Origin of the sequence: Phycobacter sedimenti, from assembly GCF_038148855.1 — a bacterium.
GTDB classification, from domain to species: domain Bacteria; phylum Pseudomonadota; class Alphaproteobacteria; order Rhodobacterales; family Rhodobacteraceae; genus Phycobacter; species Phycobacter sedimenti.
Window position 1 is genome coordinate 456,362 of the sequence record NZ_JBBVGR010000001.1, and the last position, 55,761, is coordinate 512,122.

The window sequence follows — 55,761 nt, forward strand, 5'->3', positions numbered from 1 at the left end:
CAGCCCGTCAAAGCCGATCTGTCGGCGGATCACCTCCATCGCCGCAGGCGACAGGGTTGCAGGGCGCGCGTCCAGCGCTTCGAATACGATATGAGCCGTCATCGCCATGGGCAGATCGTTCAGGGCGCGGAACGGGGCAAAATCGGTTTCTTGCAGCTCGGCCAAAGGGGTGGTCACATGGGGCAGGTCGTGATGGCTGTCCGCTACTGCGCGACCATGGCCGGGAATGTGCTTCAGCACCGGCACCACGCCGCCGTCAAGATGCCCCTCGGCCACCGCACGGGAGATTTCAGCGACCTCTGCCGCAGTCTCGCCATAGCAGCGGTTCTTCAGAAAAGGATGGGTATCCGCCCCGGCGATATCTGCAAGCGGCGCACAGTTGCTGTCGATGCCGAGGGCGCGCAGCTCGTGCGAGATGAGGCGATAGCGCAGGTACATGGCGCGTGCTGCGTCCTTGCCCGCCTGCGTGGCATGGTCGAAGGGCGCCCCCCACTCGCGCGCCAAGGGGGCGCGCAGGCGCTGCACACGCCCGCCTTCCTGGTCGATGGTGATCAGACAGTCGCGCCCCACCGCCTCGCGCATATCATCGCAAAGGGCGCGGATCTGCTCGGGCGTATCGATATTGCGGGCAAACAGAATGAAGCCGAAGGGATCCGCGTCCCGAAACAGCGCCTTTTCATCCGCTGTCAGACGCAGCCCCGTCGCATCCAGGATGGTCGCGCCAAAGCCGCTCATCGGGTGGTGACTGGGATACAATCCGCATTGCCCGCCACAAGGGCCGAGCAGAAGCGCCGCGCATCGGACAGGCCGTCAAAGCCCATGGCCCGCAAACGGTAGAAGGTGCGGCCACCGCTTTCGGCGCGCTGGATCACCCGTTTCTTGTCAGCCAGGTAGTCCTCGAACTGGGCATAGATGCGGTCCCATTCGGCACGGGCCACCTCGGCGCTTTCGTAGGCGCCAAGCTGCGCCAGCCGGGTGCCTGTCGGCAGGCTGTCTGCAGAGACCTCAAGCACCGTGGCGCTGGTTGCGGCAACAGCGGGGGCCTTGGCGGGGGTGAACCGGGCCGGGCGAATGCTCGGACGCAGGGAAACCTTCACCCCCGGCGCCTTGAGCAGGGCCGCAGAGGGTTGCGGGGCGGATGCCACAGCCGCAATTTCAACGGGCTTGAGCGGCGCCGGCTGCACGATCACCGGCGCAGAGGCCGACACAGGCACCTCGGTCGCCGCGCCCGGCTTGCCTGCAGCACTCAGCGCTTCAAGCGGTGCCACCCCATCGGTCAGCTCGGCCACGAGGGCGTCGATGTCATCACTTTGATAGGTCGCCTTGGTGCCCTCGGAGACCACTTCGCCCTGCGGCTGGGCCTGATCTGCCCTGTCCTGTTCCACCAGTTGGGCCAGTTCCGACATCGGCCGGTCGTCCTCTGTCAGCTCGATCGGCTGCGGCGCCAGCACCAGACGGTCGGCGGGATCCTCGGCACTTCCCGTGGCGGCCACCGCATTGACGGCAAGGCCCTGATGATCAGCGGGACGGCCGCCCGGATTCTCGGGTTGAATCCGCATCGGCCCCTCGACCGCGCGCACGACAGGCACGCCACTCACATCACGCATCACCAGCTTGTAGCCCCAGACGCCGATGCCAACGACGAGCGCCAGGGACGCCACGGCCCCCAGAACGCCTGCCAGGCGACCAAAGCGGCCCTGCCCGGCTTCTTCAAACTCATCGACACCATCGTATCCATAGTCATCCGCGCCGTAGGTATCGGCCTGTGACGGATCAAAGCCCCCGTAGCCCTGCGATGCGGGCTCGACCTCGGGCGCAGCATAATGAGACTGCGTCTGCACGAAAGACTGATGCGCGGGAGCCGACAGCGGGGGCTCGGGCGCCACAAAGGTTTGCCGCTGATAGTGAACACCGCCCGAAGCCGCGCCCTGGGCGACTCCGCTCTGGTCATAGGTCTGGCGGGCGCCAGCCTGCGTAAAATACGCCATTATCCGCCTCACTGCCCATTTGACGCAGCGCATCAGGGGCGCTGCGTGTCAGGGTCTCTTGAACTGCCTCGTTCCGGCGGCCTGTGCGTGTTTTTTATCGCATCTCTTCCGCCGGGGTCACGCCTAGAATACCAAGACCTGCGGAAATGACAATGGAAACGGCCCGCGCAAGCGCCAAATTGGCATGTGTTGCCGTTTGGCTGCTCTCATTAACAAATCGTAAACCTTTGTCACTTTTCCCAAGGTGGTAGAGCCCGTGCAGATCCGAGGCCAGATCGTAGAGATAAAAGGCGATGCGGTGCGGCTCGTTGCTGCGGGCGGCGATCTCGACCAGACGGGGCCATTCGGCCAGCTTGCGCGCCACCGTCTGTTGCGCCGGATCGGCCAGCAATGACAGATCCGCGCCCTTCAATGTAGCGTCATCGGTTGCAATGCCAGCCTCCTGCGCCTTGCGCAGGGTCGAACAGATGCGGGCATTGGCGTATTGCACGTAAAAGACGGGGTTGTCCTTGGACTGCTCCAGCGCCTTGTCGAGATCGAAATCGAAGCCCTGATCGTTCTTGCGTGTGAGCAGCATGAAGCGGGTCACATCCGGGCCAACGGCCTCGACCACATCGCGCAGGGTCACGAATGTCCCTGCCCGCTTGGACATCTTGAATTCCTGACCGTCCTTGAACAGCTTCACCAGCTGGCACAGCTTGATGTCCAGCGGCACCTTGCCGTCGGACAGCGCCGAAACCGCCGCCTTCATGCGTTTGACATAGCCGCCGTGGTCGGCGCCGAAGATGTCGATCAGCATGTCAAAGCCGCGGCTCACCTTGTCAAAGTGGTAGGCGATGTCGGGCGCGAAATAGGTCCAGGAGCCGTCGGATTTCTTCACCGGGCGATCCACGTCATCACCGTGTTCGGTGGATTTGAACAGCGTCTGCTCGCGCGGCTCCCAATCATCGGGCTTCTTGCCCTTGGGCGGCTCCAGCACGCCCTGATAGATCAGACCCTTGGCATCAAGGCTTTCCAGAGCCGCCTCGATACGGCCCGTGCCATAAAGGGATTTCTCCGAAAAGAAGACGTCCATTTCGATGCCAAGAAGTTTCAGATCCTCGCGGATGAGATCCATCATCGCATCGGTGGCGAAATCGCGCACCTCCTCAAGCCAGACCTCTTCACCCTTGCCGACATAGGCATCGCCCACCTTGGCCTTCAGCGCCTCGCCCACCTCGATCAGATAGTCGCCGGGATAGGTGCCGTCCTCAAAGGCGACCTCCTGCCCGTGTGCCTCAAGGTAGCGCAGGTAGACCGAGCGGGCCAGCACATCGACCTGCCCGCCGCCATCGTTGATATAATACTCGCGGGTGACGTCATAGCCCGCATAGGCCAGAAGGGAGGCCAGCGCATCGCCGAAGACCGCGCCGCGGGTGTGACCGACGTGAAGGGGGCCGGTCGGGTTGGCCGAGACATATTCCACGTTGACCCGCTTGCCCGCGCCCATGTCCGAGCGACCATACGACAGGCCGCTTTCCAGCACCGAGGCCAGCACGCCCTGCCAGACCCCTTCTGCCAGACGCAGGTTCAGGAAGCCGGGACCTGCGACCTCGGCTGAGGTGATGCGCGCGTCTTTTGCCAGATGAGCAGCCAGCGCCTCGGCGATGTCGCGGGGTTGTGCCTTGGCCGGTTTGGCCAGCACCATGGCGGCATTGGTGGCCATATCCCCATGGAGCGGATCGCGGGGCGGTTCCACCGCGACATTCTCAAAGGAAAGCCCCTCGGGCAGGATGCCTTCGGCGGTGAGCGCATCAAGGCTGTCGATCACGAGCGAGCGGATATCGGAAAAGAGGTTCATATCGGGCGTCCTATTGGTTTGCTTAGCGGATACCCACGCCCGCGCGCCCGGTCAACCAGATCGCGCAGCGCAGCGGTCCTGAGCGCAGGGTTTTGAGGCCCATACAAGCCCCTGCGGCCCGCCCCGCCCGTGCACCGCGCTCAGGAGGAGGAAGGTTTACCAAGGATCAGCTGCTCGTGCAGTTGCAGCGCAAAGCGATCCGTCATCCCCGCGATATAATCCGACACCAGCCGGGCAAGGGCTGTCCGGTTTGCGGCCAGACGGATTTCCGCGTGCCAGCGCTCCGGCATTTCCATCGGGTTTTCCAGAAAGAACGGAAACAGCGCCTCGACCACGCGGGACACCTCGGCACGTTTTTCCATCACCTTTGGTGCCCGGTACATGCGCTGAAACAGGAAAGACCGGATATCCTGCAGATCCAGCCACAGCCCATCGGAAAAGGCAATCACGGGCGCATCCAGCGCGCGCACATCCTCGACCGACCGAACGCCCGCCTCCTCCAGCCGCTCACGCGAGGTCTCGATCACATCCTCGACCATCACGCCAAAGACGCGGCGCAAAGCCTCGTGGCGACGGCGGTTCTTCTCGAGGCCCGGATAGCGCAGATCCACATCGCGATAGGCGGAACTGACGATGGGGAGCCGCGCCACCTCGGCGTCAGAGAACAGGCCCGCGCGCAAACCGTCGTGCAGATCGTGGTTGTTGTAGGCGATATCATCCGCCAAAGCCGCCACCTGCGCCTCGGCGCTGGCGTGGGTGTGCAGCTCGAGGTCCATCTGGGCGTTGAATTCCGCCAGGGCCCAGGGCAGCTGGCCCTTGACCGGTCCGTTGTGTTTGGCAATTGCCTCCAGCGTCTCCCAGGTCAGGTTCAGACCGTCGAAATTGGCGTAGTGACGTTCAAGGCTGGTGACGATGCGGATCGCCTGCGCGTTATGGTCGAAGCCGCCATAAGGCCCCATCAGCATATGCAGCGCATCCTCGCCGGTGTGGCCAAAGGGCGTGTGGCCAAGATCATGGGCCAGCGCCACCGCCTCGGTCAGCTCCTGATTGAGACCCAGGGCGCCGGCGATGGTCCTGGCAACCTGCGCCACCTCGATCGAATGGGTCAGCCGGGTGCGGTAGTTGTCGCCCTCATGCTCCACGAAGACCTGTGTCTTGTGCTTGAGCCTGCGAAAGGCGCTGGCGTGAATGATGCGATCCCTGTCGCGCTGAAAGGGAGATCGGAAGTAGCTTTCTTCCTCGGCAACCAGACGACCGCGGCTTTTTTCCGGCATCGTGGCAAAAGGTGCGTTCATTCCTGATCTTTATCCTTGTGCAAATCTTGCCGCCCGCCCCCGTCGTTTCTATATAGATCGTAGCATGCTGCAACCTGCATTTGGGAGAGATTTAGATGCAATTGCCCCCAAAAGTAACCGAACGCGCCTTTGCGCGCCTCGCCGAGATCGGTGCCGCAGGTCAGGGTCAGGCCCTGCGTGTGGCCGTCGAAGGCGGCGGCTGTTCGGGTTTTCAGTATGAGATCGCCCTCGACACCCCAAAGGACGACGACCTCGTGCTGGAAGGTAGCGGCGAGAAGGTCGTGGTCGACGCGGTCTCATTGCCGTTCCTGGAAAACGCCGTGATCGATTTCACCGAAGAGCTGATCGGCGCGCGTTTCACCATCGACAACCCCAATGCGACCTCCAGCTGCGGCTGCGGCACATCCTTTTCCATGTAAGGCCCGCTCTGGCGCTGCCGGTCGGGCGGGATGTCGCCCGACATCAGCAGACGGTCAGGGATCCGATTGCAGAATGCCCCCCCGGCCAAGCATGGTGCGGCCAAAGCCAAACTGGTCGCGGACCAAGAACAGCCCCGAAGCCATGATTGCCGCCGCGCCGATCCAGGCCTCGGGGCGCACGGCCTCTCCAAAGACCAGGGCGCCGATGGCAACCATCCAGACGAACTGAAGGTTCATCAGCGGCGTCACGGCATAGGACGGCAGCAGGCGCAGGGCCGCCACCAGCAGCCAGCGCGCGCCGAACAGGGCCACGGCATAGCTGATCGCCCACAGCACATCGGCCAAGGGCATGGGTTGCCAGACAAAGGGCAGCACCGGCAGCATGATCATGCACAGCGCGAGGTTGGGATAAAACACCTGCGCCAGCACGTTGCTTTCATAGCGCCCGATGTACCGCGACAGGGTGATCGAGAATGTGCCCAGAACCGAGGCCGCCAGCGCCACGCCATGCCCGCCAGAGAGCGCCGCAATCCCGCCAGGGAAGACACAGATCACTCCGGCAAAGCCAACCGCCAGCGCAACCCAGGCGACCCTGCGCACCCTCTCCCCCAGGATCGGCCCAGACATCAGGCCGGCGAGGAGCGGCATCAAGCCGATGAACACAAAGACCTCGGCAAAGGGCAGCAGACGGAAGGCATAGAAGAAACAGACCGCTGCCAGGACCGTCGCAGCGGACCGCAAGCCCATGGCCCAGATGCAGCTGGTGCGCAGACCCTGGACAAGCGCGGCGCGCATCCGCCCCGAACCGCGCTCCCCCAGGACGCAGCTAAGGGCGCAGAGGCCGGCCACCAGCGCCCCGGACAGGACATAAAGCTGGGCGGGCGCATACTCTCCGGCCAACAGCTTGGTAATCCCGTCCGCCGAGGCGATGAACCCGGTATAGAGGATGACGAGGAGCGCACCGCTCAGGGCCTGTGACGACGACTTCATGCGCGCATGGCTCCGGCAGCCCCGGCCGGATCGCTGCGCACAAAGAGCGCGTAGAACTCGCCAAAGACAGCCGAGCTGGCCTCGGCCTGCTCCAGAATCGCGACCTGCGAGGGGTGCAGACAATCTGCCAGATGATGCTTTGACCGTTCCCAGTCGGCAAACTGCCTTGGGTCTGCCTGAAACAAGGCGCGTGACAGGCTGCGCAGCACACCCTCTCCGCCGGGCTGTCTCAGCAGTGTCGCTCCGCGCGGCAGCCCCCGCGAAAAGCTGCCCGCGCCCGATACGCCCTCCCACCAGTTGCAGACGAAATAGGTATGGTAGTCGTCCGGCTGCCCCGCAAAGCCGCCCTCTGTCACCTCAAAGCCCGCAAGCTGCCGGTCAAGCCAGTCCTGCCAGATTCGCGGCACATCGGCGCCCGCATATGACAGCGCGACAGCCACCTCTGCCAGAAGATCTGCGTCCTGATCCAGAAAGGACACCAGACCCAGATACTCCAGACTCCTGAAAGCCGCCCGGGACAGGCCCGGATCCCGCCGACCGTATTCCGACAGGTAGAATACGATATGGGTCAACTCATAGCCAATCTTCTTGTTTGGCAGGGCAAAGTGATGCGACGCCTCCGTGAAGGCGCGCAAACGCGCGTCCAGCCCCGGCAGGTCGACCTCTACACCACGACGGGCCAGAAGCCGCCGCGCCTCGGCGCGCTGCAGATCGGACAGCTCAGCCCCCGGCAGATCCTGCGCCTTCACCCAATGGGCCAGCGCTTCCCCCTTGCTGGGCGCCGCAAACCCCAGATCCTCAAGGTCCAGACAGATCGAAAGGATGAATCGGTAGTAGGGGCGAAAGAAGCTCATCCGTCGCTCAACCGTGTCGTAGTATTCGGCGTAAGGCGCAAATGCGCCTGCCGGTGCCGCTGCCCCCGTGCATTCAAGGATGTTCAGCAACTCGGCGTTTTCCTTGAGCCAGAACACGCTCTCGGGATCCTGTCGCCCGGTGGCAAAACTTGCGCAGAGGTCGGCAGGCCCCGCGGCCCGCCCCAGGGCCGCCGCACGCATCCGCTGACTGGGAAAGGACAAGAGCTGAGCCGTTGTTGCACCGGTCATCTTGAAAACCTCCTTGACCTCGATCCGAAACCCGCGTGAGAACGCGCCGCCGCGCGCTGAGCGACCGTTTGGGGGCGGCCTCGGGGGAACCCGAAACCACCCCTGTTCGCAAAGCAGCCCTGGCTTAGCTGCCCGAAGAGAACAGGCCTGTCGCCTCGCCCCGCTCGCGGCGCGCTTCGGCGCGCGGCCCAGAGCCGGAGGAGAACAAACCGGTCAGAACACCGCCGGACTGACAGCCGGATGCCATCGGCGCCGAACCGGACGAGAACAGCGAAACCGCTTCGCCGGATGCGGTATCGGCATCGCGGGGAGCGGATCCCGAGCTGAACATCTCGGCACCGCCACCGGACAGCAGATCGGTCGCGGGCGCCGACCCCGAAGAGAACATTTCGACAGCTTCGCCCCCGAACAGGCAGTCTGCCGCGCCCCCTGCGGCCTGAGCGGTGGAAGCGATGTGGTTTTTCTTGAGCAGTGCAGTCATGGAACCCTCCAACGTTTTTGCTTGATTGCCCCATGACGCTGGCACGGAAAAAACGGACTCCAAAACACAAAAATGCAATTTCAGGTTGCTTTTTCAGCACTCCCAACATGAACTTAATTCCGCATATTTTTGTTATATTTCAGTGATTTAATACCATTCACACCTTATTCCCACTGTTATCCACACGGGCAGTATTGCACGGCCCCATCCATCAACTCAAGGTAGATATACACAAAGTCGCAAAACGATCCCCGAGCTCAGGCGGACAAGGCCCGAATCGTTTTGCCCGAACGGTACGCGCTCTTGTCCTGAGAGCCGCTTTGAGGGATAGAACAGCTACGCCGAAACACCGCGCCAGAAGGCCAGCGACACCTGGAGACCGGACATGAAAATCGCCACGTTCAACATCAACGGCATCAAGGCGCGCGCCAAGGCACTGCCCGACTGGCTGGACGAGGCACAACCGGACGTCGCCGTGCTGCAGGAGATCAAGTCGGTGGATGAGGCATTTCCGCGCGAGATCTTCGAAGAGCGCGGCTACAACGTCGAAACCCACGGGCAGAAAAGCTTCAACGGCGTGGCGATCCTGTCCAAGCTGCCGCTTGAGGATGTTCGGCGCGGCCTGCCCGGTTATGACAGTGACGAACAGGCCCGCTGGATCGAGGCAACCGTGGTGGGCAAGCAGGCGATCCGCATCTGCGGGTTGTACCTCCCCAATGGCAACCCGGTGGAGCTGGACGAGAGCGGCACACCGGTGCCGGGCGGAAAATACGCCTACAAGCTGGCCTGGATGGAGCGGCTGCGCACTCGCGCCAAGGACCTCCTGGCCGAGGAAATGCCTGCCTTGATGGCCGGGGACTACAACATCATCCCCCAGCCCGAAGACGCCAAACGCCCCGAGGCCTGGGTCGAGGACGCCCTGCACCGCCCCGAAAGCCGCGCCGCCTTTCAGCGGATCGTGAACCTCGGCTTTACCGAGGCCTTTCGGGCCCGTCATCAGGGGCCGGGGCATTATTCCTTCTGGGACTATCAGGCAGGCGCCTGGAACCGCGACGACGGCATCCGCATCGATCATTTCCTGCTGACGCCCCAGGCAGCGGATCTTCTGCTCGACTGCCAGATCGATCGCGACGTGCGCGGGCGGGAAAAGCCGTCAGACCATGTACCGGTCTGGGTCGAGCTCGACCTCTGAGCGCTCCTCAGAGGGCAGTCACATCGTGGCGGTAGATCCAGTCGAACTGCCCCACCATGCGCCCGGGAGCCAGCCGCCCGCCCAGCTTCAGGATCTGATGCGCGGGCCAGTTGAAGGGCGGACGCAGGTGATATTTCCAGGCATTGCCGTTGGCGGCCGATACAACATTTTGAGCGCGCTCCCGTCGCCGGGACTGATAAAGGGCCAGACCCGCCGCCATATCCGGTGCCTCTGCCAATGAAGCAGACAGTGTCCAGGCATCTTCAAGTGCAAGATTCGCGCCCTGCGCCATGAAGGGCAAGGTCGGGTGCGCCGCATCGCCAAGCAGAGCCAGCGCCTCCCCATGCCAGTTCCGCGCCACCTCATGGCGGAACAACCCCCAGAGCGCCACCTCATCGACCCCGCGCAACAGTTCCCCTGCGATCCCCCCAAAGCCCCCGAAGGCACGGCGCAGGTTCTCCGGGTCATCCCTGTGGGTCCAGCCTTCCTCGGCCCAAGCCTTGCGCTCCTGCGCGGCCACCAGGTTGACGATGGAGCCATCGCGCATCGGGTAGGCCACCAGATGCCGCCCCGGCCCCATGAAGACCTGCGCCTCCGGCCCCAAGCCGACCGCATTGGGCACAATGGCCCGCCAGGCCACCTGTCCCGTGAAGAACGGGGCTGCGGGACCATTGAGCGCCGCGCGCAGGCGGGAATGCAGGCCATCCGCGCCCACCACCAGATCGCCACCGCAGCGCGCGCCATTGGCCAGGTGCACCGTGGGCTGCGCGCCGGTCTCGACGCGCTCCACCTTTTGCAGAAGGCGTACCTTCACGCCTGCGCGCCGGGCCGCATCGGCGAGGATGCCGATGAGGTCAGAACGGTGCACGAAGTAATAGCGCAGATCAGGCGCATATTGCTCCAGATCGAGGCGCAGCACCTCGTCGCTGCGGGCATGACTGCGCAGAACCACGGCACGCGCGCGCTGGGAACACCACGCAAGCTCCTCGGCCAGATCCAGCGCCTTCAGCACCGCCAGCCCGTTTGGAGTGACCTGCAGACCCGCGCCCACCTCGGAGATCGCCTCGGCCTGTTCCAGCACCGTCACGCGCGCGCCCAACCTGCGCAGCGCGATTGCCGCCGTCAGCCCGCCGATTCCGGCGCCAATGATGGTGATTGATTTGTCTTTGAGTTCCATGCCGGCCTGCAGATTCTCCGCTTGGCCCTTCCCTTAAACGAAAAACGCCGGAGCCACAGGCCCCGACGTCAGACTTTCTGGATCCTGCGCGCGATTAGTCGTCGCGATGGACCTTTTCGCGGCGTTCGTGGCGTTCCTGGGCCTCAAGGCTCATGGTTGCGATCGGGCGGGCATCGAGGCGTTTCAGGGAGATCGGCTCTCCGGTGACTTCGCAATACCCATATTCACCCTCGTCAATGCGGCGGATGGCGGCGTCGATCTTGGCAACCAGCTTGCGCTGGCGGTCACGGGTGCGCAGCTCCAGCGCGCGGTCCGTTTCTTCGCTTGCGCGGTCGGCAACGTCGGGAATGTTTCGGGTATTGTCCTGCAATCCTTCGATTGTATCGCGGCTCTCTGCCAGGAGTTCCTGCTTCCAGTTCAGCAGCTTGCGACGGAAATACTCGGCCTGCCTTTCGTTCATGAAAGGCTCGTCTTCGGCCGGACGATAGTCTTCCGGCAGAAACATTTCTTGCTTCATTTCGGCTCCTTCGGTCTGGCCCATAATGCTGGTCTCTTTACTTTGTTCCAAGCACTGCGGCTCCCCATGCCGCAGCGTTTATCGCCTGCTGCACAGATTGTCACTACACAATAGTAAACGCGGCGGGTTAAAAGCGCTCTAATCATGCCGGACCAAAGGTTCAGGCGCAGACGGATCAACAAGGGATGCAGGACAGACATGCAGTTTCAGGGCACCAAGGACTATGTTGCAACAGATGATCTGAAGGTCGCAGTCAATGCCGCCGTGACACTGGAGCGCCCGCTTCTGGTCAAGGGTGAGCCGGGCACCGGCAAGACGGAGCTGGCCAAACAGGTGGCCGATGCCCTGGGCCTGCGCATGATCGAATGGAACGTCAAATCCACCACCCGCGCCCAGCAGGGTCTTTATGAATACGACGCGGTCAGCCGCCTGCGTGACAGCCAGTTGGGCGATGAGCGCGTGCATGACGTCAAGAACTACATCAAGAAGGGCAAGCTTTGGGAAGCCTTCGAGGCCGATGAAAAGGTCGTCCTTCTGATCGACGAGATCGACAAGGCCGACATCGAGTTTCCGAACGATTTGCTGCAGGAGCTCGACAAGATGGAGTTCCACGTCTACGAGACCGGCGAGACGATCCGCGCCAAGCAGCGCCCGATCATGATCATCACCTCCAACAACGAAAAGGAACTGCCGGACGCCTTTCTGCGCCGCTGTTTCTTCCACTACATCCGTTTCCCCGATGCCGAGACCATGAAGAAGATCGTCGAGGTGCACCACCCCGGCATCAAGGAAAGCCTGCTGACCACGGCGCTGACCCAGTTCTACGAGATCCGAGACACGGCCGGGCTGAAAAAGAAGCCTTCGACCTCGGAAGTGATCGACTGGCTGAAACTTCTTCTCGCCGAAGACCTGACAGCCGAGGATCTGGCCCGCAACGGTGCCGACGCCCTGCCCAAGCTGCACGGCGCTCTTCTCAAGAACGAACAGGACGTGCATCTGTTCGAGCGGCTGGCCTTCATGGCGCGCGGGCGGCGCGGCTGATATCGCCAGGGGGCCAGGTCTGCGCGAAAGATCAGCCCCGTCCCCGTTACGCCGCTCACGTTTACATCCTGCTGCATTCCATTATCCTTGCCGGGTCGCTGCCTGCCTTGGGCCGCGATCTGCCTGTACCCACCCTGCCCGCCTGAGCCCTGCCGGAGATCGCCGCTCTTGACCACACCAGCGCCCCGTTTCCCGGTCCGGACCTTGCGACGGGTCATTGCCGCCTTCAGCATGGCCGCCCTGCTGGGCTGCAGCACCGGCTTTGACAGCTCCCAGCCGAGCCGAGCAGCCATCGCAGAAAGCACCCTGCCCCCGGCAAAGGCCTTTGGGTCGTCAAACCCAGAGCCACCGCGCCGGGCCAACAGCGATATGGTTCGGGATTTCCTGGACCTGCATTTCAACCTCGAAGGCGGCGGCACCCTGCCCGTCTTCACGCGGTTTGAAGGCCCGATCACCCTGCGCCTGACCGGAACCTCGACCCCCGGGATGCGTCAGGATCTGCGCCGCCTCCTGGAGCGGTTGCGCACCGAGGGCGGCCTCGACATCTCGCTCACGAACGACGTCGGGGCCCAGATCACGATCGAGACCGTCTCGCGCAAGGCGATCCGCAGAACCTTGCCCAAAGCGGCCTGTTTCGTGGTGCCAAATGTGTCGTCCCTGGCTGAATTCCGGCGAAAGCGCCGCAGCCCGGACACCGACTGGACCCAACTGCGCAGCCGCGACCAGCTGGCGATCTTCCTGCCCAATGACGTAAGCCCGCAGGAAGCACGCGATTGCCTGCACGAGGAACTGGCCCAGGCCATCGGTCCCTTGAACGATCTCTACCGGCTGCCGGATTCGGTCTTTAACGATGACAACGTCCACACCGTGCTGACCGGGTTCGACATGCTGATCCTGCGCGCGACCTATGCGCCCGAGCTTGCAACCGGCATGAGCCGCGCCGAGGTCGCCGCCCGCCTGCCGGGGATATTTGCGCGCCTCAATCCTGCGGGTCAGCGCGTTGCGCCGCGCCCCCTGTCGCGGACGCCCCGCGCCTGGATCGATGCGATCGAGACCGCTCTTGGCCCCGACACGCGCCTTTCGCAGCGACGCATCGCGGCCCAGACGGCGGTGGAAATCGCGCGCAGGAACGGCTGGCGCGACCATCGGAGCGCCCAGGGGTATTATGTGCTCGGGCGCCTGATCCAGTCAGAGAACCCACAAGCCGCCCTGCGCCTGTTCTCATCCGCCATGGAGGTTCTGCGCAGCCAGCCGGGCACCGATCTGCATCAGGCCCGCCTGCGCCCGCGCATGGCTGCCGATGCCATCGCCCGTGGCAAGCCCGACACCGCACTGGAGCTGCTGTCCTCTGTCCCCGCCATCGCAACGCGCCATGAAAACGCGGCTCTTCTGGCCACAGCCTTGATGATGCAGGCCGAAGCGCTAGACCTTGCTGGGCAATTCGACGCCGCTGCTGCGGTCAGACTGGACAGCCTCGGATGGGCGCGCTACGGGTTTGGCCCGGAGTGGGCCGTGCGCGCCAAATTGCAGGAGGTGGCCAGCCTCAGGCCAGAGATCAACTGACCACGCCGCGCGGGCGCCCACGGGGACCACGTCGGCGGGTGCCGGAAACAGAATGAAACAGGCGGACAACACATGATCGTAATCGCTGCTTTGCTGCTGGGTGCAACCATCGGCGCTCTGACAGCCCGGAAACGTAACGGCAATCTGGCGGACATGCTGCAATATGGCGCTGTCTATGCCATCGGCTTTGGTATTGTCGGGATGCTGGCCACCCTGATCATCCACCGGATGGCCGTGTAACCGCGACAAGGATAGACCGCCGATGTTCCAGCCCTTTTTCGAGAACCTGCGGAAGGCCTCCGTTCCCGTGTCCCTGCGGGAGTACCTGACCTTTCTGGAGGGGATGAAACGCGGGCTGGCCACCTATGACATCGACGCCTTCTATTACCTTGCACGCGCCGCCATGGTGAAGGACGAGCGCAATATCGACAAGTTCGACCGCGCCTTTGCCGCCACCTTCGAAGGGCTGGAAGCACTGCCTGCCTCTGCCGTTCTGGAAGCCGTGGACATCCCCGAAGAGTGGCTGCGCAAAATGGCCGAAAAGCACCTTTCCGAGGAAGAGCGCGCCGAGATCGAGGCGCTTGGCGGTTTCGACAAGCTGATGGAGACCCTGAAAGAGCGCCTGAAAGAACAGGAAGGGCGCCATCAGGGTGGCAACAAGTGGATCGGCACCGCCGGCACCTCGCCCTTCGGGGCCTATGGATACAATCCCGAAGGCGTGCGTATCGGCCAGAAGGAAAGCCGACACCAGCGCGCGGTCAAGGTCTGGGACAAGCGCGAGTTCAAGAACCTCGACGGCGACGTCGAACTCGGCACCCGCAACATCAAGGTGGCCCTGAAACGCCTGCGCCGCTGGGTGCGGGAGGGTGCCGCCGAGGAGCTGGATCTCGACAACACCATCCGGGCCACCGCCGAGCACGGCTATCTGGATGTGAAAACCCGCCCCGAGCGGCACAATGCGGTCAAGGTGCTGCTGTTCCTTGACGTGGGCGGCTCGATGGATCCGCATATCAAGGTGGTGGAAGAGCTGTTCTCGGCCGCGCGCTCCGAGTTCAAGCACCTTGAGTATTACTATTTCCACAACTGCCTTTACGAAGGGGTCTGGCGCGATAACCGTCGCCGTTGGGATGCGCAGACGCCTACCCACGAGGTCCTGCGCACCTACGGCCCCGACTACAAGTGCATCTTTGTGGGCGATGCGTCGATGTCTCCTTACGAGATCGCCTATCCCGGCGGTGCAAACGAGCATTGGAACCAGGAGGCGGGCCAGGTCTGGCTGCAGCGTGCACGGGAGCAGTGGAAATCCAATCTCTGGATCAACCCTGTCCCCGAGAAATACTGGGACCACACCCACTCCATCGGCATGATCCGCGAGATCTTTGAGGACAGTATGGTCCCCATGACCCTGCACGGGCTGGAAAAGGGCATGCGCGAGCTGACCCGTTAAGGAGCCAATTCCGCAGGGACCGGCTACTTTCAAATTTTCTAAAACCCGCGGCATTTCCGGACAGCTGAGCAAGAAAACTTAAACAGGTATTAAGCCTGCCCTTTTAGCGTCGTTCGTCAGTTAAGCGTCCCTTGCGAGTTCTGCTCAGTTTATGATCACCAGCTTTGGAACTGACGGCACCTCTGTGCCCGAGTTGCGCCTAGGAGAGATCCTTGGCGCCCTTAGCCATGCTCTGGACATGACAGAAGGGCAGCCCAAGGGGCATTGCATCCGCTGCGCCTGGATTGGCATGCAGGTGGCCGAGGCGCTGAACCTGCCCGCGGACACCCGCAAGGATCTCTATTTCACGCTTCTGATGAAGGACACCGGCTGCAGCTCGAATGCGGCGCGGATCAACCAGCTTTACATGATGGACGATCTGGCCTTCAAACGGAACTTCAAGCGGGTGAACGGTTACCGCCAGGGCATGCCCTTCGTGTTGCGCGCAACCGCCAAGGGGGCGCCGACGCTGACGCGGCTGAAAAGACTGGGCCATGTGATCGCCAAGAAGGAAAGCATCAACGACGAGCTGATCCAGACCCGCTGCGGACGCGGTGCAGAGATCGCGCGCCGAATGCGGTTTTCCGAAGAGGTTGCCGAGGCGATTGCCGCCCTGGATGAACACTGGGATGGTGGCGGCCGCCCCCTTGGCATGAGCCGCGAGCAGATCCCGCTGTTGTCTCGCATTGCCCTGATGGCGCAGGTGACGGATGTCTTCGTGATGGATTTCGGCGCCGAAGAGGCTGCGGCAGAACTGGAGGCCCGCGCCGAGATCTGGTTCGATCCGGATCTTGTCCCCGTCTTTACCCGGATCATCCGTCGCCCCGGTTTTGCTGCGGAGCTGAAATCTCCCCAGCTTGAAAACGAGGTGTTTTCCAGCGCCCACGCCCTTCAGATCGCAGATGTGGACGAGGACTATCTGGATGAGATCAGCCATGCCTTTGCGCTGGTCATCGATGCCAAAAGCCCTTTTACGCACGGTCATTCAGAGCGGGTTGCCCGCTATACCCGGATGATCTGCAGCCAGCTTGGCCTGTCCCCCGCCCAGATCCGATGGATGGCCCGCGCAGCCCTTTTGCATGACATCGGCAAGCTGGGAATCTCAAACAGCATCCTCGACAAGCCCGGCAGGTTGACCCGCGACGAGATGGAGACCATTCGTCAACACCCCATCTGGGGCCACGAGGTGCTGAGCCGCGTGGGCGCCTTCCGCCAGATGGCGGACGTTATTGTTGCCCATCACGAACGCCCCGATGGAATGGGATACCCCTATGGTCTGCAAGGCGACCAGTTGACGCTGGAAATGCGGATCCTGGCGGTGGCCGACATCTTCGACGCGCTGACCGCCGACCGGCCCTACCGCGAGGCCCTCCCACTGGAGGAGGCATTCGGCATCATGGATAAAATGGCTGGCAGCGGTCTTGATCCCGATTGCTATGTCGCCCTTCAGGATGCCATCACCCAAAGCGGCTGGCCCGCGCGCAGCCTCGCAGGTGACACCGATTGGGACAGCGAAACGGCAATGTCCTCGGAGTCGGGTCAACAAACCGCCTGAGCGGGTAGGCCCGCCGCCCTGCATCTCCTCCACGCTGCGATTGGCCCCGATCCTGTCGGCCGTGATCTATGGCCTGATTTCCTCCCGGATTTCCGTCTTGCGGACCCACCGCGCGCCAAATGCCCGTTCGATCCGCCTTGCCGATCCGCTCCTGAAACACTGACCCACTCCCGCAAACCGGCCTTTTCCATTAATCTGACGTTATGCCTCTCTTCCTAGACTGCAGCCCGTGTTGCCGGGTCTTCTGGTTTGGCCTTGCCGGTGCAGCGATTGAGGTTATGCGGCGTAGATGAAGACCCCAGATCCCGTCCACCCCTACCCGGCGGCCTCCAGCCTGCGTCTGGGCGAATTGCTTGGCGCACTCAGCCATGCGCTTGACATGACCGAAGGCCAGCCCAAAGGCCATTGTGTGCGCTGCTGCTGGATCGGGCTGGAGGTGGCAGATGCGCTGGCGCTGTCCCACCAGCATCGGGAAGATCTTTATTTTGCGCTGCTGATGAAGGATCTGGGATGCAGTTCCAATGCGGCGCGGATCTGCCAGCTTTATCTGACGGACGATCTGAGCTTCAAACGCGATTTCAAGACCGTGCGCGGCACCCGCAAGGGGATCCGGTTTCTGACCAGCAATACTGCCGTGCGATCCCCGGTGATGCAGCGGATCAAGACGCTGGGCCATGTTTTGTCCAACAATGACGCCATCGCGCAGGAGCTGATCCAGACCCGGTGCGACAGGGGTGCAGAGATTGCCCGCCAGATGCGGTTCTCCGAAGAGGTGGCCACGGCCATCGCCTGCCTTGACGAACATTGGGATGGCGCCGGTCGGCCCATGGGCCTGAAGGGCGCAGAGATCCCGCTGATGTCGCGCATTGCCCTGATGGCGCAGGTCACGGATGTGTTCACGTTGGAACTAGGCGCCGAAGCCGCCGCACTGGAACTGGAAGCGCGCGCCGGCAAGTGGTTCGACCCGGATCTGGTGCCGGTCTTTACCGAAGTGATCCGCCGCCCCGGTTTTGCAGAGGATCTGACCGATCCTGCCCGCGAAGAAGATGTCTTTGCCCGCGCGCCAGCCAGCCATACCCTACACTTGGATGAGGATTATCTGGATGAGATCAGCCATGCCTTTGCGCTGGTGATCGACGCCAAGAGCCCCTTTACCCACGGCCATTCGGAACGTGTCGCCCGCTATACGGGCATGATCTGCGAACAATTGGGACATGCCCCTGCCCACCGCCGCTGGATGGTACGCGCGGCCCTGTTGCATGACATCGGCAAGCTGGGCGTCTCAAACAGCATTCTCGACAAACCCGGCAAACTGACGGACGAGGAATTCGCCCAGATCAAACGCCATCCCGTCCTGGGCCATGAAGTCCTGAGCCGCATCGCCGCCTTTCAGGAACTGGCAGACGTGGCCTCGGCCCATCATGAACGTCTGGACGGAAAGGGATACCCCCATGGCGTGGGCGCAGACGCGCTCAGTCTGGACATGCGGATACTTGCGGTTACGGATATCTTCGATGCGCTGACCGCCGACCGCCCCTATCGCGCAGCCATGCCCCTGGAAAAAGCCTATGCCATCATGGACGATCTCGCTGGAACTGCGATAGATACGGACTGTTATGCCGCCCTGCAGGATGCGATCTGCCTCAGCGGCTGGCCGGCGCCTAAGCTGACAACAGATGGCGCAATGGACGCCCCCGAGGAACAGAGCAAACATTCTGCTTGAGCGCAGGCCTGCGCCGCCCCATATCTAGGCCATGCTGCGTTTGACCCCGATCCTTCTGGCCGTGATCTATGGCCTGATTTCCTACCGGATTTCCGTCTGGCGGACCCACCGCGAGCTGGACGCCCGCTCCACCCGCCTTGCCGATCCGCGCCTGAAAAAGCTGACCGACCGCCTGGCGGCAGCGCTTGAGGTCGCGGACATTCCCGTCTTCATCTACGAGGTGGACCCGGTAAATGGCCTTGCCGCACCGGACGGGCGCATCTTCATCACCCGAGGCTTTTATCGCAAGTATGAGGCGGGCGAGGTCACCGATGCCGAGCTGGCCTCGGTCATCGCCCATGAGATCGGCCATGTGGCGCTGGGGCACTCGAAGAAGCGGATCATCGATTTTTCCGGCCAGAACGCCCTGCGCACGGCGCTGATGATGATCCTGGGCCGCTACATTCCCTTTGTCGGCCCCTGGATCGCGGGGCTGCTTGCCAACCTGCTGGCCGCCCGCCTGTCGCGCGGGGATGAATATGAGGCGGATGAATATGCCGCCGCCCTTCTGATGAAGGCGGGCATCGGGGTCGAGCCGCAGAAAACCCTCTTCCGCAAACTCGAAGAGCTGACACAGTCGCGCGCAGGCATGGCCCCGGCCTGGCTGATGAGCCACCCGAAAACCGACCAGCGCATCGCCGCCATCGAACGCCTTGAGGCGGACTGGGCCAAGGGCTGAGCGACCGGTGGTGACGGCGGGTCATTTCATGCGGCATGACTTGCTTCCCGTGACTGGAAGGCCCACATCTGGTCAGAGACAAACGTCACGAGGCCCCTTTCCATGCGTTATTCCCTGCTCGACCTTGCTCCGGTGCCCGAAGGGACGGACATCCCGCAGGCGCTGAAAAACAGCACTGAACTGGCCCGCCACGCCGAACGCCTTGGCTATCATCGCTACTGGCTGGCCGAGCATCACAACATGCCGGGGATCGCCAGCGCCGCCACTGCCGTGCTGATCGGCCATATCGCCAGCCAGACCAGCACTATGCGCATCGGGGCCGGCGGCATCATGCTGCCCAACCACGCGCCCTATATGGTGGCCGAGGCCTTTGGCACCCTGGCCTCTCTTTATGGCGACCGGATCGATCTGGGGTTGGGCCGTGCGCCGGGCACCGATATGCAGACGGCCCGCGCACTGCGCCGTGGCATGGGGGCTGCGGCCAGTGGCGACAGTTTCCCGCAGGATGTCATCGACCTCATCGGTTTCATGGCGCCCGAAGATCCGCAGGCCCCGGTGCGCGCCTTTCCGGGGCAAGGCACCAACGTGCCCGTGTGGATCCTCGGCTCCAGCCTTTATGGCGCGCAGCTTGCCGCGCATTTGGGCCTGCCTTACGCCTTTGCCTCGCATTTCGCGCCGCAGGCGCTGGAGGAGGCGCTGGAGGTCTACCGCCGGTCCTTCCAGCCCTCGGTCTTTCTGGACAAGCCCCATGCGATGATGGCGATCAACGTCTTTGCCGCCGATACCGACGCGGAAGGCATTCGCCTGCGCACCACGATGCAGCAGGCCTTTGCCCGCCTGCGTCTGGGCCGCCCGGGCAAGCTGCCCGCCCCGGTCGATGACATCCACGATCATCTTCAGCCGCATGTTCTGGCAGGGGTCAACGAGGCGCTGCGCATCACCGCCGTCGGCGGCCCTGAAACCGTGCGGAACCAGCTTTCGGAGATCATCGGCAGATATCAGCCCGACGAGGTAATCCTGACCGGCCAGATCCACGACCATGGCGCGCGAATGCATTCGTTTGAAATCGCCGCCGGTATCCTGAAAGAAATCTGACGCTCAGCCCGCCAGCGCCTTGGCCAGCCGGGGCAGACGCGCCTTTTTCAAAAGGGGCCGCATCTCCCAGACGCCCCCTGACAGGCGGTTGGCCTCGGCAAGAACAGCCTTGCCCACGGCTTCCATCCCCGCCTGTTCCTTGAGCCACAGGTCATAAAGCAGCTCATCCGGGCCGATGCGTTTCAGCCCCTCTTCGGACAGGGTATGGCGCGGGAAATCCTTGGTGTTCATAGTGACGATGCCATCGGCATGGCCAGCAATCGCGGCGGCCAGCACATGCACATCCGCCGCATCCGGCAGCCAGAGCCGCGCCTCCACGCCCGGTGCGGGCGGAACCACGGCGCTCGGCCAGTTCGCCTGCAACAGCGCAACCTCGCCCTGCGCCTGCGCCGCGCCCTCGGGGCCGAGTTTCTGCGCCGCGCGGCGCCATTCTTCGAGAATGCGCTCGGACCAGAGCGGCGTATAAAGCCCCAGCCGCGCCGCTCCCAAAAGCATTTCCCGCATCACGGTGGGATAAAGGACGCATGTGTCGAGGAGAAGCTTCACGAAGATCAGTCCAGCCGGAAGAAGACGGCCTTGAGGTAGCCGCTTTCCGCGAGCTGCGGCATCTGCGGATGGTCGGGGCCTGCGTATCCGGTGTGAATAAGCTGTCCGCGCCGCCCCGCCTTGCCGATCCCGCGCGCCGAGGCATTGCGGAAGCGCGTCAGATCCGCTGCATGTGAGCAGGAACAAAGGCCGAGATAGCCGCCCGACGCCACCAGCGGCGCGGCCAGCTTGGCCACCCGTTCATAGGCGCGCAGGCCCGCCTCCAGCGCGTTCTTGGACGGCGCAAAGGCGGGCGGATCACAGATCACCACGTCAAACCGCGCGCCCTCTGCGCCCAAGGCCGTCAGCACATCAAAGGCATCGCCCTGCCGCGCGGTGAAGCGATCCTGCCAACCCGCGGCGGCAGCGCCCTGCCCCGCCAGATCCAGCGCCGCTGCAGACCCATCGACGCAAGTGGCATGAGCCGCGCCAGCGGCCAACATGGCAAGGCCAAAACCGCCCACATGGGAAAACACATCGAGCACCTTGGCACCCGGCGCCACCAGCCGCGCGGCAAAGGCATGGTTTTCGCGCTGATCAAAGAACAGGCCGGTTTTCTGACCTCCGGTGAGGTCGGCCATATAGGTGGCTGCGTTCATCACCACCGGCACAGGGTCGCTGGGCGTCTCGCCCAACAGCGTTGCATTCTGATCGTCCAGCCCCTCAAGGCCCCGGGTGCGGCCAGAGGCGTTCTTCAGGATCACAGTTGCACCGGTCACCTCGGCAAGGGCGGCGGTCAGCGCCTCCAGATGCGCCTCGGCCCAGGCGGCGTTGGGCTGCACCACGCAGGCCTCCCCGAACCGGTCGATCACAACGCCAGGCAGACCGTCCGCCTCAGCATGGACCAGACGGTAATAAGGCGCATCATAAAGCTGCGCGCGCATCTCCTGCGCGCGCTGCAGACGGGCGGCGAACCAGGCCTGATCGATCACCGCTTCGGGGTCGCGGTCCAGCATCCGGGCGATGATCTTGCTTTCGGGGTTGACCGCCACAAGGCCCATGGGGCGCGCGGCCTCGTCCTCCAGCACCGCCAGTGTACCCGGCGCCAGCTTGCGGGTGCGCCGGTCGGTCACCAACTCGTTGGCATAGACCCAAGGGAAGCCGTGGCGGATCGCGCGGGCGTTCGCCTTGGGCATCAGTTTGACACGGGCGCGCGTGGGCGCGGCGGAGGTGGAGGCTGTATCTGTCATGCCCCCTCATAGACCCAAGGCGGATCGAGGGGAAGAGGATGCGTGGCTTCGCTCAGCGATCCCGGCTGCGCCAGCCGCCGCGCCTGCGGGGCCCGGTCATCTCGGCCAGCCCTTCGGTCAGAACGGCCCGCATGGGATGATCCTGCGGCTGGTCCGCGTATCGCTCCAGAAGGGCACCGATGGCATCCCGGCTGTCTTGCCCCGCCGGCAGGCTCAGCGCCCAGTCCAGGAAGATGCTGCGGCACTGGCTGGCGTCGATACCTTCGATGCGAAAGGCCTCGCGGATCAGACCTTTTGGGTCCATCGGATCCTGTTCACTGCGTGCCGGCATCGGCCCCTTCCCGTTTCAAAGCCGCATCAATAATGTCGCTGCATGCCAGATAGCGCGCGGCGAGATCCTCCTCAAGCGCCTCAAGCGTTTCGAACCCGCTGCTGCGGCAGAGAAACAGCGCGCCCCCCTCTCCGATCGTGGCCGCCTCGAGCCCCTTGGCCGACAACAGACGCGCCGCGGTCTGCACCGACCAGTATAGGCGATAGGCATCAGACAGGATTTGGCTTTCAGCGACACTCAGCCAGCCGCAGGCGACAGCCCCTTGCAGCCCGCCAGCCACATCGCGCACGCCCTTGGCCGACAACAGCGCCCCGGCCTGGGCCACCAGTTCGATATCCATCATCCGCCCCGGTCCGGTCTTGGCATCCCAGATCCCGGCAGGCGCCTTTGCCGCCGCTATGCGGGCGCGCATGGTGGCAACTTCGGTCAGGGTTTCTCCGCGGGCCCGAGGGCGGGACAGGACGCCGACCCGGATCTTTTCGATGTCTGCGCACAGATCATCCGGGCCCGCAATGGTGCGGGCACGGGTCAGTGCCAGATGCTCCCAGGTCCAGGCTTCGTTGTGCTGATAGTCGGTAAAACCGGCAAGGCTGGTGGCCACCGGCCCCTGATTGCCCGAGGGGCGCAATCGCATGTCCACCTCGTAAAGCCGCCCCTGCGCCATGGGGGCCGTCAGCGCGGTGATCAAGGCCTGGGTCAGACGCGCGAAATAGGTGCGCGTGGCCAGCGGGCGTTTGCCATCCGAAGTCTCGACGTCTTGCGGGTCGTAAATCACGATCACGTCAAGGTCGGACTGCGCGTTGATCCGCCCCGCACCGAGCGATCCCATGGCCACCACCGCCGCGCCGCGTCCCGGCGGACTGCCGTGTTTCGTTGCAAACTGCGCCTCAACGCAGGGCACAAGAGCCGCGATCACCGCCTCGGCCAGTTCGGCATAATGAACGCCTGCGCCTTCGGCATCGACCAGCCCACGCAAATGGTGCACGCCAATGCGGAAATGCCATTCCTTGCACCAGCGCCTGGCGGCATCAAGCTGCGCCTCATAGTCGCCTTCCGCCTCCAGCAAATCCGCAAGCTGCCGGATGAGGGTTTCTTTGCCAGGCCAGGGATCGAAAAACGACCCGCCGATCACGGCATCAAAGACACCGGAATTGCGCGACAGAAAAGCCGCCAGATCTGCAGATGTGCCGACGATATCGACCAGAAGATCCATCAGCTGCGGATTGGCCTCAAATAGCGAGAAAAGCTGCACCCCTGCAGGCAGCCCCGACAGGAACCCGTCGAGCGCCAGGAGCGCCTCGCCCGGCTTGGCGGTGCGGGACAGGCGCGACAGAAGCTCAGGTTTCAGCCGCTCGAAGATCTGCGCGCCCCGCGCCGAGCGCAGCGCCGGGTAGGTCCGCCAGCGGGCAATCACCGCCTTGTCCAGCCCCTCGGGCACGGCAGGCGAGGATGCTGGCACCGCATCGGGAGCAAAGAAATCCTCGGTCAGGGCATGCACCTCGGTCAGGCGGTCCCGGATGTCCTTGAGCAGATCAGCCGGATCGCGCCCCATCAGGCAGGCGACGCGGGCGATACCGTCTTCGGATTGCGGCATCCGGTGGGTCTGAGCGTCATGCACCATCTGGATGCGGTGCTCTACCTCGCGGTGAAAGCGGTAGTGCCCCGTCAGCGTGTCTGCCACATCGCGCGGGATCCAGCCCTTGGCCGCCAGGGCGGCGAGGCTTTCGACCGTCCCCCGCAGGCGCAGGCTTTCATCACGCCCCCCCGCAATAAGCTGTCGGGTCTGGGTGAAAAACTCGATCTCGCGGATGCCGCCCCGCCCCAGTTTCATGTCATGCCCCGGCACGGTGATCGCGCTGCCCGTGCCCTTGTTCTCGCGGATCCGCAGGCGCATGTCATGGGCATCCTGGATGGCCGCGAAATCAAGGTGGCGACGCCAGACAAAAGGACGCAAGGCTGTCAGGAAACGTGTCCCGGCAGCAATGTCGCCTGCGCAGGCCCGCGCCTTGATGTAGGCGGCCCGCTCCCAGGTGCGCCCAAGGCTTTCGTAATAGCGCTCTGCCGCCTCCATCGCGAGGGCCACCGGCGTCACCGATGGATCGGGACGCAGGCGCAGGTCGGTACGGAAGACGTAGCCATCGCCGGTCTTGTCGCTCAAAAGCGCGCACATGTTGCGGGTGGCGCGCACCATGCCCTGCCGCGCCTCAAAGAAGTCACCCGGATCAAAGCGGGTTTCGTCAAAAAGGCAGATCAGGTCGATGTCGGAGGAATAGTTCAGCTCATGCGCGCCCATCTTCCCCATGGCGAGAATGGTCAGGCCGCCCGCCGTTTCCACGTCATCCTCGGTCAGTCCCGGCAGCTTTTTGCGCCGGATCAGGGCGGCGATCTCGGCCTTGATCGCCACATCGGCGCAAAGCGCCCCAAAATCCGTCAGCGCCCCGGTGACCTGTTCCAGGGGCCAGACCCCGCCCAGATCGCACAGGGCCGTCAAAAGCGCCACCCGCCGTTTGGCCTGACGCAAGCCGGATTTGAGTTGCTCCGGCGCCATCTCGCGGCAGTCGGCAAACACCCGGTCCAAAGCCTGCGCCGGGGCGTCCAGCGCCTCCGGGAGCCAGTCTGCCTCTTTCGAGATCAACCCCATCAAATATGGGCTTGAGCCGCCTGCACCGGCGACCAGTTCTGCTGCGGCCCCTGTCAGCCCGGGCACAAGCGAGCGGGCCTCGGTGCCAAGCGCGGCATCAAAAGCGTATGGAAGGCGGCTGGTCTCAAGAGCATGGGTCATGGCGCGACTTTGTTGCCCAGGAAGCGGAGCGTCAATGCGCTTTTTATTCAACGGGTTCCCTTATGCGTTTCCCTTGCGTCAATACAGGTCCGGAATACCCGCATAGCAGCCTGGAAGCGCCCCGTTCTATCGTCTGACGTGGCTATGCTCCGCTGTCTTGCCTGCGCCCTTGTCAGACGGTTCCGATATTTCAGAGTTACGGGGCAGACGGTCAATGTTGAACATCCTCAGGTGTCAGGCTTATGGATACTTCAATCCCGGTATCGAGTGATCAGTTTCTCTCTGGCTCGCACGAGCATAGCCACACCTCGGGACGACCTGCCCCCCAGCAAAAACGGCTATGCAGACCGTGGGCGCCGGATCCGCACGCTGCAACTGCATCCGTGATCTGGCGCGCTGGCAATGCCCTAAGAAAGGGAGGGATTTGGGAAACTTTTGTTAAAACCCTAACGAGTTTTAACGGAAACTTGGCGAATGCCCCTGCCGATGCCACAATGCAGCCCGTTTTGTCGCGGAAGCTAAAGGCATATCCGGGCAGAATTGCCCCGCCTGCAGAACGCAGGCCACGGGCGCCCTCATGGCACGCCTCACATCAACCGCACGAGCCGCCAACATGCCAACTAGGCCCAGCATCTGCGGCAGCACAAAAACGATAGCAACAATCGGAGAACGCCTTGTCCAGTAAGGCTCAGCAAAGACAGGCCGCGCCGGGATACCTCAGCAAATCCATTGGGCTGGTATCCTCTGCGGCCCGCGCTGCCGGCGTTGACCTCGGCGCAGCGATGAAAAGTGGCAAGATAACCGCCGTGGACTACGCACAAATGGTTCAGCGGTGCAATTCCTCCACATGCGCCCTCAAATGCCAGCACTGGCGGAACTCGGCAGACCGCCCGTCCGGTGCACCCTCGTTTTGCAGCAACCTCGACATCCTGGAGCGCCTGAGACCGTAGGCACAGGAGTTCTGGCCACCCTCTTTCATTGCAAACCGGCATCAGAGCGACGGCGAAAACGCACAAGCGGCAAAAGTTTTAAGGCGGCGGCCACCGGGCATTAACCAAATTTTGCCTATTGAAGCGCATCGTAAAGCCATCGCCAACACCAATCGCACTGAGATTTTTCCCCATGAAGATCAAAAGCCTCTTTGCCCGCCTCGCGCTTACGCTCGCTGCAAGCGCAGCGATTTCCGCCGAACTGCAACCCGGCGATCCGATTTCCGCCAAGATTTTCCTTCAACTTCATGGCATTGAGAAACTCGCCGGACAGATTACCCCATTGGTATCGGGGGCCGGACGGGACTTCAGGGTGATCGACGGAGACTCGCTGGCCATGGGCGATTACAATATTCGCCTGGCAGAAATCGATGCTCCGCGAACCTCTCAGCGTTGCACCACAGCACAAGGCAGCTATTGGGACTGCGGCGCGGAAGCGCGCCAGCGCATGCGCGATCTTGTCATGGGCGCGCAAAGCGTCGAATGCTACAGTTCGAAACAGGACGTATACGGGCGCCATCTGGCGACCTGTGATGCTGATGGCATCGACGTCGGGGCCCTTTTGGTCGAAGAAGGCCTGGCTTGGCCGCATCATAACGAAGGGCGCTACCTACCAGAGGCCTCAAATGCGCAGGCCCATTCCCGCGGCATTTGGCAAGCGGAGAATACCGCGCCGTGGGAACTGGAAGACGGGCAGAACTGAATCTCTGCCACCCCTGAGTCACGGCAGATGTGACAAAGCCTGCGTCATGGCGCGAAGCCATCGCTTCTCAGCCGCGCTCCGCCGGCCTTGACCACATGCTGTCAGCAAAGAGGGAATGGTGGGTGATAAGAGATTTGAACTCCTGACATCTTCGATGTGAACGAAGCGCTCTACCACTGAGCTAATCACCCGTGAGACGGGGTATTACCCCCTGAAATGGACCGCTGCAAGAGCAAGATTTCAAGAATCTTCCCTTTCGCTCCGCCTTTTTGGGAGACCGCCCTCTCCGGCAAGCGGAATGGGACGGAACCGATTTCCACTAACGCGTGGGCAGCACATCCCGCTGTATCATCGTGCGCAGCGTGAAGCTGGAGCGCGTGTTGCGAATACCGGGAACCCGCATCAGTTGCTCTTCCAGGAACCGGTCGAAATCGGTCAAATCCCGAGCCACCACCCGCAGCAGAATATCGCGACTGCCGGTCATCAGGTAGCATTCCATCACCTGATCAAATTTACTCACTGCATTTTCAAAGGCTTGCAGGGCATCCTTGGATTGACGTTCCAGTTCGACAGCCACAAAGATCGTGACCGCAAGCCCCACCTGTGCCTGATCCACCCGCGCAGAATAGCCGGTGATGACCCCCGCTTCCTCCAGCATGGAAACGCGGCGGGCGCAGGGCGTCGGTGACAATCCAACCTGTTCGGACAGGTCCGACAGTTTGATGCGACCATTGCGCTGCAATGCAGAGATAATCCTGCGGTCCATCGCGTCCATGTTGATTCCCTCTATTGACTCACCAATTTATAGCTGAAAACTCCAAAAATTAACGCATCTTGGGTGATATTTGGAGAAACTCCGCTTTTCTTCTGCATTAGGCTGGTCGGCAATCTCTTTACCCCCCTCCCAGTTCCCCCCCTCCCAGCAGGAGCCCGCCAGAATGACTGTCAGCCAGATTTCCTCAGCCACACATGAAGCCATCTATCGCGTTGAAAACGCCGCAAGCGGGCTGACCGGGTTCATAGCAATCCATTCCACCCAGCTTGGCCCGGCAGCAGGCGGGCTGCGGATGCGCCCCTATGAAAGCGAGGCGCAGGCGCTGGAGGATGTCCGCCGCCTGAGCGAGGGCATGACCTACAAAAACGCCGCGGCGGGCCTGCCGCTGGGCGGTGGAAAGGCCGTGATCATCGGCGATCCCGCAACCCAGAAGACGCCCGAAATGCTGCGCGCCTTTGGCCGCGCGATCCACAGCCTGACCGGGCGCTATATCACGGCCGAGGATATGGGGATGAGCCCGGCCGACATGGGCATTCTGGCCGAGGAAACGCCCTTTGTGGCCGGTCTTGCATCCGGCGAGTTTGCAAGCGGCGACCCCTCGCCTATCACGGCACGCGGCATTTTCAACGCGATCCGCACCGCCCGCGCCCACAAGGCGGGCAGTGCAGGTCTGAGCGGCGTCACGGTCGCCGTGCAGGGCCTTGGCCACGTCGGCTGGCACCTGTGCCGCCTCTTGCGCGATGCAGGAGCAAAGCTGATCGTTACAGACGTGGACGCGTCCCGCCTCGAGAAGGCAAAAGCCGAGTTTGACGCCCGCCCCGTTGCCACGACGAAGATCTACAGCGTTCAGGCCGATATCTTTGCCCCCTGCGCCGTCGGCGGCATTCTGAACGCGGAGACCATCCCGCAGCTGCGGGTCGGGATCGTGGCAGGCGGCGCGAACAACCAGCTGGCCACATCAGAAGACGCGCAGGCCCTGCAGGCGCGCGGCATCCTTTTTGCTCCTGATTTCATCGCCAATGGCGGCGGCATCATCAACGTGGCGACGGAAATCCTACAGATCACGGACCGCGATACCTATGTGTCCGAAAAGCTCAGCGCGCTGGATGCGACCATGGCAGAGGTGCTGAACCAGGCCCGCCAGCAAAACATCAGCCCCGATGCCGTCGCCATCGCGTCGGTAAGGAAAAGGATGGCACGGGCTGCGGCAGCATAGCTCCAAACAGGCCTGAAGGGTATCAGACTGTCCGGTTGGCGCCCTGCACGTTGACCGGACATGCCTTCCTGGCACATGCTGCGCCACAATGAATGCGGCTAGACCACCTGCGAGAGCCTTGATGACGGACATCTGGAAGAATATACCTCGAAACTGGCCAGAGACCCAACAGCCGTCGAAAGCTTCACTATCCAACGCCGAACACCTGCTCGTACGCCTGAGGACCATGAACCTGCTTCCGGACCATGCTTCACGCGGGTATTGGCCGACAACCATCCTGTCGTGGAGTTCGGTTCCGATGGACATCGAGGTGTTCGACAGCGATTTCGAACTGTACATCTATCCGCCTAAGGCCCCCGGCCCCTTGTTTGACGTTCATTCCTTTGACGCAGAGGACGATGTGGCCGTCAACGAACTGCTCGAGAACGTCAAGAGTCTTGCGATACAAGGTCGGGCATCGGCGCCCGGTAGTTCTGCCCATTAGTTCTCCAACAGGTTGACAGGGCGGTTCCATACCACCCCCTGCCCGTTCTTGGCCCACGGAACTTGTCATCCCCACAATGAGCGACTATCTGCTGTATCAGACGTGAGGCGGAGGCCTCATGCTATGGAGATTTTATGAAAGAGACCCGGGCATAAGCCCGTTCCCGGCATCACGCTAGGGGAACGCAGAACAGACCAAGGACACTCACGCGATTGGCTGAGTGGCCTGTTGTTTTGTACTCTCATAAGATCGAGACCTCCGTTGAACATTTCAAAGCACGAGCAACGCGTGTTGCACGAACTCGCCCTTGGCGGGGTAATCCACCATGAACGCAGCAAAAACGGTAAGATCGGCAGCATCACCTGCTACACCCGCGAAGGTCATGTCCTGTCGGACTGCACCTTCAGCGTATTCCAGCGCCTCAGGAAACGGCGCTTCATCCAGTCGCGCGGCGGGCAGCCCTATCGCGCATCGCGCCTCGGCATCAAAGCCGTGCGCGCGCAACTCAATCAACGATAAGATCACAGGAGCGGACCATGGAATTTCCATCCACCTTTGAGGGTCGCAAAGCCGAAATCGTCGCGCTTTTCACGTCGTCCTTCACAGAATCCGAAGGGGCCGAAGAAGGCCAGATGATCGCAGAGCTGGTGACAGAGATATTTGCCACCACGGCAAAGGAAGATCTGTTTGCCTTCTTCGCTCAGGATCAGGGACAGATCTGCGCCTGCATCCTTCTGACCCGCATGCAATATGGCGAGGATGATCGCACGGTGTTCCTCTTGTCGCCGGTGGCCGTGGCAACCGATCAACAGGGCAAGGGCATCGGGCAAGCCCTGCTGCGGCATGGGCTGGACCACCTCAAAGAGCACGGCGCCGATGTGGTGCTGACCTATGGCGACATCAACTTCTACTCCCGGGTCGGCTTTGTCCAAATCACAGAGGATGACGCGGCGGCGCCCATGCCCCTGTCCTTTCCGCATGGATGGCTCGGGCAATCCCTGCGATCAGCCGCACTGGAGCCGCTAAGGGGGGCAGCAAGCTGCGTTACGGCTTTTCGCCAACCCGATTTGTGGTGAAACCTGCAGCAAAAATGCAAAAAAGGCGGCCCGCTTTGGACCGCCTTTTTTATGATCTGATGTTCGCGATCAATGCGCGGTTGCAGCTGCCGAAGCGGTCTTGGCCTCCAGCGCGGCCTGGGCGGCGGCGGCCTCTTCGGCCTCCTCGTCCCATTCGATCGGCTCGGGCGTGCCGACCAGCGCGTGTTTCAGCACCTCGGAGACATGGCTGACCGTGATGATCTCCAGACCTTCCTTCACGTTGTCGGGGATGTCCGGAAGGTCCTTGGCGTTTTCCTCGGGGATGAGGACGGTCTTGATGCCGCCGCGCAGCGCCGCAAGCAGTTTCTCCTTGAGGCCGCCGATGGCCAGCGCATTGCCGCGCAGGGTGACCTCGCCGGTCATCGCGATGTCCTTGCGCACCGGGATCCCGGTCAGCACCGACACGATGGAGGTCACCATCGCAAGACCGGCCGATGGGCCGTCCTTGGGCGTGGCGCCCTCGGGCACGTGCACGTGGATATCCCACTTGTCGAACTTCGGCGGCTTGATCCCCAGCTGCGGCGCGACAGAGCGTACATAGCTGGAGGCAGCCTCGATCGACTCCTTCATCACATCGCCCAGCTTGCCGGTGGTCTTCATCCGACCCTTGCCCGGCAGGCGCAGCGCCTCGATGGACAGAAGCTCCCCGCCAACCGAGGTATAGGCAAGGCCCGTCACCACGCCTACCTGATCTTCCTTTTCAGCAAGACCAAAGCGGTATTTCGGAACGCCCAGGAATTCGTCGAGGTTGTCATGGGTGACCTTGACGCTCTCGGCTTCCTTCTTGACGATCTTGGTCAGCGATTTCCGTGCCACCTTGGCGATTTCGCGCTCCAGGTTCCGCACGCCCGCCTCGCGGGTGTAGGTGCGGATGATGTCGGTCAGCGCCTCGTCGGTCAGCTCGAACTCCTTGGCCTTGAGGCCGTGGTTCTTGACCTGCTTGGTCACCAGGTGCTGCTTGGCGATTTCGCGCTTTTCGTCTTCGGTGTAGCCCGACAGCGGAATGATCTCCATGCGGTCCAGAAGCGGACCCGGCATGTTGTAGCTGTTGGACGTGGTCAGGAACATCACGTTCGAGAGGTCGTATTCCACCTCGAGGTAGTGATCGACAAAGGTCGAGTTCTGTTCCGGATCCAGCACTTCCAGCATGGCCGATGCGGGGTCGCCACGGAAATCCTGGCCCATCTTGTCGATCTCGTCCAAGAGGATCAGCGGATTGGTGGTCTTCGCCTTTTTCAGCGCCTGGATGATCTTGCCCGGCATCGAGCCGATATAGGTCCGGCGGTGGCCGCGGATCTCGCTCTCGTCGCGCACGCCACCAAGGCTGATGCGGATGAACTCGCGACCCGTTGCCTTGGCCACGGATTTACCGAGGCTGGTCTTACCCACGCCCGGAGGGCCGACGAGGCAGAGGATCGGCCCCTTCAGCTTGGCCGAGCGCTGCTGCACGGCAAGGTATTCGACGATGCGTTCCTTGACCTTCTCAAGCCCGTAGTGATCCTTGTCGAGGATCTCCTGAGCGCGGTTCAGGTCTTTCTTCACGCGGGATTTGGTGCCCCACGGGATCGACAGCATCCAGTCCAGGTAGTTGCGCACCACGGTGGCCTCTGCCGACATGGGCGACATGTTCTTGAGCTTCTTCAGCTCGGCCTCTGCCTTTTCGCGCGCCTCTTTCGACAGTTTGGTCTCGGCGATCTTCTCTTCCAGTTCGGCGACTTCGCCCGAACCTTCCTCGCCATCGCCCAGCTCCTTCTGAATGGCTTTCATCTGCTCATTCAGGTAGTACTCGCGCTGGGTCTTCTCCATTTGGGATTTGACGCGGGTCTTGATCTTTTTCTCGACCTGCAGGACGGACATTTCCCCCTGCATCAGGCCATAGACCTTTTCCAGACGCTCGCTGATCGAAAGCGTTTCCAGCAGTTCCTGCTTGCGGTCCACCTCGATACCCAGGTGACCGGCGACAAGGTCTGCCAGTTTGGCGGGCTCGGTGGTTTCCCCAACGGCGCTCAGCGCCTCTTCGGGGATGTTCTTGCGCACCTTGGCATAGCGTTCGAATTCATCGCCCACGGTGCGCACCAGCGCCTCGGTGGTGGTGACATCACCCGGCATTTCGCTGATCCGCTCGGCGCGGGCTTCGAAATAGCTGTCGTTTTCCAGAAAATCGGTGATCTTGACGCGCGACTGACCTTCGACCAGCACTTTCACGGTGCCATCGGGCAGTTTCAGCAGCTGCAGCACATTGGCCAGCACGCCGACGCGGTAGATGCCATCATTGGCCGGATCGTCCTCGGACGGGTCAACCTGGCTGGACAGCAGAATCTGTTTGTCATCGGCCATCACCTCTTCCAGGGCGCGTACCGATTTCTCCCGACCCACAAAGAGGGGCACGATCATGTGCGGGAACACCACGATGTCACGCAGCGGCAGCACAGGATAGGAAGAATTGAGTGGCTCTTGCATACTCGGTCCTTTTCTTTGGCAAGACGTCCAGGCCCCAGGATAGGCAGCCGTCGTCGTCTCCTCTTGGAACTATTACTTGGGTCGGCGCACGGGTCTTTTCAACCGCTTTTGCGCGCGGATGCCTCATTGTTTGGAGCGCACTTTGCCCTTGGCGGAAGGGGACCACAAGGGCACTTTTGGGCTTAAGGCTACCAAATCATGACCATCCAGAGGCCGGGGCTTTGTCTGCCGCGCACAAAACCTGCTGAAACGCTGGTTAACACTTTAGTGAAACTTGGTTACCCATTCGTTAACCCGCGACTGCCTTGCGCCCCTCCCGGCGGCGGGGAGCAGTCTTTGCTGCACTGACACATTTTGCCCTCAAGCAGTTCTATCAGTCGCCGATGATGTCCCTCCGCAAGCACCGCAAGACCGCCGCGCTCCCCGCTCTGTCAGCCAGACCAAAGGGCGGTGAGAACGCTTCAAGATCGGACCAGAGGACACAAAATGGCGCGTCTCGTCTGGTTAACTGCCCTCATTTCCGGGCCTCGTTACCGGTTCTTCTTTTTTGCGTCCCTGCCACTTGAACATGACCGCATTGCACTTCATTAGTGTACACGACGATCCTAAAAAGTGTACGAAATGGCCATTTTGAAACGACTAAAGGGCAGCCTCGCAAAAGGCAAAAGCGTCGCTCAGACCGAGAATGTCGCAACTGTCGCCAAGCGAATTGTGCTGTCTCCGAAATTCGAACCCGAGGCATTTACAGTGCTCGATCGCCCCGGCCCCTGCATGGTCTGCGGCCTAAATGCGGTCAGGTTCAAGAGCGACTACCCCTCCAACGTGAAACCGTTCAGCGAGCAGGAAGTCCTCTACTGCACCAACTGCGGCAGCGGCCAGGTTCCGGGATCGGCAGAGCTTCTGCAAGGTTATTACGAACAGGACTACGCCTCGTCCAATCGCAAGGACCGCGAGATCGAGCCCGAGGTCTATTTCTCGGAAGAGTACCGCAACTCGTCCCGCGCGCTGCAACGGTACTTCGGGCGGGCGCAAAGGCAGATTTCCGTTCTGCGCCAGCACGGCAGCCAGGTGACGCGCATGCTGGATTTCGGCAGCGGGCCGGGATACGGGCTTTTCCTGTCCGGCGCGCAAGAAAAATTCGCCTTCGAGCCCGACGAAAAAAGCATCAAGTACCTCGATCACATCAAGGCAAAGCGGTTTTCGGCCATCGGGGAACTTCGCCCGTCGAGTTTCGACGCCATAATTGCCTCCCATGCGATAGAACATCTGGTTCCGGAGGCGCTGATCGCGACATTGGCAATTCTGATCAACTCTCTCACGCGCGACGGCGTGATGCTGATCGAGGTGCCCCAGGGGGGACATTCATACCTCCACCTCAACGCCCGCCAGGATCCTCATACCCTGTTTTTCACTCCGCAGGGCCTGTCTCTGGCGGTTGAGCTGGCCGGGGGCGAAATCCTGCTCCAGCGAACCTATGGCAAACACCGCGTCCCGCTCAGAAAGAACCCGATCTACGTTCCGCCGGATCATCCTTTCTACAAGGAAGATCGCGGCGCATTGACCGTGGTTTGCCGCAGACGCCGGGACTGAAGGTTTTCTGCCCATTGCGGCTGCCGAGCGCAAAGGCATTCACAACCGATCGACGCAGGGCCGGGGGCCTTTGTTCAACGCCCCGGCCTCGGCCATCAGAACCCCGCTGGCCGCTGGTTCCTGCGCAGGACATACGGCACTTTTCCGGTGGCCAAACCGAACGCGTCTCCGGCGATTGCCCCCTTCAGCGCACCTGCGAGAATGGCCTGTGGCTGGCACTGTTTCTGCCCGCCAGGAACACCGGTCACAGGGTTGTATGAGCTGCGCGGATAGGTGAAGCACAGGTAGTATTGACCCGCTGCGTACTCCTGCATCCATTCGCCGCGCAAAGCCACCGTGTTTCCCGGATACCAAAGCCAGATATCCCCGTCGCCGTAGAAGGCAACCTGATAGCCGTGCCCCTTGTCCCACTGGAGAAAGGTTGAACCTGCCGACGGGAAGGTCGGCGCTGCCGCCGTGCTTTGCGCAGCCACGGCGGGGGATGTCGCGACTGGTGCCGTCTCACAGCCTGCCAGCAGCGCTGCCGCAATAAAGGGGCCTAGAAGACGCATTTCAACCTGATCCTCGCAGATGTGGTCCCGCTATAGGCATGCGTCTTGTAGTAATAATTGGGAACTGGCACGGTTTTACGGTTGAGCACAAAACCAATTCCAAGCCGTTCAAAATCCTCTGCCGTCATATCCAAAACACGCTCCGTTTCCCCTCCGAGCGTTGCGTGAACTTGAGCCTGCTGCGATGGCGTCAAAGGCACGCCCTCCCGGATCGGGCGATCGTCCAATGCAACCGTTCCGCCTGTGCAAATCGTCGCGCGCGCGGCCGTCTTGGCCAGCTCGAGCACAGGTTTGGAGGTTCGGCGCGCCGTCAAATCTTCATGGAGCGCGATCAGCTCGGGCTTGGAATACCCCGACAGCACGCTGTCCGGCAGTCGGTCAGAGCCGCGGTGGTCACTCTCGTAGGTATCTACAAAAACCCGAAAATAGGCGGTGTTCCCCTTGACACCATCGTGCCCACCGGGGCCGCGGTTGTGAAAAATCACAGAGGCAGAGACCGTGTCAGGTGTCAGACCGCCTGCGTAGAATGAGCGGTGCCCCCCGCGCTGATAGAGCCGCAGTCCGGAAACATCCTGCAGACTCAATTGGAAGGCAGGCCGGGGCGTAGACCCGCTGCCATCCATGCAGGCCGACAGGCTCATAAGGCCAATCGCACATGCCGCAAACGTCTTTGAAAATCTCAACATATCAATCCAGTATCCTGAAGATCTCCCTCAAGTTGTGGCTCTCCACGCCACTGCTGGACCAATGTCAAGCAGCCCAACACCTAGGCCCCTCGCAAAGCCGTCACAACGGCTCGATATCGCCCTCTTCCCGCTGGGCATGGAACGCGGCCTGCCAGGCGTCAAAGGTGCCTGCGGCGATGGCCTCGCGCATGCCTGCCATGATCTCCTGGAAGTAATGCAGGTTGTGCCAGGTCAGCAGCATGCCCGAGATCATCTCGTTGGCGCGGAAGACATGGTGCAGATAGGCGCGGGAGTAATTCGAGCAGGCCGGGCAGCTGCATTCCTCATCCAAGGGGCGCGGATCATCGGCATGGCGGGCGTTCTTGATGTTGACCACGCCCCGGCGCGTAAAGACCTGCCCCGTGCGCCCCGACCGCGACGGCAGCACGCAGTCCATCATGTCGATGCCGCGCGCAACCGCGCCGACGATATCGTCGGGCTTGCCCACGCCCATCAGGTAGCGCGGCTTGTCCTGCGGCAGCATGTCCGGCGCGTAGTCCAGACAACCGAACATCGCCTCCTGCCCCTCGCCCACCGCAAGGCCGCCCACCGCATAGCCGTCAAAGCCGATGTTTTTCAGCGCCTCGGCGCTTTCCTCGCGCAGGTCCTGCTCCAGCCCACCCTGCATGATCCCGAACAGGGCGTGACCGGGGCGATCCCCGAAGGCTTCCTTGGACCGCTCCGCCCAGCGCATCGACAGGCGCATGCTTTCCGCGATGCGATCACGATCCGCAGGCAAGGCGGGACATTCGTCAAAGCACATCACGATATCGCTGCCCAGAAGCCGCTGGATCTCCATCGAGCGCTCCGGCGTCAGCTCGTGCTTGGAGCCGTCGATATGGCTTTTGAAGGTGACGCCTTTTTCCGTCAGCTTGCGCAGCCCCGCCAGCGACATCACCTGGAACCCGCCGCTGTCGGTCAGGATCGGGCGGTGCCAGTTCATGAACTTGTGCAGGCCCCCCAGACGGTCGATCCGTTCAGCCGTGGGGCGCAGCATCAGATGATATGTGTTCCCGAGCAGGATGTCCGCGCCGGTGGCCCGCACGCTTTCGGGCATCATCGCCTTCACGGTTGCGGCGGTCCCAACCGGCATGAAGGCCGGCGTGCGAATGTCGCCGCGCGGTGTCTGGATCACACCAGTGCGCGCTTTTCCGTCCGTTGCCTTCAGTTCAAACTTGAAAAGCTCTGACATTTCGACTTCCTGCGTTAGTTCTGTCATCTGACGACCATAAGATTCCCCTAATGCCAAGGAGCCACGCGCATGTCCACTGATGAGCAAGCAGCAAAACTGACCCTCGGATGGGAGGAGTGGGTGAGCCTGCCTGATCTGGGCCTGCCCGCAATGAAGGCCAAGGTGGATACCGGCGCGCGCACCTCGGCCCTGCATGCGACCGACATCGAGACGTTCGGCCCGGCTTCCGCGCCCAAGGTGCGGTTTACCGTCCACCCCATTCCCGGCGAAAACCTCGCGATTCCCTGCTCTGCCAATATCGTGGACCGGCGCGAGGTGACATCCTCGAATGGCGAAAGCGAGATGCGCTATGTGATCTCCACCGATCTGGTCGTCGCGGGGCAAAGCTGGCCGATCGAGGTCACGCTGACCGACCGCAGCGGCATGGCGCTGCATATGCTGCTGGGCCGTCAGGCGCTGGGAGAGAACGTCGCCGTCGCCCCGGCCGAACGGTTCTGCCAGCCAGAACTGGATTATTCCGTCTATGCCTCAAAGAGCATCCGAAAAGCCGCCCCCAAGCGGGTTCTGCGCATTGCGGTCCTCAGCCGCGAAGACAATTACTCCACCCGCCGCCTGGTGGAAGAGGGCGAAAAACGCGGCCACACGGTCGAGGTGATCGACACGACCCGTTGTTACATGGACATCAACGCCCTCGCGCCCGAGGTGCATTACGACGGCAAGCGCCTGCCCCGCTATGATGCGGTGATCCCGCGCATCGGCGCCTCGATCACCCAGTATGGCACGGCGGTTCTGCGCCAGTTCGAAACCCTTGGCACCTTTTGCGTCAATGGCAGCGAAGGGATCACCGCCAGCCGCGACAAGCTGCACGCTCATCAGGTGCTGGCGCGCCAGAAGATCGGCATGCCCGCCACCGCCTTTGCCGCATCCCCCAAGGACACCAAGAACCTGATCGACATCGTCGGTGGTGCGCCTCTGATCGTCAAACTGCTCGAAAGCACCCAGGGCAAGGGCGTGGTGCTGGCCGAAACCAAGAAGGCCGCCGAATCCGTGATCACCGCCTTTCGCGGCCTCAAGGCCAACTTTCTTGTGCAGCAGTTCGTAAAAGAGGCCAACGGCGAAGACATCCGCTGCCTCGTCGTGGGCTCCAAGGTTGTCGCAGCGATGAAACGATCAGGCGCGGAGGGCGATTTCCGCTCGAACCTCCACCTGGGCGGCAGCGCGGTATCCGTGCGCATCACCAAGGAAGAGCGCGCCACCGCCGTAAGGGCAGCCAGGGCCTTTGGCCTCAATGTGGCCGGGGTTGACCTGTTGCGCTCGGAAACCGGCCCCAAGGTGCTGGAGGTAAACTCTTCGCCCGGTCTGGAAGGGATCGAGCGCACCTCCAAAAAGAACATTGCCGGGTTGATCCACGACGAGATCGAAACCAACGTGCGTCCCGCCCCCGTAAGGATGCGCAGGCAGGGCGCCGCTCGCGGCTGACCGGGCCTTTGGGAGTGGGGCTTGACCCCGCCCCGTCCAATCCCGATCTTGGGAATAGATTTAATTCAGGAATTCACCCCATGAGCGAAGATCAGATCATCTCCCTTCTTTCAGACAGCCTTCTTTATATCCTCGGGGCGGTCTTCCTGATCGTCGTGATCCTCAAGGGCGTGCGCATCGTGCCGCAGTCCGAGAAATTCGTGGTCGAACGCTTTGGCCGCCTGCAATCGGTGCTGGGGCCGGGCATCAACTTCATCATCCCCTTCCTGGATGTGGTGCGCCACAAGGTGTCGATCCTGGAACGCCAACTGCCCAATGCCACGCAGGACGCGATCACCAAGGACAACGTTCTGGTTCAGATCGACACTTCGGTCTTCTACCGCATCCTTGAGCCGGAAAAGACCGTCTACCGCATCCGCGACGTGGATGGCGCCATCGCCACCACCGTGGCGGGTATCGTGCGCGCCGAGATTGGCAAGATGGACCTCGATGAGGTGCAGTCCAACCGCTCGCAGCTGATTGCCCAGATCCAGAAAAGCGTCGAAAGCGCGGTGGATGACTGGGGCATCGAGGTGACCCGCGCCGAAATCCTGGATGTGAACCTCGATCAGGCGACCCGCGATGCCATGCTGCAGCAGCTGAATGCCGAACGCGCCCGCCGTGCCCAGGTGACCGAGGCCGAAGGCAAGAAACGCGCCGTGGAACTGGCCGCCGATGCCGAACTGTACGCCGCGGAACAGACCGCCAAGGCCCGCCGGATCGAGGCCGAGGCGGAGGCCTACGCAACCGAAGTCGTGGCCAAGGCGATTGCCCAGAACGGTATCGAGGCGGCGCAGTATCAGGTGGCCCTGAAACAGGTGGAGGCGCTCAACACCCTTGGCGCGGGCACCGGCAAGCAGACCATCCTGGTGCCTGCACAGGCGCTTGAAGCCTTTGGCGATGCCTTCAAGATGCTGAAGGGGAACAAGTGATGGCGGCCCCGTTCTGGGCGCTGTGGTGGGTCTGGTGCGCCGCCGCGCTGGTGCTGGGGATTCTCGAGGTGCTGGCGCCGGGGTTTGTTTTCCTGGGCTTTGCCATCGGCACGCTGGGGGTCGGGGTGCTCCTGCTGGCAGTGGGCGGCGCCACCTTCGGCCTGCCCGCGCTGATCTTTCTCTTTGCTCTCATTTCCCTCGTTGCATGGCTTGTCCTGCGCCGCGCCTTTGCCCTGCCCCGCGGCCAGGTGAAGACCTTTGAGACGGATATCAACGACTAGTCTGACAATGGGGTCGGCGTTGACGCGCGCCGGAACAGCCCGCCTGCAAGGCCCCCGTCAGAAGTGAAAGCCGATCCCGACCTGAAGCCCATGGGTGACGGTGTCATAGGCGAAGAAGGACTCCGTGCCCTGCGTGCCGGACTGATAGTCGACTCCCAGCGCACGATACATCACGAAGGCAGAGGTGTTTTCCCATCGATCAAAAGCAAGCCCTCCCATGGCGCTCCATGTAAAATCTGACCCGAGGCCAAAGCCGCCGATATCTCCCTGAAAGATGAAACGGACATCCGTGGCGACCGGTTTCTGCCATCTCAGACCGATGACCGGGTCGCTCCACTCTCCGCCACGGAGAATGCGGCCTGCTGCCGGCCCAGCCAGAACATTGAGATCCACATCGATATCCCAATGCCGGACCCCGGCGTAGATGTCGGTACGGCTGGCGCCCTCAGACAGACGATAGGTGCCATAGAGTTCGAGAATGGACTGTTCAATCCCGGCATCAATCTGCCCCACAGGGCTTTGCGCGCCCTTGCCAAGCTTCATGAAGGCGTAATCCAGGGCAAAGCCGACACCGCTGTCATGCCGCCCCTCGAGATGGACCATCCCCCCGCCTTCAAGATTGCGCAGGATATCGGCTGGCTTAACAGACAGGTCTCCACCTGCCCGTCCAAGCGTGGTCTCTCCATCTATGAGCGGAGCCAGCAGATACGGCGCAAGGGTGAACTCCCAGCGCTCGGCCGCGTAAGCCGCCGGAGCGACGCTCATCAGCGCTGAACAGCCGAGTGACAGAATGCCTATCCTGTGTTTCATCTTGTATCCGACCTCCGCCTGTAACTGACTACGTTCTTGTTTCCTGTCCCTGTTTGGCAGAACCATCACAGCCCCGCTTGGCATGACCATAGCAGAGGCCTGCCCGTCGGCAAATCACCTCTGGCAACAGGCTGGGTCATGCAGATTGCGTCATACCGGTCGGCACGCACAGTCCTTGGTTTGCTCCCTGCGCGGCATCGGCTGAATCAGTTGATAGCGCGACAGTCACTGGACGGCGCCTGCCCTGTTCCCTATATAAATCGTCGGATAACCAGTCAGGGACCGACATGACAAACGCTTCCGAACCTCTTGAAGGGGCGCCGCTGATCGCGCCGTCTTCCGTTTCCCATCCGCTCTACGATGCGGTGGCCGACGCATGCCGTAGCGTCTATGACCCTGAAATCCCGGTCAACATCTATGAACTGGGCCTGATCTACACCATCGACATCAACGATGAGAACGACGTCAAGATCATCATGACCCTGACCGCGCCGGGCTGCCCCGTTGCCGGTGAGATGCCAGGCTGGATCGTCGATGCCATCTCGCCCGTGCCGGGTGTGAAATCCGTCGATGTCGAACTCACCTGGGAGCCGCCCTGGGGCATGGAGATGATGTCGGACGAGGCGCGTCTGGAACTGGGCTTCATGTAAGGCGCCTGCCGCGCATCATTACAAATGTTTCACAGGATCGCGGCGCGGGTGTTACCCGGCGCCGCGATTTTCATTTCAAGACCCGTTTTTCAGGAGATCCCTTTTGCGCCTTTCATTTGCCCTGACCGCTCTGGCCCTGCCCGGCCTTGTTCTGTCGCTTGCCGACGTGCCCGTCCACGCCGGTGACACCGGCCTCACCTACGGGCCGCGCCCGGCCTATCTGATCGATAAGCTGCCTGAGGGCACGCTGAAGGAGAAACTCCAATCCTGTGCCGCACAAACCCCAAAGCGCACGGATTTTTCCATCGGCCACCGCGGCGCGCCGCTCTTGTTCCCTGAGCATACTGTCGAAAGCAACGTGGCCGCCGCGCAGATGGGCGCCGGGATCCTGGAGTGCGATGTCACCTTCACCAAGGATCTGGAACTGGTCTGCCGCCATGCCCAGAACGATCTGCACACCACGACCAATATCCTGACCACCGGTCTGGCAGCGACCTGCATCACGCCCTTTACGCCCGCCACCGGCAGCACCGATGCCACGGCCGAGTGCCGCACCTCGGAGATCACGCTGGAGGAGTTCCGCAGCCTCAACCCCAAGATGGACAGCCGCGACAAGACTGCCACGACGCCCGAAGCCTATCAGGGCGGCACCGCGCCCTGGCGCAGCACCCTCTATGTGGAGGGCGCGCGCAGCTTGACCCATGCGGAGTCCATTACGCTGTTTCGTTCCCTTGGCGCCAAGTTCACCCCCGAACTGAAGGCCCCGGCGGTCAAGATGCCCTTCAACGACTTCACCCAGGCGGATTACGCGCAGAAGCTGGTCGATGAATACAAGGCAGCGGGCGTGCCCGCATCGGATGTCTGGCTGCAAAGCTTTGACCTGAGCGATATCCTCTACTGGATCGAACACGAACCGGAGTTCGGCACGCAGGCGGTCTACCTTGATGATCGCTACGCGCAGGAGGACGCGGACGAGGGCAAGGTCGATCCCATGGATCCGGGCACCTTCAAACCAACGATGCAAGAGCTGTCGGACATGGGCGTCAACTACATCGCGCCGCCGATCTGGATGCTGCTGACCCTTGAGGATGGCAAGATCGTCCCCTCCCCCTATGCCATCAAGGCGCAAGAGGCTGGCCTCAAGATCATCACCTGGTCGATGGAACGCTCCGGCCCGCTGAACAGTGGAGGCGGATGGTACTTCCGCTCGGTGAAACCGGCAATCTCGGATGCCTCGGCCTACTATCAGGTGCTGGACGTGCTGGCGCAGGATGTCGGTGTTGTGGGGGTGTTTTCCGACTGGCCCGCAACGGTGACCTACTATGCCAATTGCATGGGCCTTTAGGGTGGCTTTCGGGGATGCACAGCAACCTGTGCGCCCCTTTCGCGCCCAGCCTCTTGAGCCTGCGCCCGCGCGGCCCTAAATTAAGGGCAACGCGCGAAACTGGAGACACTCATGTTCGGCATTCCCGGCAAACAGGCCGTGACCATCACCCCCAAGGCGGCGGCGCAGATTTCGAAACTGATGCAGTCGGCGGGCCATGCGGGCCTGCGCATCGGCGTGAAAAAGGGCGGCTGCGCTGGCATGGAATACACCATGGAATACGTGGAGGACGCCGATCCCAACGACGAGGTCGTGGAACAGGACGGCGCCCGCGTGATGATCGCACCCATGGCGCAGATGTTCCTGTTTGGCACCGAGATCGACTATGAAACCACGCTTCTGGAAAGCGGATTCAAGTTCAACAATCCCAATGTGTCCGAAGCCTGCGGCTGCGGCGAGTCGATCAGCTTCAAGGACATGCCCGGCGCCTGACGATCCGCCTCACTGATCTTGTTTGCGGGGCGGCCATGGCCGCCCTTTTCCATACCCGCCGACCCAGCGGCACCTTGCACAATTGCCCCCTTTGACGCGCAGTGATACCACGTCGCAAAAGCAACAGCAGGGAAGCGACAGATGCGGCAGAAACTGGCGGCGGGAAACTGGAAGATGAACGGAACCGGGGCCTCTCTGGCCGAGCTGGAGACCCTTGCAGAACACCACCCCGCCCCCGAGGGCACCGATATCCTGATCTGCCCGCCCGCAACCTTGTTGTCCCGCGCGGCGCAGGTGACCTCGGACACGGCCCTGCAGATTGGCGGGCAGGACTGCCACGCCGCAGCCTCGGGCGCGCATACCGGGGATCTGTCGGCCCAAATGCTGGTGGATGCAGGCGCAACTGCGGTGATCCTGGGCCATTCCGAACGCCGTGCCGATCACGGGGAAACCGACGCCCTTGTGCGCGCCAAGACCGAAGCGGCCATCGCTGCGGGCCTGATCGCCGTGGTCTGCCTTGGTGAAACCCTGAAAGAGCGTGAAGCGGGTGAAACCCTGGCGGTGGTGGGCCGCCAATTGAACGGCTCCCTGCCCGGTGGCGTCACCGGCAAAACGCTGGTCCTGGCCTATGAACCCGTCTGGGCCATCGGCACCGGCAAGGTCCCGACGCTTGAACAGATCGCCGAGGTCCATGATTTCCTGCGCGCCGAGCTGGCCGCGCGGTTTGGGACTGAAACCGCAGACAGCATTCGCCTGCTCTATGGTGGCTCGGTCAAACCCGGCAATGCGGCAGAAATCTTTGCCGTATCGAACGTGGACGGCGCGCTTGTGGGCGGCGCCAGTCTGACGGCGGCGGATTTCTCGCCCATTATCGCGGCGCTGCAAAACGCCTGAGACACCGGCCAGAGACCCAGAACATGACACCGCCCGGCCCTATGCGCCGGGCATTTCTTTGGCAACTGGTCGACAAAAAAGGCGCCCCGGTTGCCCGGAGCGCCTTCACTCATACCAGAACACTGGTCAAACTCTAGTTGGTTATGATCTCCGGCCCCATCAGCGCATTGGGGATCATCGTGCTGAGCGCCGGAATGTAGGTCACCATGATCAGGAAGACGAAGAGCACGGCCAGGAAGGGCAGCGCCGCCCGCACCACGCCCATCATCGGCATGCCAGCAACGCCGGATGTGACGAAGAGGTTCAGACCGACCGGCGGTGTGATCATGCCGATCTCCATGTTGACCACCATGATGATACCAAGGTGAATGGGGTCGATGCCCAGCTCGATCGCGATCGGGAAGACCAGCGGCGCGACGATCACCAAGAGGCCCGAGGGCTCCATGAACTGACCGCCGATCAGCAGGATCACGTTCACGACGATCAGGAACATCACCGGACCAAAGCCGGCAGACAGCATCGCGTTGGCGATGTGCTGGGGCACCTGTTCATCCGTCAGCACATGTTTCAGGATCAGCGCATTGGCAATCACGAACATCAGCGTGACGGTCAGCTTGCCCGCATCAAACAGCGCCTTCTTGGTGTCCTTGTGCACCCAGACAGAGAGCAGCGCCAGCGGGGCTTGCAGTACCGAGCGGCGCGGACGCGTCTCGGTTCCGGCCAGCGGCCCCATGTCACGGTAAACAAAGGTCGCAACAAAGAAGGCATAGACCGATGCCACGGCTGCCGCCTCGGTCGGGGTGAAGATAGCGGATTCCTTGTAGAGGCCCTGTTCTGCGGAATACCACGGGTAGCCATAGATGCCGACCATGATGATCACGATCAGGAACAACCCCCAGAAGGCTTCGCGGAACGACGCACCAACCTCGCCCCAGCCGGCCCATTGTCCCTTGGGCATGTTCTTGATGCGGGCGATGACATAGATCGTCACCATCAGCATGAGGCCTGCCAGAAGGCCCGGAATGATACCCGCAAGGAACATCCGCCCCACCGACACATCCACCGAGGCCGCATAGACCACCATCACGATGGACGGCGGGATCAGGATGCCCAGTGTACCGGCGTTACAGATGACGCCTGCGGCGAATTCCTTGGTATAGCCCGCCTGGCGCATCGCCGCGATCACGATGGATCCGATGGCCACAACGGTGGCAGGCGACGATCCGGACAGGGCCGCGAACATCATGCAGGCAAAGACGCCCGCGATGGCCAGACCGCCCTGAAAATGTCCCACGCAAGCGATGGAAAAGCGGATGATCCGCTGCGCAACGCCTCCGGTCGACATGAAGGTCGATGCCAGGATGAAGAAGGGGATCGCCAGCAGGGTGAAATGGCCCTCGAAGGCTTCGAACAGGGTGCCCGCGACAGAGGCGAGCGAGCTGTCCGAGTAGATCAGCAGAAACAGGGTCGAGCTGAGGCCGAGGGACACCGCAATCGGCACCCCGATCAGCATCAGGCCGACGACCATGGCAAAGAGCAGAACCACTTCCATCAGTTTTCTCCCTCGGTGGCGCGGGCGCGGGCCTCGTCCATCTCGTCTTCGACCTCGTGGCTGGCCACCAGTCGGTCCGCTTCACCGTGCCAGATCCGCAGCGCGGCCTGAACGAACCGGATCACCAGCAAGAGCATCGACAGGGGCAGGATCAGATAGGGTACGACTTTTGGCAGTTTCTCGTATGAATCGCCGTAGTTGATGAGGTCCTCAAGGAAGGCGAAGAGGCCGATCATCGGCACATCCTGCACCTCATAAAAGCTTTGGCTGCGGGCCTTCATGTCAAAGCCTGTCGGGAACCAGCGCCCCGAGGTGGGCGGCAGATCCGCAAACACTGCCCAGTAGTCATAGGCGCCCTTGAGCAGCAGCAGCGAAAACACCAGGCAGGCGCCGACGGCGATCAGCCCCAGCACCCGGCGCGCAGGTGCGGCCAGCGTGTTGACAATGGCATCAACGCCCAGATGCGCATGGGTTTTCACCGCATAAGAGGCCCCCAGAAGCACCAGCCAGGCAAAAAGGAACACCGTCAGCTCCAGCGCCCAGAGAATGTTGGAGTTGAAGACGAAACGCGCCACCACATTGGCGAAGGTGATAACTGTCATTAGCCCGAGCAGGAGCGCGATCAGCGTTTCTTCGAGCGAATTGATAAACCCGGCTGGGCCGGTTCTTGCCCCCGACATGCCAGTGTCCCCCATGCTGTTGTTATGAAAAAGGTGCAGGCGGCGGATCCCCACGCCGCCTGCGAAACAGAGCGCATCCCTGCCCCTTCGGGCGGCGCGCTCCGGGGTGGGGCTATCAGAAGCCCGCGTTGATGGCCTGTGCGGCGTCGATCTTGTCCTGGCCGACATCGCCGGAGAACTGTGCCCAGACCGGCTTCATGGTGTCGACCCAGGCCTGACGCTGCTCGGCGGTCAGCTGGCGCACGGTGCCGCCTGCGGCGATGATCGCCTCTTTGGCTTCGTTGTTCACCTTGGTGGATTCCGAGTTCCGCGCCTCTGTCACCTCGGACAGGATGGTCAGGAACTGATCGCGCACTTCGGGCTCGAGGCTGTCCAGCCAGTCAACCGAAGTCACCACCAGATAGTCGATGATGCCGTGGTTGGTTTCGGTGATACCGTCCTGCACTTCAAAGAACTTCTTGCCGTAGATGTTGGACCAGGTGTTTTCCTGACCGTCCACAACACCCTGCTGCAGCGCGCCGTAGACCTCGGAGAAGGCCATTTTCTGCGGGCTGCCACCGATGGCTTCCATCTGGGCGACCAGCACGTCAGAGGACTGCACGCGGAACTTCAGACCATTGGCATCGGTCGGTGCGACCAGCGGCTTGTTCGCCGACATCTGCTTCATGCCGTTGTGCCAGTAGGCGAGCCCCTGCAGGCCGCGGCGCTGCATGGAGTCGAGCATGGCCTGCCCGTCGGGCGAGGCCTGGAAAGCGTCCACTGCATCGATGTTCTTGAACATGAAGGGCAGATCGAACAGACGGAACTGCTTGGTGAATTTTTCGAACTTCGACAGCGAGGGGGCCGCCAGCTGCACATCACCCTGCAGCATTGCCTCGAGCACCTTGTTGTCATTGTAGAGCGTGGAGTTCGGATAGACCTCCAGGCACATGGTGCCGTTCATCTCTTCGTTGATGCGCTTTTCCAAGAGGCTGGCCGCAATCCCCTTGGGGTGCTTGTCAGTGTTGGTCACATGGCTGAACTTGACGACGATTTCGCCATCGTCACAAGCCGCCTGCACGGCGCCAGCGGATACGGTCATCGCCAGAGCGGCGGCGGTCGCAGTCAGGAATTTCATGGTAATCCTCCCAGGTTCCATTCCAATTGTATCTCCACAGCCCTGGCGTCCTGCGCCAAGGCCCCGCCGAAAGGATCACGAATCGACCTACCCCTCTCAAGACTTGATTCGGGAATCACCGTATTTCTGAATTTTCACAAATTTTTCATACAGATGCCGGGCGCTCACAGAATGGGCGCCGATGCTGCATTTGCACGCTGTGCGAAAACCCGCACAGACCCGCATCCCTTTGTGCGGAAATCCGCACAGTTCCCGGCACGACTGTTAGCGCGAACTTCTGCCGCCGGGAATCATGCCAGGTTCAACGCCGGTAATCCTCGGGGCGGATGCCATATCGGGCCAGCTTGTCGTAGAAGGTCTTGCGCGGCAGTTTCAGCGCCTCAGCCGCCGCCGAGGCTCGCCCGTTCTGGCGCCCGAGGGCGGCGATCAGCAAGGAGCGCTCAACCTGCGCCAACTGCTCCGCCAACCCCAGATCCGCCCCGGCCGAGACCTCTTCGGGCATGCCAAGAACAAACCGCATGGCTGCGGACATCAGCGAGCGCGCATTGCCGGGCCAATCCTGCGCCATCAGCATCGCGAGATGCTCCTGGCTGACCTCTGGCGCCTCGATCCCGGCCTGTTCTGCGGCCTGCGCCACGTAGTGACGGAACAGAACCGGGATATCACCGGGACGTTCCGCAAGGGACGGGATCCGCACCCGCATCACGTCGAGCTTGTAGAACAGGTCTGCATGAAAGGACCCCTCGGCCACCCGATCGGCCAGATCGCTGGTGCTGCCGGCGATGACGCGGGTGTCCGTTCCCTGCTCCAGCCCTTCGAGCACCGCATATTGCACCGCCTCCGGCAGGGCCGAAATCTCGTCCAGAAACAGCGATCCCCCTGCCGCTTCCTGGCAAAGCGCCTCGAACCCCTCAGCCGTCATGCCCGCTGCCGGGCGTTTGACAAAAGCGCCCTGCGCGCGCGGCGACATCAGGTGAATGACCTCTGCCACCTTGGAAATCCCGCTGCCGGCCGGGCCGCTGACCAGCACCTCGGCCCCGGTGGAGGCCACCGCCCGCACCCGCCTGCGCAGCTCCTCGGCCTGGGTCGAGGTGCCAAACAGCATCCGCGCCGCCGGATCGCCCAGTTCGAGCTGGCGTTTCAGGCGACGGTTCTCAAGAACCAGCGCGCGGGTCTTCAGCGCCCGTTCCAGCACCGCCATCAGATCGGCTGTGGCGCATGGTTTTTCAAGGAAATCGAACGCACCTTCCGACATGGCCCGCACCGCCATGGGAATATCGCCCTCACCCGTCAGCAGGATCACCGGCAGTTCCGGATCAACCCCTTGGGTATAGTTCAGCAGGTGAAAGCCATCGCGTCCCGGCATGCGCATATCCGACAGAATCACCCCTGCGAACTCGGGGCTGATCAGATCCTTGGCCGCCACGAAGGAGCCCGCCGTCACCGCCTCAAGATCGTTGAGTTCCAGCGTCTGCGCCAGCGCCTCGCGCACGGCGGCATCGTCATCCACAAACAGCACCCGCCGGGTCATGCGGCACCTTCCTCGCTCCAGGGATCCAATTCGACGGTAAAGACCGCGCCATGCTCCGTGTTGCTGCCACGGATATGGCCGCCGAAACTCTGCACCAGCCCATAAGAGATCGACAACCCAAGGCCAAGCCCTTCGGCGCTGCCCACAGCCTTGGTGGAGTAGAAAGGCTCAAACATCTTTTCCGGTTCCTTGATGCCCGGACCGATATCGCGCACCTCGACCCGCAGGCGCGGGCCCGCCTGAAGCGCGATTGAAATCGCACGGTCCTCTTGTCCCAGCATGGCGTCGGCGGCGTTGTTGATCAGGTTCACGAAAACCTGCGTCAGCCGCACCTCTCCGCCCCAGGCAAAGACGGGCGACCCGTCTGCGGGCGGCGTCCAGTCCAGCGTCACCTGATCGGCCTCCAGCCGCGCCGAGGTCAGCTCGACCGCCGCATCGATCACCTGCACCAGATCGACGCGTCCCATGGGCTCGCTTTCATTGCGGGCAAAGGCGCGCAGGTTCTTGATGATCCGTGCCATGCGGTCGGCCATGCTGGCGATACGGCCCAGGTTCTCGGCGGCGCGGTCCGGGTTTTCCCGCTGCAGGAAGGCCGCGCCATTTTCCGCATATTGCTGAATTGCCATCAGCGGCTGGTTCAGCTCGTGGCTGATGCCCGCAGACATCTGCCCCAGCGCCGACAGCTTACCCGCCTGCACCAGCTCTTCCTGGGCGCGTTTCAGGGCCGCCTCCGCCTCCTGTCGCTCGTGCACCTCGCGGCGCAACTGGCTGTTCGTGACCTGCAGGGCCTCGGTGCGCGCGGCAACCCGTGTTTCCAGAACCGCATTGGCCCGGGCGAGGGTCCGCCGCCGCTCGGTGGCAAGGAACAGAAGCGTGCCAAAGGCCAGGCACAACCCCGCCAGCGCCGCTGCCTGCAGCGCGGCAATGCGCCGGGCCGGTGCAACATCGACCAAGATCTCCCCCTGCAAGGCGATCACCGGCAGGTCAACCGTCAGATGCAGCGCCTGGCGCGGCAGATAGGCGCTGCCTGAGATCTGCCAGATCTCATGATCGCCGACCACCCGTTCCTCAAAGGATACCGGCTCTCCCTGGTCTGCGTCACCACCGGGCAAGGCGTCTCCGCGCCGCCAGAACAACAGCTCGGGCCGGTTGGAGATGAAGACTTCGCCGCGACGGTTTGTGAAAAAGACGGCAGGCAAAGAGCCGCGCCAAGTCTGCTCCACATCCTCGACATCGGCCACCACCACCAGAGCGCCAAGCACCCCCCCACTGGCCGCAAAAGTGGGTGCCGCGTAGAAATAGGCACGCTTACCCTCGTTCAGCAACACCGCCTGCCCGGTGCCAAGCGCCCCCTGCATGGCGCGTTTGAAATACTCTTCTGCGGCGACCGTCTCTCCGGCCACCCCTTCGGCAGAGGCCATGACCCGGCCGGATCGGTCCGCATAGAACACATCCAGCGCCGCGGTCTTGTCCGCCACTTCTCGCAGACGTTGAGCCGCCGTACGGCGCCCCGCATCGCTGTCGAGCGCTTCCAGAACGGGGTGATCCGCCATCAGAACCGCCAGCTCCTGGTAGATCTGCAGTTGCGTACTGACCCGATCCGAGGCCAACGCCAGGTCCGCCGCGCTGCGTTCGGCCAACGAGTCCAGCGCCTGCCGGTAGCCATAGACCCAAACCGCAGCCGCCAGACCGGCAACGGCCACGGCAAAGGCCAAAAGGACCGCTCCCCGGCGCCAGGATTGAAACGGGCTGTATTGCGTCATAGACGGACCCTATGAAACTCGCCTTGCAAAGACCAGCCGCCAAGGCAAAAGTCGCGCCCCGAAGACCAAAGAACGGAAACCGATGAAAACCCTGCATCAATCCCCCACCGATCCGGCCTTTGTGCAGGATCCCTACCCGTTCTACGAAAAGGCCCGCGCGGCAGGATCGCTGCACTATTGGCAGGACTACGGCAAGGTGGCCGCTTTCCGAAAATCAGCCGTGCATATGCTCCTTCGCGATCGCAGGTTCGGCCGCGAAATCCCGCCCGAGATGGCCAGCGAAGGGCCTGCGCATCTGGCCCCGTTCCTGCAGGTCGAGGCACACTCCATGCTGGAGGCAGAACCACCCCGCCACACGCGCCTGCGCAAGCTGGTGATGCGGGCCTTCACCTCGCGCGCGATTAACGACCTCGAAGAGGGCATCATCCGCCTGTGCCATGACCTGATCGACAGCTTCCCGCAGCAGCCTTTTGATCTGCTGAACGCCTTTTGCACGCAGGTGCCCATCGTAACCATCTGCCGCCTGCTTGGCGTGCCCGAGGCGATGGCGCCGCAGCTTCTGGAGTGGTCGCACCGCATGGTTGCCATGTATCAGGCGGGGCGCACCACCGAGACGGAACACGCGGCCGCCCGCGCCAGTCAGGAGTTTTCGGATTACCTGCGGGCCTACATCGATCAGCGCCGCGACGATCCGCAGGAGGATCTTCTGACCCGTCTCATCGCTGCCGAGGAAGACGGCGAAAGCCTTTCGACGGACGAGTTGATCGGCACCTGCATCCTGCTGCTGAACGCCGGGCACGAGGCCTCGGTTCATGCCCTCGGCAACGGCGTGAAAACCATGTTGCAGCAGGGCTGGAAACCGGAGTGGCTGGCCCCGGACGGCATCGAGCGGCTGGTTGAAGAGATCCTGCGCTATGACCCGCCGCTGCATATGTTCACCCGCTACGCCTATGAAGAGGCAGAGGTCTTTGGGCATACTTTTCAACGCGGCGATCAGGTGGCGCTGATGCTCGGCTCGGCCAACCGCGACGAGGCGGTGCTGGATGACCCCGAAGTCTTTGACCCCTCCCGGCCCGCCACGCTCAATACCTCTTTCGGCGGCGGCATTCATTTCTGCGTCGGCGCACCGCTGGCGCGGCTGGAAATGCAGATCGCCCTGCCGATCCTCTTCGAGCGCTGCCCGAACCTGCGCCTCACTGAACCGCCGGAGTATTCAAACAGCTACCATTTCCATGGGCTGACCCGGCTGATGATAGAGCGCTGAGACACCGGAAAGGAGCGCCTTCTTCCCGGCGCGCCTTTTCTGGTGCTACTTGGTCGCATCGAGCGGCAGCAGCGTGGTGGACTTGATTTCCTCCATCGACAACAGCGCCGTCACATTGTGTACGCGCACCTCGGATATCAGGGCCTGATAAAACTTGTCGTAGGCGCGGGCATTCTTCACGCGCACCTTCAGGATATAATCGATATCGCCCGCCAGCCGGTGCGCCTCCTGCACCTCTGGGCGATCCTGCAGCGCCTTGAGGAAGGCCGCCTGCCACTCGGCCTCGTGCTCTGACGTGCGGATCAGCACGAAGAAACAGGCTTCGAACCCCAGCGCCTCGGCATCCAGGATCACGGTCTGGCGCCCGATCACTCCTGCCTCACGGAGCTTGCGGATGCGATTCCAGACCGGGGTCTTGGAACTGCCCACCTGTTTGGCGATTTCATCCAGCGACTGACTGGCATCGCGTTGCAGCTCGGCCAGGATTTTCCGATCCGTCGCATCAATCCGCACTGTCATTCCAATTTTTCCTCTGCATCGAAACCTCGGCCACTGAAGCCCCCCACGGATGGAACAATTGTCCTTATTTGGGCGGACATATGGCGCTCAAATGGGAATATTTCCTATATTCAGACTCAAGTCAAACAGCATGAATGAGGCGCCACATGTCCAGCTTTACCCCGATCCTCCCCCCTGCCAGCACGCGGCACGCGGGCGGCATGTGCTGCCCTGCTGCGGGTGAAGTGACCTTTGCAGGCTCTGGCCCCGGCGATCCGGATCTTCTGACCATCAAGGTGCTGCGCGCCATGCAGGTGGCCGATGTGATCCTGTTTGATCGCCTCGTCAGCGATGAGATTCTCGCCCTTTCTGGCCCCGGCGTCACGCTCGAGGATGTGGGGAAAGAGGGCTTTGGCCCCTCCATGTCGCAGGAAGAGATCTGCGCCCGCATCGTGGCCCATGCCAAGGCAGGCAAGAAGGTGCTGCGGCTGAAATCCGGCGATCCCACCGTCTTTGGCCGCCTTGATGAGGAACTGACCGCCTGTGATGAAGCCGGGATCGGCTACCGGATCCTGCCCGGCATCACTGCTGCCTCTGCGGCCGTAGCCGCCATCGGCCAAAGCCTCACGCAGCGCGGGCGCAATTCCTCGGTCCGGTTCCTGACGGGGCACGACATGCGCGGCTTTGCCGACCATGACTGGGCCGCGCTGGCCCGCCCCGGCGAGGTCGCCGCCATCTACATGGGCAAGAAATCCGCCCGCTTCGTGCAGGGCCGTTTGCTGATGCATGGCGCCGATCGCGAAACCCCGGTGACCATTGTGGAAAATGCGTCGCGCGCAGATCAGCGGGTGCTGGAGACCACACTGGACCGCCTGCCCACCGATCTTGTCGGCGCCGGGTTTGATGGCCCGGCCCTCACCTTTCTTGGTCTGGCGCCGCGCCAAAGCATCGCCGCCCTGACCGACCTCACCAACAAACTGCAAGTGGAGCTTGCCTGATGCCACGCCCGTTTACTCCCAAAGTCATCACCGCCAACGACCTTTTGGAAGGCGATGTGATCTACTTCACCGCAGACGGCGCCTGGAGCCGCGATCTGGCCGAGGCCGAGCTGATCGTGGACGAGGCCGAAGCGCAGCTGCGCCTTCTGGAGGCCGAGCGTGACGCCCTCAGCGTAGTCGGCATCTATCTGACCGACGCCAAAGCCGGGCCGAACGGCCCCGAGCCGGTGCATTTCCGCGAGGATTTCCGCCGCAAAGGCCCATCGAACTATGCCCATGGCAAACAGGAAGCCAAGCTGGAGGCCCTCGAGAATGTATAAGTACAACGATTTCGACGCCGCCTTTCTGGCCGAGCGCAACGCCCAGTTCCGCGCCCAGGTGGAGCGCCGCATCGACGGCAGCCTGACCGAGGATGAGTTCAAGCCCCTGCGCCTGATGAACGGGCTCTATCTGCAGCTCCATGCCTATATGCTGCGGGTGGCGATCCCCTATGGCACGCTCAGCAGCGCCCAGATGCGCCAGCTCGCCCTTTTGGCTGAAAAATGGGACAAGGGCTACGGCCATTTCACCACCCGGCAGAACATCCAGTACAACTGGCCAAAGCTGCGCGATGTGCCCGATATGCTGGATGCGCTGGCCGAGGTGGGCCTGCACGCGATCCAGACCTCTGGCAACACCGTGCGCAACGTGACCTCGGATCACTTTGCCGCCGCTGCCAGGGAAGAGCTGGAAGACCCCCGCCCCTATGCCGAGCTGATCCGGCAATGGTCCACCGACCACCCGGAGTTCCAGTTCCTGGGCCGCAAGTTCAAGATCGCCGTGACCGGCGCCGAAGCAGACCGTGCCGTGACCCGCGCCCATGACATCGGGCTGCGCATGGTGTCACGGGACGAAGAAAACGGGTTCGAGGTCATCGTGGGCGGTGGCCTTGGCCGCACGCCGATGATTGGCAAGGTCCTGCGGGAGTTCCTGCCGAAAGAGGATCTCTTGCCCTATCTTGAGGCCGTGCTCAGCGTCTACAACCTCCTGGGTCGCCGCGACAACAAATACAAGGCCCGCATCAAGATCACCGTGCAGGAGAACGGCATCGACAAGATCCGCGAGTTGGTCGAAGAGCGCTTTATCGAGCGGCGCGCAGAGTTCAACGGTGCCGATCGTGCGCTGCTGGAAGAGATCAAGACGCATTTCACGCCCCCCGCCCTGCGCAGCGGCGATACCGTAGCCTACCAGTGGGCCTATGACAGCGATCCGGTGTTCCGCGCCTGGGCGGACACCAACCTTGCCGAGCACCGCAAGGACGATCACGCCATCGTCACCATCTCGATCAAGGCGCATGGGGCAACGCCCGGCGATGCCACCGCCGAGCAGATGCGCGTCATGGCCGATCTGGCCGAGCAATTCGCCTATGACGAGCTGCGCATCAGCCATGAGCAGAACGTGATCCTGCCGCATGTCCATAAATCCGATCTGCCCGCGATCCATGCCCGCCTGAAACAGGCTGGTCTGGCCACCGCAAACATCGGCCTTATCTCGGACATCATCGCCTGCCCCGGCATGGACTATTGCGCGCTGGCCACCGCGCGTTCGATCCCGGTTGCGCAGGACATCGCGACCCGCTTCGATGAGCTGAAGCTGGAGCATGACATCGGCCATCTGCAGATCAAGATCTCGGGCTGCATCAACGCCTGCGGCCATCACCACGTGGGCCATATCGGCATTCTGGGCCTCGATCGCGCCGGGGTGGAAAACTACCAGATCACCCTTGGCGGCGATGCCACCGAAACGGCGGCCATCGGCACCCGCACCGGTCCCGGCTTTGCCTATGACGAGATCGTGCCGGCAGTGGAACGCCTGATTGAGGCCTATCTGCAGCTGCGCACCGATGAGGGCGAGACCTTTATCGAGACCTATCGCCATTTGGGCATGGAGCCGTTCAAGGCCGCGCTTTATCCCGAAGCGCGCAAGAAGGTGGCCTGAGGCGATGCTGAACCTTGCAGACAGCAGCCCTACAGGGGCTGCAGATGCCACGGCTCTGGCCGAAAAAGTGCAGGCGCTCAATGCGCGCTACCGGCACCATTCGGCCACCGCCGTGATGGAGGGCGCGCTGCGGGACGCCGGAGAGATCGCTCTGGTCTCCAGCTTTGGTGCGGAATCCGTGGTGCTGTTGCACATGGCGGCCGTGATCAATCCGGCGACGCCGGTTCTGTTTGTGGATACGGAGCTGTTGTTCACCGAAACGCTGATCTACCAGCAGGAGGTGAGCGAGCGTCTGGGCCTGCGCAATGTACAGATCATCCGCGCCAGCGACATCGCCGAAAAGGACCCTTACGGCGCCCTGCGGTTTTCAGACACCGACGCCTGCTGCCACCTGCGCAAGACCGTGCCGCTGCAAAAGGCGCTGTCGGGGTTCGACGGCTGGATCACCGGGCGCAAGCGGTTCCAGGCGGGCAGCCGCGCCGCGCTCGAATTCTTCGAGGTGGAAGAGGGCACCGGACGCATGAAGGTGAACCCGCTGGCCCATTGGGCACCCGAGGACGTGCGCGCCTACATGGAAGAAAACCGTCTGCCGCGTCATCCGCTGGTGGCGCAGGGCTACCCGTCGAT

54 protein-coding genes and 1 tRNA gene (2 of these 55 only partly in view) are annotated in these 55,761 nt (G+C 62.4%); 29 read left to right on the plus strand and 26 right to left on the minus strand.

What is annotated here, in order from left to right; translation table 11 throughout:
• The 4 genes from nagZ to AADA15_RS02150 all read right to left on the minus strand — a co-directional run.
• Positions 1-735, minus strand: the 5' portion of a protein-coding gene (nagZ, locus tag AADA15_RS02135; RefSeq protein WP_341639894.1) for a beta-N-acetylhexosaminidase. 273 nt of this gene lie to the left of the window's left edge; the window shows 735 of its 1,008 coding nt (coding positions 1-735); the start codon lies at positions 733-735; the stop codon falls past the left edge of the window.
• The gene (locus AADA15_RS02140; protein WP_341639895.1) at positions 732-1,988 is read right to left on the minus strand and encodes an SPOR domain-containing protein; all 1,257 of its coding nucleotides are present in this window, start codon (positions 1,986-1,988) and stop codon (positions 732-734) included. The genes nagZ and AADA15_RS02140 overlap by 4 nt, the downstream gene beginning before the upstream one ends.
• A gap of 94 nt (positions 1,989-2,082) precedes the next feature.
• Positions 2,083-3,828 (minus strand): arginine--tRNA ligase, encoded by a 1,746-nt coding sequence (argS, locus tag AADA15_RS02145; protein ID WP_341639896.1) that lies wholly within the window; start codon positions 3,826-3,828, stop codon positions 2,083-2,085.
• Positions 3,829-3,968: 140 nt separating this feature from the next.
• Entirely contained in the window at positions 3,969-5,123 is a 1,155-nt protein-coding gene (locus AADA15_RS02150) for a deoxyguanosinetriphosphate triphosphohydrolase (RefSeq protein ID WP_341639897.1), read from the minus strand.
• Positions 5,124-5,218: 95 nt separating this feature from the next.
• Between AADA15_RS02150 and AADA15_RS02155 the strand changes: the two genes are divergently transcribed.
• Complete coding sequence (locus AADA15_RS02155) at positions 5,219-5,542, plus strand: HesB/IscA family protein (RefSeq protein ID WP_341639898.1); 324 nt, start codon at positions 5,219-5,221, stop codon at positions 5,540-5,542.
• A 54-nt stretch (positions 5,543-5,596) separates the two neighbouring features.
• Here AADA15_RS02155 and AADA15_RS02160 read toward each other — a convergent pair whose 3' ends face one another.
• The 3 genes from AADA15_RS02160 to AADA15_RS02170 form a co-directional block, all read right to left on the minus strand.
• A complete protein-coding gene (locus AADA15_RS02160) occupies positions 5,597-6,532 on the minus strand; it encodes a DMT family transporter (protein WP_341639899.1) in 936 nt (311 codons plus the stop codon).
• Positions 6,529-7,635 carry a DUF6902 family protein gene (locus tag AADA15_RS02165; RefSeq protein ID WP_341639900.1) on the minus strand — a complete coding sequence of 369 codons (1,107 nt, stop codon included), beginning with the start codon at positions 7,633-7,635 and terminating at the stop codon, positions 6,529-6,531. The genes AADA15_RS02160 and AADA15_RS02165 overlap by 4 nt, the downstream gene beginning before the upstream one ends.
• 124 nt (positions 7,636-7,759) lie before the next feature.
• Positions 7,760-8,116, minus strand: coding sequence for a hypothetical protein (locus AADA15_RS02170; protein WP_341639901.1), 357 nt, complete (start codon positions 8,114-8,116; stop codon positions 7,760-7,762).
• 385 nt (positions 8,117-8,501) lie between these two features.
• Between AADA15_RS02170 and xth the strand changes: the two genes are divergently transcribed.
• A complete protein-coding gene (gene xth / locus AADA15_RS02175) occupies positions 8,502-9,308 on the plus strand; it encodes an exodeoxyribonuclease III (protein WP_341639902.1) in 807 nt (268 codons plus the stop codon).
• 7 nt (positions 9,309-9,315) lie between these two features.
• Here the strand turns inward: xth and AADA15_RS02180 are convergent, their stop codons facing one another.
• Both AADA15_RS02180 and dksA read right to left on the minus strand, forming a co-directional pair.
• Positions 9,316-10,485, minus strand: a complete 1,170-nt coding sequence (locus AADA15_RS02180; protein ID WP_341639903.1) for an FAD-dependent monooxygenase — start codon at positions 10,483-10,485, stop codon at positions 9,316-9,318.
• Positions 10,486-10,579: 94 nt separating this feature from the next.
• Positions 10,580-11,002 (minus strand): RNA polymerase-binding protein DksA, encoded by a 423-nt coding sequence (gene dksA, locus AADA15_RS02185; protein WP_341639904.1) that lies wholly within the window; start codon positions 11,000-11,002, stop codon positions 10,580-10,582.
• Between the two features lie 198 nt (positions 11,003-11,200).
• On the opposite strand from dksA, the gene AADA15_RS02190 reads away from it, so the two are divergent.
• The 8 genes from AADA15_RS02190 (at position 11,201) to AADA15_RS02225 (ending at position 20,183) form a co-directional block, all read left to right on the plus strand.
• Complete coding sequence (locus AADA15_RS02190; protein WP_192966959.1) at positions 11,201-12,043, plus strand: AAA family ATPase; 843 nt, start codon at positions 11,201-11,203, stop codon at positions 12,041-12,043.
• 231 nt (positions 12,044-12,274) lie between these two features.
• Entirely contained in the window at positions 12,275-13,606 is a 1,332-nt protein-coding gene (locus AADA15_RS02195; protein ID WP_437343164.1) for a DUF2927 domain-containing protein, read from the plus strand.
• Between the two features lie 72 nt (positions 13,607-13,678).
• The gene (locus tag AADA15_RS02200) at positions 13,679-13,846 is read left to right on the plus strand and encodes a hypothetical protein (protein ID WP_341639906.1); all 168 of its coding nucleotides are present in this window, start codon (positions 13,679-13,681) and stop codon (positions 13,844-13,846) included.
• A 22-nt stretch (positions 13,847-13,868) separates the two neighbouring features.
• Positions 13,869-15,053 (plus strand): vWA domain-containing protein, encoded by a 1,185-nt coding sequence (locus AADA15_RS02205; protein ID WP_341639907.1) that lies wholly within the window; start codon positions 13,869-13,871, stop codon positions 15,051-15,053.
• A 151-nt stretch (positions 15,054-15,204) separates the two neighbouring features.
• Positions 15,205-16,647 (plus strand): HD-GYP domain-containing protein, encoded by a 1,443-nt coding sequence (locus tag AADA15_RS02210; RefSeq protein ID WP_341639908.1) that lies wholly within the window; start codon positions 15,205-15,207, stop codon positions 16,645-16,647.
• A 289-nt stretch (positions 16,648-16,936) separates the two neighbouring features.
• Positions 16,937-18,370 carry an HD-GYP domain-containing protein gene (locus AADA15_RS02215; protein ID WP_341639909.1) on the plus strand — a complete coding sequence of 478 codons (1,434 nt, stop codon included), beginning with the start codon at positions 16,937-16,939 and terminating at the stop codon, positions 18,368-18,370.
• Positions 18,371-18,401: 31 nt separating this feature from the next.
• Positions 18,402-19,088 carry a M48 family metallopeptidase gene (locus AADA15_RS02220; protein WP_341639910.1) on the plus strand — a complete coding sequence of 229 codons (687 nt, stop codon included), beginning with the start codon at positions 18,402-18,404 and terminating at the stop codon, positions 19,086-19,088.
• 102 nt (positions 19,089-19,190) lie between these two features.
• Positions 19,191-20,183 (plus strand): LLM class flavin-dependent oxidoreductase, encoded by a 993-nt coding sequence (locus tag AADA15_RS02225; RefSeq protein WP_341639911.1) that lies wholly within the window; start codon positions 19,191-19,193, stop codon positions 20,181-20,183.
• A gap of 3 nt (positions 20,184-20,186) precedes the next feature.
• Here AADA15_RS02225 and AADA15_RS02230 read toward each other — a convergent pair whose 3' ends face one another.
• Genes AADA15_RS02230 through glnE form a run of 4 tightly spaced genes read right to left on the minus strand, consistent with a single transcriptional unit; the run spans position 20,187 to position 25,071 of the window.
• Positions 20,187-20,729, minus strand: a complete 543-nt coding sequence (locus AADA15_RS02230; protein ID WP_341639912.1) for an RSP_2648 family PIN domain-containing protein — start codon at positions 20,727-20,729, stop codon at positions 20,187-20,189.
• Positions 20,730-20,734: 5 nt separating this feature from the next.
• Positions 20,735-21,958 carry an RSP_2647 family RNA methyltransferase gene (locus AADA15_RS02235; protein ID WP_341639913.1) on the minus strand — a complete coding sequence of 408 codons (1,224 nt, stop codon included), beginning with the start codon at positions 21,956-21,958 and terminating at the stop codon, positions 20,735-20,737.
• A 52-nt stretch (positions 21,959-22,010) separates the two neighbouring features.
• Positions 22,011-22,289 (minus strand): hypothetical protein, encoded by a 279-nt coding sequence (locus AADA15_RS02240; protein WP_341639914.1) that lies wholly within the window; start codon positions 22,287-22,289, stop codon positions 22,011-22,013.
• A complete protein-coding gene (gene glnE / locus AADA15_RS02245) occupies positions 22,273-25,071 on the minus strand; it encodes a bifunctional [glutamate--ammonia ligase]-adenylyl-L-tyrosine phosphorylase/[glutamate--ammonia-ligase] adenylyltransferase (protein WP_341639915.1) in 2,799 nt (932 codons plus the stop codon). Before glnE ends, AADA15_RS02240 begins: the two co-directional genes overlap by 17 nt.
• A gap of 674 nt (positions 25,072-25,745) precedes the next feature.
• On the opposite strand from glnE, the gene AADA15_RS19285 reads away from it, so the two are divergent.
• Positions 25,746-26,021: a DUF6455 family protein gene (locus AADA15_RS19285; RefSeq protein WP_437343160.1), complete on the plus strand. Its 276-nt coding sequence runs from the start codon at positions 25,746-25,748 to the stop codon at positions 26,019-26,021.
• A gap of 118 nt (positions 26,022-26,139) precedes the next feature.
• Positions 26,140-26,763 (plus strand): thermonuclease family protein, encoded by a 624-nt coding sequence (locus AADA15_RS02250; RefSeq protein ID WP_341639916.1) that lies wholly within the window; start codon positions 26,140-26,142, stop codon positions 26,761-26,763.
• Between the two features lie 116 nt (positions 26,764-26,879).
• Here the strand turns inward: AADA15_RS02250 and AADA15_RS02255 are convergent.
• Together AADA15_RS02255 and AADA15_RS02260 are read right to left on the minus strand one after the other, a co-directional pair.
• Positions 26,880-26,954, minus strand: a tRNA-Val gene (locus AADA15_RS02255).
• Positions 26,955-27,082: 128 nt separating this feature from the next.
• Positions 27,083-27,538 (minus strand): Lrp/AsnC family transcriptional regulator, encoded by a 456-nt coding sequence (locus AADA15_RS02260; RefSeq protein WP_341639917.1) that lies wholly within the window; start codon positions 27,536-27,538, stop codon positions 27,083-27,085.
• 163 nt (positions 27,539-27,701) lie between these two features.
• Here AADA15_RS02260 and AADA15_RS02265 point away from each other — a divergent pair, with 163 nt between their 5' ends.
• From AADA15_RS02265 to AADA15_RS02280, 4 genes are all read left to right on the plus strand, one after another.
• On the plus strand, positions 27,702-28,754 hold the full coding sequence (locus AADA15_RS02265) for a Glu/Leu/Phe/Val family dehydrogenase (RefSeq protein WP_341639918.1): 1,053 nt from the start codon (positions 27,702-27,704) through the stop codon (positions 28,752-28,754).
• A gap of 226 nt (positions 28,755-28,980) precedes the next feature.
• Entirely contained in the window at positions 28,981-29,238 is a 258-nt protein-coding gene (locus AADA15_RS02270; RefSeq protein ID WP_341639919.1) for a hypothetical protein, read from the plus strand.
• Between the two features lie 288 nt (positions 29,239-29,526).
• On the plus strand, positions 29,527-29,757 hold the full coding sequence (locus tag AADA15_RS02275; RefSeq protein ID WP_341639920.1) for a YjhX family toxin: 231 nt from the start codon (positions 29,527-29,529) through the stop codon (positions 29,755-29,757).
• 17 nt (positions 29,758-29,774) lie between these two features.
• Positions 29,775-30,314 (plus strand): GNAT family N-acetyltransferase, encoded by a 540-nt coding sequence (locus AADA15_RS02280; protein WP_341639921.1) that lies wholly within the window; start codon positions 29,775-29,777, stop codon positions 30,312-30,314.
• 69 nt (positions 30,315-30,383) lie between these two features.
• On the opposite strand, the gene lon is transcribed toward AADA15_RS02280, so the two are convergent.
• Positions 30,384-32,795, minus strand: a complete 2,412-nt coding sequence (lon, locus tag AADA15_RS02285; protein WP_341639922.1) for an endopeptidase La — start codon at positions 32,793-32,795, stop codon at positions 30,384-30,386.
• A gap of 621 nt (positions 32,796-33,416) precedes the next feature.
• Between lon and AADA15_RS02290 the strand changes: the two genes are divergently transcribed.
• Positions 33,417-34,385: a class I SAM-dependent methyltransferase gene (locus AADA15_RS02290; protein ID WP_341639923.1), complete on the plus strand. Its 969-nt coding sequence runs from the start codon at positions 33,417-33,419 to the stop codon at positions 34,383-34,385.
• Between the two features lie 95 nt (positions 34,386-34,480).
• Here AADA15_RS02290 and AADA15_RS02295 read toward each other — a convergent pair whose 3' ends face one another.
• The 3 genes from AADA15_RS02295 to tgt all read right to left on the minus strand — a co-directional run bounded on the left by AADA15_RS02295 (position 34,481) and on the right by tgt (position 36,853).
• Complete coding sequence (locus tag AADA15_RS02295) at positions 34,481-34,936, minus strand: hypothetical protein (protein ID WP_341639924.1); 456 nt, start codon at positions 34,934-34,936, stop codon at positions 34,481-34,483.
• Complete coding sequence (locus tag AADA15_RS02300) at positions 34,924-35,577, minus strand: hypothetical protein (protein WP_341639925.1); 654 nt, start codon at positions 35,575-35,577, stop codon at positions 34,924-34,926. The genes AADA15_RS02295 and AADA15_RS02300 overlap by 13 nt, the downstream gene beginning before the upstream one ends.
• A 145-nt stretch (positions 35,578-35,722) precedes the next feature.
• Positions 35,723-36,853: a tRNA guanosine(34) transglycosylase Tgt gene (gene tgt / locus AADA15_RS02305; protein ID WP_341639926.1), complete on the minus strand. Its 1,131-nt coding sequence runs from the start codon at positions 36,851-36,853 to the stop codon at positions 35,723-35,725.
• A 69-nt stretch (positions 36,854-36,922) separates the two neighbouring features.
• On the opposite strand from tgt, the gene rimK reads away from it, so the two are divergent.
• The 3 genes from rimK (at position 36,923) to AADA15_RS02320 (ending at position 39,584) form a co-directional block, all read left to right on the plus strand.
• Entirely contained in the window at positions 36,923-38,332 is a 1,410-nt protein-coding gene (gene rimK / locus AADA15_RS02310) for a 30S ribosomal protein S6--L-glutamate ligase (RefSeq protein WP_341639927.1), read from the plus strand.
• 80 nt (positions 38,333-38,412) lie between these two features.
• Positions 38,413-39,303 (plus strand): SPFH domain-containing protein, encoded by an 891-nt coding sequence (locus AADA15_RS02315; RefSeq protein ID WP_341639928.1) that lies wholly within the window; start codon positions 38,413-38,415, stop codon positions 39,301-39,303.
• A complete protein-coding gene (locus tag AADA15_RS02320) occupies positions 39,303-39,584 on the plus strand; it encodes an NfeD family protein (RefSeq protein ID WP_341639929.1) in 282 nt (93 codons plus the stop codon). Before AADA15_RS02315 ends, AADA15_RS02320 begins: the two co-directional genes overlap by 1 nt.
• A 57-nt stretch (positions 39,585-39,641) precedes the next feature.
• On the opposite strand, the gene AADA15_RS02325 is transcribed toward AADA15_RS02320, so the two are convergent.
• Positions 39,642-40,394, minus strand: coding sequence for a hypothetical protein (locus AADA15_RS02325; RefSeq protein WP_341639930.1), 753 nt, complete (start codon positions 40,392-40,394; stop codon positions 39,642-39,644).
• Positions 40,395-40,681: 287 nt separating this feature from the next.
• Between AADA15_RS02325 and AADA15_RS02330 the strand changes: the two genes are divergently transcribed.
• From AADA15_RS02330 to tpiA, 4 genes are all read left to right on the plus strand, one after another.
• Positions 40,682-41,044 (plus strand): SUF system Fe-S cluster assembly protein, encoded by a 363-nt coding sequence (locus tag AADA15_RS02330; RefSeq protein WP_192966985.1) that lies wholly within the window; start codon positions 40,682-40,684, stop codon positions 41,042-41,044.
• Between the two features lie 103 nt (positions 41,045-41,147).
• On the plus strand, positions 41,148-42,389 hold the full coding sequence (locus tag AADA15_RS02335; RefSeq protein WP_437343161.1) for a glycerophosphodiester phosphodiesterase family protein: 1,242 nt from the start codon (positions 41,148-41,150) through the stop codon (positions 42,387-42,389).
• 111 nt (positions 42,390-42,500) lie between these two features.
• Positions 42,501-42,860 carry a HesB/IscA family protein gene (locus AADA15_RS02340; RefSeq protein WP_341639931.1) on the plus strand — a complete coding sequence of 120 codons (360 nt, stop codon included), beginning with the start codon at positions 42,501-42,503 and terminating at the stop codon, positions 42,858-42,860.
• A gap of 141 nt (positions 42,861-43,001) precedes the next feature.
• Entirely contained in the window at positions 43,002-43,754 is a 753-nt protein-coding gene (gene tpiA, locus AADA15_RS02345; RefSeq protein ID WP_341639932.1) for a triose-phosphate isomerase, read from the plus strand.
• A 133-nt stretch (positions 43,755-43,887) separates the two neighbouring features.
• On the opposite strand, the gene AADA15_RS02350 is transcribed toward tpiA, so the two are convergent.
• The 5 genes from AADA15_RS02350 to AADA15_RS02370 form a co-directional block, all read right to left on the minus strand.
• Positions 43,888-45,306: a TRAP transporter large permease gene (locus AADA15_RS02350; protein WP_341639933.1), complete on the minus strand. Its 1,419-nt coding sequence runs from the start codon at positions 45,304-45,306 to the stop codon at positions 43,888-43,890.
• Positions 45,306-45,986 carry a TRAP transporter small permease gene (locus AADA15_RS02355; protein ID WP_341639934.1) on the minus strand — a complete coding sequence of 227 codons (681 nt, stop codon included), beginning with the start codon at positions 45,984-45,986 and terminating at the stop codon, positions 45,306-45,308. Before AADA15_RS02355 ends, AADA15_RS02350 begins: the two co-directional genes overlap by 1 nt.
• A gap of 115 nt (positions 45,987-46,101) precedes the next feature.
• A complete protein-coding gene (locus tag AADA15_RS02360; RefSeq protein ID WP_341639935.1) occupies positions 46,102-47,103 on the minus strand; it encodes a DctP family TRAP transporter solute-binding subunit in 1,002 nt (333 codons plus the stop codon).
• A gap of 301 nt (positions 47,104-47,404) precedes the next feature.
• Complete coding sequence (locus AADA15_RS02365) at positions 47,405-48,634, minus strand: sigma-54-dependent transcriptional regulator (protein WP_341639936.1); 1,230 nt, start codon at positions 48,632-48,634, stop codon at positions 47,405-47,407.
• A complete protein-coding gene (locus AADA15_RS02370; protein WP_341639937.1) occupies positions 48,631-50,397 on the minus strand; it encodes a sensor histidine kinase in 1,767 nt (588 codons plus the stop codon). The genes AADA15_RS02365 and AADA15_RS02370 overlap by 4 nt, the downstream gene beginning before the upstream one ends.
• A gap of 82 nt (positions 50,398-50,479) precedes the next feature.
• Between AADA15_RS02370 and AADA15_RS02375 the strand changes: the two genes are divergently transcribed.
• Positions 50,480-51,661, plus strand: coding sequence for a cytochrome P450 (locus tag AADA15_RS02375; RefSeq protein WP_341639938.1), 1,182 nt, complete (start codon positions 50,480-50,482; stop codon positions 51,659-51,661).
• A 45-nt stretch (positions 51,662-51,706) separates the two neighbouring features.
• Here AADA15_RS02375 and AADA15_RS02380 read toward each other — a convergent pair whose 3' ends face one another.
• Positions 51,707-52,180, minus strand: a complete 474-nt coding sequence (locus AADA15_RS02380) for an Lrp/AsnC family transcriptional regulator (RefSeq protein ID WP_341639939.1) — start codon at positions 52,178-52,180, stop codon at positions 51,707-51,709.
• A 146-nt stretch (positions 52,181-52,326) separates the two neighbouring features.
• Between AADA15_RS02380 and cobA the strand changes: the two genes are divergently transcribed.
• The 4 genes in view from cobA to AADA15_RS02400 are tightly spaced (at most 4 nt apart) and all read left to right on the plus strand, a layout consistent with a single transcriptional unit that may run on beyond the window.
• Positions 52,327-53,157: a uroporphyrinogen-III C-methyltransferase gene (cobA, locus tag AADA15_RS02385; protein WP_437343162.1), complete on the plus strand. Its 831-nt coding sequence runs from the start codon at positions 52,327-52,329 to the stop codon at positions 53,155-53,157.
• Positions 53,157-53,477, plus strand: coding sequence for a DUF2849 domain-containing protein (locus AADA15_RS02390; protein WP_341639940.1), 321 nt, complete (start codon positions 53,157-53,159; stop codon positions 53,475-53,477). Before cobA ends, AADA15_RS02390 begins: the two co-directional genes overlap by 1 nt.
• The gene (locus AADA15_RS02395; RefSeq protein WP_341639941.1) at positions 53,470-55,134 is read left to right on the plus strand and encodes a nitrite/sulfite reductase; all 1,665 of its coding nucleotides are present in this window, start codon (positions 53,470-53,472) and stop codon (positions 55,132-55,134) included. The genes AADA15_RS02390 and AADA15_RS02395 overlap by 8 nt, the downstream gene beginning before the upstream one ends.
• A gap of 4 nt (positions 55,135-55,138) precedes the next feature.
• On the plus strand, positions 55,139-55,761 hold the 5' portion of the coding sequence (locus tag AADA15_RS02400) for a phosphoadenylyl-sulfate reductase (RefSeq protein WP_341639942.1). Its footprint extends 139 nt past the window's final position; only the first 623 of its 762 coding nucleotides appear in the window; it begins with the start codon at positions 55,139-55,141; its stop codon lies off the right edge, out of view.

Excerpts from the sequence above, each read along its gene's own strand:
- AADA15_RS02140 (WP_341639895.1), bottom strand. The coding sequence starts at position 1,988 with ATGGCGTATTTTACGCAGGCTGGCGCCCGCCAGACCTATGACCAGAGC.
- argS (WP_341639896.1), bottom strand. The coding sequence starts at position 3,828 with ATGAACCTCTTTTCCGATATCCGCTCGCTCGTGATCGACAGCCTTGAT.
- AADA15_RS02150 (WP_341639897.1), bottom strand. The coding sequence starts at position 5,123 with ATGAACGCACCTTTTGCCACGATGCCGGAAAAAAGCCGCGGTCGTCTG.
- AADA15_RS02155 (WP_341639898.1), top strand. The coding sequence starts at position 5,219 with ATGCAATTGCCCCCAAAAGTAACCGAACGCGCCTTTGCGCGCCTCGCC.
- AADA15_RS02160 (WP_341639899.1), bottom strand. The coding sequence starts at position 6,532 with ATGAAGTCGTCGTCACAGGCCCTGAGCGGTGCGCTCCTCGTCATCCTC.
- AADA15_RS02165 (WP_341639900.1), bottom strand. The coding sequence starts at position 7,635 with ATGACCGGTGCAACAACGGCTCAGCTCTTGTCCTTTCCCAGTCAGCGG.
- AADA15_RS02170 (WP_341639901.1), bottom strand. The coding sequence starts at position 8,116 with ATGACTGCACTGCTCAAGAAAAACCACATCGCTTCCACCGCTCAGGCC.
- xth (WP_341639902.1), top strand. The coding sequence starts at position 8,502 with ATGAAAATCGCCACGTTCAACATCAACGGCATCAAGGCGCGCGCCAAG.
- AADA15_RS02180 (WP_341639903.1), bottom strand. The coding sequence starts at position 10,485 with ATGGAACTCAAAGACAAATCAATCACCATCATTGGCGCCGGAATCGGC.
- dksA (WP_341639904.1), bottom strand. The coding sequence starts at position 11,002 with ATGAAGCAAGAAATGTTTCTGCCGGAAGACTATCGTCCGGCCGAAGAC.
- AADA15_RS02190 (WP_192966959.1), top strand. The coding sequence starts at position 11,201 with ATGCAGTTTCAGGGCACCAAGGACTATGTTGCAACAGATGATCTGAAG.
- AADA15_RS02195 (WP_437343164.1), top strand. The coding sequence starts at position 12,275 with ATGGCCGCCCTGCTGGGCTGCAGCACCGGCTTTGACAGCTCCCAGCCG.
- AADA15_RS02200 (WP_341639906.1), top strand. The coding sequence starts at position 13,679 with ATGATCGTAATCGCTGCTTTGCTGCTGGGTGCAACCATCGGCGCTCTG.
- AADA15_RS02205 (WP_341639907.1), top strand. The coding sequence starts at position 13,869 with ATGTTCCAGCCCTTTTTCGAGAACCTGCGGAAGGCCTCCGTTCCCGTG.
- AADA15_RS02210 (WP_341639908.1), top strand. The coding sequence starts at position 15,205 with ATGATCACCAGCTTTGGAACTGACGGCACCTCTGTGCCCGAGTTGCGC.
- AADA15_RS02215 (WP_341639909.1), top strand. The coding sequence starts at position 16,937 with ATGAAGACCCCAGATCCCGTCCACCCCTACCCGGCGGCCTCCAGCCTG.
- AADA15_RS02220 (WP_341639910.1), top strand. The coding sequence starts at position 18,402 with ATGCTGCGTTTGACCCCGATCCTTCTGGCCGTGATCTATGGCCTGATT.
- AADA15_RS02225 (WP_341639911.1), top strand. The coding sequence starts at position 19,191 with ATGCGTTATTCCCTGCTCGACCTTGCTCCGGTGCCCGAAGGGACGGAC.
- AADA15_RS02235 (WP_341639913.1), bottom strand. The coding sequence starts at position 21,958 with ATGACAGATACAGCCTCCACCTCCGCCGCGCCCACGCGCGCCCGTGTC.
- AADA15_RS02240 (WP_341639914.1), bottom strand. The coding sequence starts at position 22,289 with ATGCCGGCACGCAGTGAACAGGATCCGATGGACCCAAAAGGTCTGATC.
- glnE (WP_341639915.1), bottom strand. The coding sequence starts at position 25,071 with ATGACCCATGCTCTTGAGACCAGCCGCCTTCCATACGCTTTTGATGCC.
- AADA15_RS02260 (WP_341639917.1), bottom strand. The coding sequence starts at position 27,538 with ATGGACGCGATGGACCGCAGGATTATCTCTGCATTGCAGCGCAATGGT.
- AADA15_RS02265 (WP_341639918.1), top strand. The coding sequence starts at position 27,702 with ATGACTGTCAGCCAGATTTCCTCAGCCACACATGAAGCCATCTATCGC.
- AADA15_RS02270 (WP_341639919.1), top strand. The coding sequence starts at position 28,981 with ATGAACCTGCTTCCGGACCATGCTTCACGCGGGTATTGGCCGACAACC.
- AADA15_RS02280 (WP_341639921.1), top strand. The coding sequence starts at position 29,775 with ATGGAATTTCCATCCACCTTTGAGGGTCGCAAAGCCGAAATCGTCGCG.
- lon (WP_341639922.1), bottom strand. The coding sequence starts at position 32,795 with ATGCAAGAGCCACTCAATTCTTCCTATCCTGTGCTGCCGCTGCGTGAC.
- AADA15_RS02290 (WP_341639923.1), top strand. The coding sequence starts at position 33,417 with ATGGCCATTTTGAAACGACTAAAGGGCAGCCTCGCAAAAGGCAAAAGC.
- AADA15_RS02295 (WP_341639924.1), bottom strand. The coding sequence starts at position 34,936 with ATGCGTCTTCTAGGCCCCTTTATTGCGGCAGCGCTGCTGGCAGGCTGT.
- AADA15_RS02300 (WP_341639925.1), bottom strand. The coding sequence starts at position 35,577 with ATGAGCCTGTCGGCCTGCATGGATGGCAGCGGGTCTACGCCCCGGCCT.
- tgt (WP_341639926.1), bottom strand. The coding sequence starts at position 36,853 with ATGTCAGAGCTTTTCAAGTTTGAACTGAAGGCAACGGACGGAAAAGCG.
- rimK (WP_341639927.1), top strand. The coding sequence starts at position 36,923 with ATGTCCACTGATGAGCAAGCAGCAAAACTGACCCTCGGATGGGAGGAG.
- AADA15_RS02315 (WP_341639928.1), top strand. The coding sequence starts at position 38,413 with ATGAGCGAAGATCAGATCATCTCCCTTCTTTCAGACAGCCTTCTTTAT.
- AADA15_RS02320 (WP_341639929.1), top strand. The coding sequence starts at position 39,303 with ATGGCGGCCCCGTTCTGGGCGCTGTGGTGGGTCTGGTGCGCCGCCGCG.
- AADA15_RS02325 (WP_341639930.1), bottom strand. The coding sequence starts at position 40,394 with ATGAAACACAGGATAGGCATTCTGTCACTCGGCTGTTCAGCGCTGATG.
- AADA15_RS02330 (WP_192966985.1), top strand. The coding sequence starts at position 40,682 with ATGACAAACGCTTCCGAACCTCTTGAAGGGGCGCCGCTGATCGCGCCG.
- AADA15_RS02340 (WP_341639931.1), top strand. The coding sequence starts at position 42,501 with ATGTTCGGCATTCCCGGCAAACAGGCCGTGACCATCACCCCCAAGGCG.
- tpiA (WP_341639932.1), top strand. The coding sequence starts at position 43,002 with ATGCGGCAGAAACTGGCGGCGGGAAACTGGAAGATGAACGGAACCGGG.
- AADA15_RS02350 (WP_341639933.1), bottom strand. The coding sequence starts at position 45,306 with ATGGAAGTGGTTCTGCTCTTTGCCATGGTCGTCGGCCTGATGCTGATC.
- AADA15_RS02355 (WP_341639934.1), bottom strand. The coding sequence starts at position 45,986 with ATGTCGGGGGCAAGAACCGGCCCAGCCGGGTTTATCAATTCGCTCGAA.
- AADA15_RS02360 (WP_341639935.1), bottom strand. The coding sequence starts at position 47,103 with ATGAAATTCCTGACTGCGACCGCCGCCGCTCTGGCGATGACCGTATCC.
- AADA15_RS02365 (WP_341639936.1), bottom strand. The coding sequence starts at position 48,634 with ATGACCCGGCGGGTGCTGTTTGTGGATGACGATGCCGCCGTGCGCGAG.
- AADA15_RS02370 (WP_341639937.1), bottom strand. The coding sequence starts at position 50,397 with ATGACGCAATACAGCCCGTTTCAATCCTGGCGCCGGGGAGCGGTCCTT.
- AADA15_RS02375 (WP_341639938.1), top strand. The coding sequence starts at position 50,480 with ATGAAAACCCTGCATCAATCCCCCACCGATCCGGCCTTTGTGCAGGAT.
- AADA15_RS02380 (WP_341639939.1), bottom strand. The coding sequence starts at position 52,180 with ATGACAGTGCGGATTGATGCGACGGATCGGAAAATCCTGGCCGAGCTG.
- cobA (WP_437343162.1), top strand. The coding sequence starts at position 52,327 with ATGTCCAGCTTTACCCCGATCCTCCCCCCTGCCAGCACGCGGCACGCG.
- AADA15_RS02390 (WP_341639940.1), top strand. The coding sequence starts at position 53,157 with ATGCCACGCCCGTTTACTCCCAAAGTCATCACCGCCAACGACCTTTTG.
- AADA15_RS02395 (WP_341639941.1), top strand. The coding sequence starts at position 53,470 with ATGTATAAGTACAACGATTTCGACGCCGCCTTTCTGGCCGAGCGCAAC.